The sequence below is a fragment of the Halorubrum cibi genome (assembly GCF_900182635.1).
Lineage (GTDB): Archaea > Halobacteriota > Halobacteria > Halobacteriales > Haloferacaceae > Halorubrum > Halorubrum cibi.
The window spans coordinates 112,913-170,583 of the sequence record NZ_FXTD01000007.1 but is presented as its reverse complement, the minus strand read 5'-3'; the positions used below and the strand labels follow the sequence as shown (position 1 = coordinate 170,583).

Annotated in this window: 48 protein-coding genes and 4 pseudogenes (2 of these 52 running past the window's edge); 32 read left to right on the top strand and 20 right to left on the bottom strand. The window is 53.0% G+C overall.

Features of this window, described 5'->3' with window-relative positions:
• Positions 1–476 carry the 5' portion of a DEAD/DEAH box helicase gene (locus tag FN829_RS10670; RefSeq protein ID WP_142986958.1) on the bottom strand. Its footprint begins 4,189 nt before the window's first position, so the window shows 476 of its 4,665 coding nt (coding positions 1–476); its start codon is at positions 474–476; its stop codon lies beyond the left edge, outside the window.
• 411 nt (positions 477–887) lie between these two features.
• Between FN829_RS10670 and FN829_RS10665 the strand changes: the two genes are divergently transcribed.
• A complete protein-coding gene (locus tag FN829_RS10665; protein WP_246066500.1) occupies positions 888–4,964 on the top strand; it encodes a DEAD/DEAH box helicase in 4,077 nt (1,358 codons plus the stop codon).
• Complete coding sequence (locus FN829_RS10660) at positions 4,936–5,382, top strand: phospholipase D-like domain-containing protein (protein WP_241430979.1); 447 nt, start codon at positions 4,936–4,938, stop codon at positions 5,380–5,382. The genes FN829_RS10665 and FN829_RS10660 overlap by 29 nt, the downstream gene beginning before the upstream one ends.
• Before the next feature lie 55 nt (positions 5,383–5,437).
• Here the strand turns inward: FN829_RS10660 and FN829_RS10655 are convergent, their stop codons facing one another.
• Entirely contained in the window at positions 5,438–6,097 is a 660-nt protein-coding gene (locus tag FN829_RS10655) for a queuosine precursor transporter (protein WP_142986957.1), read from the bottom strand.
• Between the two features lie 180 nt (positions 6,098–6,277).
• Here FN829_RS10655 and FN829_RS10650 point away from each other — a divergent pair, with 180 nt between their 5' ends.
• The 3 genes from FN829_RS10650 (at position 6,278) to queC (ending at position 8,299) form a co-directional block, all read left to right on the top strand.
• The gene (locus FN829_RS10650) at positions 6,278–6,739 is read left to right on the top strand and encodes a 6-pyruvoyl trahydropterin synthase family protein (RefSeq protein WP_142986956.1); all 462 of its coding nucleotides are present in this window, start codon (positions 6,278–6,280) and stop codon (positions 6,737–6,739) included.
• Entirely contained in the window at positions 6,739–7,515 is a 777-nt protein-coding gene (locus FN829_RS10645) for a 7-carboxy-7-deazaguanine synthase QueE (protein WP_142986955.1), read from the top strand. Before FN829_RS10650 ends, FN829_RS10645 begins: the two co-directional genes overlap by 1 nt.
• A 94-nt stretch (positions 7,516–7,609) precedes the next feature.
• The gene (gene queC / locus FN829_RS10640; RefSeq protein ID WP_142986954.1) at positions 7,610–8,299 is read left to right on the top strand and encodes a 7-cyano-7-deazaguanine synthase QueC; all 690 of its coding nucleotides are present in this window, start codon (positions 7,610–7,612) and stop codon (positions 8,297–8,299) included.
• A gap of 257 nt (positions 8,300–8,556) precedes the next feature.
• Here the strand turns inward: queC and FN829_RS10635 are convergent, their stop codons facing one another.
• The 3 genes from FN829_RS10635 to FN829_RS10625 form a co-directional block, all read right to left on the bottom strand.
• Positions 8,557–8,991 (bottom strand): hypothetical protein, encoded by a 435-nt coding sequence (locus FN829_RS10635; protein WP_142986953.1) that lies wholly within the window; start codon positions 8,989–8,991, stop codon positions 8,557–8,559.
• On the bottom strand, positions 8,988–13,130 hold the full coding sequence (locus FN829_RS10630; protein ID WP_281286064.1) for a DEAD/DEAH box helicase: 4,143 nt from the start codon (positions 13,128–13,130) through the stop codon (positions 8,988–8,990). Before FN829_RS10630 ends, FN829_RS10635 begins: the two co-directional genes overlap by 4 nt.
• A gap of 222 nt (positions 13,131–13,352) precedes the next feature.
• Complete coding sequence (locus FN829_RS10625) at positions 13,353–14,303, bottom strand: hypothetical protein (protein WP_142986952.1); 951 nt, start codon at positions 14,301–14,303, stop codon at positions 13,353–13,355.
• Between the two features lie 350 nt (positions 14,304–14,653).
• Between FN829_RS10625 and FN829_RS10620 the strand changes: the two genes are divergently transcribed.
• The 4 genes from FN829_RS10620 to FN829_RS10600 all read left to right on the top strand — a co-directional run bounded on the left by FN829_RS10620 (position 14,654) and on the right by FN829_RS10600 (position 17,851).
• On the top strand, positions 14,654–14,842 hold the full coding sequence (locus FN829_RS10620; protein WP_095637529.1) for a ribbon-helix-helix domain-containing protein: 189 nt from the start codon (positions 14,654–14,656) through the stop codon (positions 14,840–14,842).
• 318 nt (positions 14,843–15,160) lie between these two features.
• Positions 15,161–15,688 carry a hypothetical protein gene (locus tag FN829_RS10610; RefSeq protein WP_142986951.1) on the top strand — a complete coding sequence of 176 codons (528 nt, stop codon included), beginning with the start codon at positions 15,161–15,163 and terminating at the stop codon, positions 15,686–15,688.
• Positions 15,675–17,390 carry an AAA family ATPase gene (locus FN829_RS10605; protein ID WP_142986950.1) on the top strand — a complete coding sequence of 572 codons (1,716 nt, stop codon included), beginning with the start codon at positions 15,675–15,677 and terminating at the stop codon, positions 17,388–17,390. Before FN829_RS10610 ends, FN829_RS10605 begins: the two co-directional genes overlap by 14 nt.
• Positions 17,387–17,851: a hypothetical protein gene (locus FN829_RS10600; RefSeq protein WP_142986949.1), complete on the top strand. Its 465-nt coding sequence runs from the start codon at positions 17,387–17,389 to the stop codon at positions 17,849–17,851. The genes FN829_RS10605 and FN829_RS10600 overlap by 4 nt, the downstream gene beginning before the upstream one ends.
• 107 nt (positions 17,852–17,958) lie before the next feature.
• Here FN829_RS10600 and FN829_RS10595 read toward each other — a convergent pair whose 3' ends face one another.
• Together FN829_RS10595 and FN829_RS10590 are read right to left on the bottom strand one after the other, a co-directional pair.
• Positions 17,959–18,243 carry a hypothetical protein gene (locus tag FN829_RS10595; RefSeq protein WP_142986948.1) on the bottom strand — a complete coding sequence of 95 codons (285 nt, stop codon included), beginning with the start codon at positions 18,241–18,243 and terminating at the stop codon, positions 17,959–17,961.
• 195 nt (positions 18,244–18,438) lie between these two features.
• A complete protein-coding gene (locus tag FN829_RS10590; protein WP_246066499.1) occupies positions 18,439–18,666 on the bottom strand; it encodes a hypothetical protein in 228 nt (75 codons plus the stop codon).
• 188 nt (positions 18,667–18,854) lie between these two features.
• On the opposite strand from FN829_RS10590, the gene FN829_RS10585 reads away from it, so the two are divergent.
• The gene (locus FN829_RS10585; RefSeq protein WP_185955744.1) at positions 18,855–19,562 is read left to right on the top strand and encodes a LuxR family transcriptional regulator; all 708 of its coding nucleotides are present in this window, start codon (positions 18,855–18,857) and stop codon (positions 19,560–19,562) included.
• 1,189 nt (positions 19,563–20,751) lie between these two features.
• Here FN829_RS10585 and FN829_RS10580 read toward each other — a convergent pair.
• Positions 20,752–21,048, bottom strand: a complete 297-nt coding sequence (locus FN829_RS10580) for a PadR family transcriptional regulator (protein WP_142986947.1) — start codon at positions 21,046–21,048, stop codon at positions 20,752–20,754.
• A 258-nt stretch (positions 21,049–21,306) separates the two neighbouring features.
• Here FN829_RS10580 and FN829_RS10575 point away from each other — a divergent pair, with 258 nt between their 5' ends.
• A complete protein-coding gene (locus FN829_RS10575) occupies positions 21,307–23,652 on the top strand; it encodes an Eco57I restriction-modification methylase domain-containing protein (RefSeq protein WP_142986946.1) in 2,346 nt (781 codons plus the stop codon).
• Here the strand turns inward: FN829_RS10575 and FN829_RS16440 are convergent.
• A complete protein-coding gene (locus FN829_RS16440) occupies positions 23,649–23,792 on the bottom strand; it encodes an HNH endonuclease signature motif containing protein (protein WP_394348707.1) in 144 nt (47 codons plus the stop codon). The two genes, FN829_RS10575 and FN829_RS16440, sit on opposite strands and share 4 nt — an antisense overlap.
• On the opposite strand from FN829_RS16440, the gene FN829_RS16195 reads away from it, so the two are divergent.
• Both FN829_RS16195 and FN829_RS16190 read left to right on the top strand, forming a co-directional pair.
• Positions 23,781–23,975 carry a hypothetical protein gene (locus tag FN829_RS16195; RefSeq protein WP_246066498.1) on the top strand — a complete coding sequence of 65 codons (195 nt, stop codon included), beginning with the start codon at positions 23,781–23,783 and terminating at the stop codon, positions 23,973–23,975. The two genes, FN829_RS16440 and FN829_RS16195, sit on opposite strands and share 12 nt — an antisense overlap.
• Before the next feature lie 5 nt (positions 23,976–23,980).
• Positions 23,981–24,085: pseudogene (locus FN829_RS16190) on the top strand (7-cyano-7-deazaguanine synthase QueC); the annotation flags it as partial.
• A gap of 14 nt (positions 24,086–24,099) precedes the next feature.
• On the opposite strand, the gene FN829_RS16435 reads toward FN829_RS16190, so the two are convergent.
• Together FN829_RS16435 and FN829_RS10555 are read right to left on the bottom strand one after the other, a co-directional pair.
• On the bottom strand, positions 24,100–24,537 hold the full coding sequence (locus FN829_RS16435) for a hypothetical protein (RefSeq protein WP_142986944.1): 438 nt from the start codon (positions 24,535–24,537) through the stop codon (positions 24,100–24,102).
• Positions 24,530–25,099 (bottom strand): DUF7342 family protein, encoded by a 570-nt coding sequence (locus tag FN829_RS10555; protein ID WP_142986943.1) that lies wholly within the window; start codon positions 25,097–25,099, stop codon positions 24,530–24,532. Before FN829_RS10555 ends, FN829_RS16435 begins: the two co-directional genes overlap by 8 nt.
• Before the next feature lie 108 nt (positions 25,100–25,207).
• On the opposite strand from FN829_RS10555, the pseudogene FN829_RS16430 reads away from it, so the two are divergent.
• The 5 genes and pseudogenes from FN829_RS16430 to FN829_RS10530 all read left to right on the top strand — a co-directional run.
• Positions 25,208–25,325: pseudogene (locus FN829_RS16430) on the top strand (7-cyano-7-deazaguanine synthase QueC); the annotation flags it as partial.
• A gap of 105 nt (positions 25,326–25,430) precedes the next feature.
• On the top strand, positions 25,431–25,691 hold the full coding sequence (locus tag FN829_RS10545; RefSeq protein ID WP_142986942.1) for a type II toxin-antitoxin system HicB family antitoxin: 261 nt from the start codon (positions 25,431–25,433) through the stop codon (positions 25,689–25,691).
• Complete coding sequence (locus tag FN829_RS10540; RefSeq protein WP_004050680.1) at positions 25,692–25,943, top strand: type II toxin-antitoxin system HicA family toxin; 252 nt, start codon at positions 25,692–25,694, stop codon at positions 25,941–25,943.
• A 123-nt stretch (positions 25,944–26,066) separates the two neighbouring features.
• A pseudogene (locus FN829_RS16185) lies at positions 26,067–26,174 on the top strand (7-cyano-7-deazaguanine synthase QueC); the annotation flags it as partial.
• A 258-nt stretch (positions 26,175–26,432) separates the two neighbouring features.
• Positions 26,433–26,945, top strand: a complete 513-nt coding sequence (locus FN829_RS10530; protein ID WP_142986941.1) for a hypothetical protein — start codon at positions 26,433–26,435, stop codon at positions 26,943–26,945.
• 255 nt (positions 26,946–27,200) lie between these two features.
• Here FN829_RS10530 and FN829_RS10525 read toward each other — a convergent pair whose 3' ends face one another.
• Entirely contained in the window at positions 27,201–27,554 is a 354-nt protein-coding gene (locus FN829_RS10525; RefSeq protein WP_142986940.1) for a hypothetical protein, read from the bottom strand.
• A 156-nt stretch (positions 27,555–27,710) separates the two neighbouring features.
• On the opposite strand from FN829_RS10525, the gene FN829_RS10520 reads away from it, so the two are divergent.
• The 3 genes from FN829_RS10520 (at position 27,711) to FN829_RS16180 (ending at position 31,611) form a co-directional block, all read left to right on the top strand.
• Entirely contained in the window at positions 27,711–29,090 is a 1,380-nt protein-coding gene (locus tag FN829_RS10520) for a PD-(D/E)XK nuclease family protein (RefSeq protein WP_142986939.1), read from the top strand.
• A gap of 194 nt (positions 29,091–29,284) precedes the next feature.
• Positions 29,285–30,157: a hypothetical protein gene (locus FN829_RS10515; protein WP_142986938.1), complete on the top strand. Its 873-nt coding sequence runs from the start codon at positions 29,285–29,287 to the stop codon at positions 30,155–30,157.
• A 155-nt stretch (positions 30,158–30,312) separates the two neighbouring features.
• Positions 30,313–31,611, top strand: a complete 1,299-nt coding sequence (locus FN829_RS16180) for a metallophosphoesterase family protein (protein WP_246066497.1) — start codon at positions 30,313–30,315, stop codon at positions 31,609–31,611.
• A 112-nt stretch (positions 31,612–31,723) separates the two neighbouring features.
• On the opposite strand, the gene FN829_RS10505 is transcribed toward FN829_RS16180, so the two are convergent.
• Positions 31,724–32,086, bottom strand: a complete 363-nt coding sequence (locus tag FN829_RS10505) for a hypothetical protein (RefSeq protein ID WP_142986937.1) — start codon at positions 32,084–32,086, stop codon at positions 31,724–31,726.
• Between the two features lie 175 nt (positions 32,087–32,261).
• Positions 32,262–34,649, bottom strand: a complete 2,388-nt coding sequence (locus FN829_RS10500; RefSeq protein ID WP_185955742.1) for an MBL fold metallo-hydrolase — start codon at positions 34,647–34,649, stop codon at positions 32,262–32,264.
• A 203-nt stretch (positions 34,650–34,852) separates the two neighbouring features.
• Here FN829_RS10500 and FN829_RS10495 point away from each other — a divergent pair, with 203 nt between their 5' ends.
• The gene (locus FN829_RS10495; RefSeq protein WP_142986935.1) at positions 34,853–35,245 is read left to right on the top strand and encodes a hypothetical protein; all 393 of its coding nucleotides are present in this window, start codon (positions 34,853–34,855) and stop codon (positions 35,243–35,245) included.
• Between the two features lie 209 nt (positions 35,246–35,454).
• Here the strand turns inward: FN829_RS10495 and FN829_RS10490 are convergent, their stop codons facing one another.
• The 4 genes from FN829_RS10490 to FN829_RS10475 all read right to left on the bottom strand — a co-directional run bounded on the left by FN829_RS10490 (position 35,455) and on the right by FN829_RS10475 (position 42,437).
• Positions 35,455–35,892 carry a hypothetical protein gene (locus FN829_RS10490; RefSeq protein ID WP_142986934.1) on the bottom strand — a complete coding sequence of 146 codons (438 nt, stop codon included), beginning with the start codon at positions 35,890–35,892 and terminating at the stop codon, positions 35,455–35,457.
• Between the two features lie 62 nt (positions 35,893–35,954).
• A complete protein-coding gene (locus FN829_RS10485; protein ID WP_142986933.1) occupies positions 35,955–38,843 on the bottom strand; it encodes an AAA domain-containing protein in 2,889 nt (962 codons plus the stop codon).
• Positions 38,844–39,001: 158 nt separating this feature from the next.
• Complete coding sequence (locus FN829_RS10480) at positions 39,002–40,336, bottom strand: hypothetical protein (protein WP_142986932.1); 1,335 nt, start codon at positions 40,334–40,336, stop codon at positions 39,002–39,004.
• 121 nt (positions 40,337–40,457) lie between these two features.
• Positions 40,458–42,437 (bottom strand): vWA domain-containing protein, encoded by a 1,980-nt coding sequence (locus tag FN829_RS10475; RefSeq protein ID WP_246066496.1) that lies wholly within the window; start codon positions 42,435–42,437, stop codon positions 40,458–40,460.
• Positions 42,438–42,839: 402 nt separating this feature from the next.
• Here FN829_RS10475 and FN829_RS10470 point away from each other — a divergent pair, with 402 nt between their 5' ends.
• The 6 genes and pseudogenes from FN829_RS10470 to FN829_RS16175 all read left to right on the top strand — a co-directional run.
• Positions 42,840–44,432, top strand: a complete 1,593-nt coding sequence (locus FN829_RS10470) for an ATP-binding protein (RefSeq protein WP_142986931.1) — start codon at positions 42,840–42,842, stop codon at positions 44,430–44,432.
• Between the two features lie 224 nt (positions 44,433–44,656).
• Positions 44,657–45,850: a DNA repair exonuclease gene (locus FN829_RS10465; protein ID WP_185955741.1), complete on the top strand. Its 1,194-nt coding sequence runs from the start codon at positions 44,657–44,659 to the stop codon at positions 45,848–45,850.
• Complete coding sequence (locus tag FN829_RS10460; RefSeq protein WP_142986929.1) at positions 45,847–49,155, top strand: AAA family ATPase; 3,309 nt, start codon at positions 45,847–45,849, stop codon at positions 49,153–49,155. The genes FN829_RS10465 and FN829_RS10460 overlap by 4 nt, the downstream gene beginning before the upstream one ends.
• Positions 49,156–50,436, top strand: a complete 1,281-nt coding sequence (locus FN829_RS10455; RefSeq protein ID WP_142986928.1) for a DNA double-strand break repair nuclease NurA — start codon at positions 49,156–49,158, stop codon at positions 50,434–50,436. It begins immediately after the preceding gene.
• Entirely contained in the window at positions 50,429–52,312 is a 1,884-nt protein-coding gene (locus FN829_RS10450; protein ID WP_142986927.1) for an ATP-binding protein, read from the top strand. Before FN829_RS10455 ends, FN829_RS10450 begins: the two co-directional genes overlap by 8 nt.
• 5 nt (positions 52,313–52,317) lie before the next feature.
• Positions 52,318–52,422: pseudogene (locus FN829_RS16175) on the top strand (7-cyano-7-deazaguanine synthase QueC); the annotation flags it as partial.
• A 141-nt stretch (positions 52,423–52,563) separates the two neighbouring features.
• Here the strand turns inward: FN829_RS16175 and FN829_RS10440 are convergent.
• A complete protein-coding gene (locus FN829_RS10440; RefSeq protein WP_142986926.1) occupies positions 52,564–52,905 on the bottom strand; it encodes a hypothetical protein in 342 nt (113 codons plus the stop codon).
• A 109-nt stretch (positions 52,906–53,014) separates the two neighbouring features.
• A complete protein-coding gene (locus FN829_RS10435) occupies positions 53,015–53,374 on the bottom strand; it encodes a hypothetical protein (protein ID WP_142986925.1) in 360 nt (119 codons plus the stop codon).
• A 315-nt stretch (positions 53,375–53,689) separates the two neighbouring features.
• Here FN829_RS10435 and FN829_RS10430 point away from each other — a divergent pair, with 315 nt between their 5' ends.
• From FN829_RS10430 to FN829_RS10415, 4 genes are all read left to right on the top strand, one after another.
• Entirely contained in the window at positions 53,690–53,929 is a 240-nt protein-coding gene (locus FN829_RS10430; RefSeq protein ID WP_142986924.1) for a hypothetical protein, read from the top strand.
• A 386-nt stretch (positions 53,930–54,315) separates the two neighbouring features.
• Complete coding sequence (locus tag FN829_RS10425) at positions 54,316–55,047, top strand: hypothetical protein (protein WP_142986923.1); 732 nt, start codon at positions 54,316–54,318, stop codon at positions 55,045–55,047.
• Positions 55,048–56,204: 1,157 nt separating this feature from the next.
• Positions 56,205–57,032: a hypothetical protein gene (locus FN829_RS10420; protein WP_142986922.1), complete on the top strand. Its 828-nt coding sequence runs from the start codon at positions 56,205–56,207 to the stop codon at positions 57,030–57,032.
• A 179-nt stretch (positions 57,033–57,211) separates the two neighbouring features.
• Positions 57,212–57,671 carry the 5' portion of a hypothetical protein gene (locus FN829_RS10415; protein WP_142986921.1) on the top strand. 404 nt of this gene lie beyond the right edge of the window, so the window shows 460 of its 864 coding nt (coding positions 1–460); its start codon is at positions 57,212–57,214; the stop codon falls past the right edge of the window.

Below are 57,671 nucleotides of genomic sequence, written 5' to 3'. Positions count from 1 at the left end.
CCGATTGTGATTCGATCTTCCGGGGCACGATCCCGATTGATGTGATCGAGGTATGTGATAAAGCGGTTGAACTGATCGGATCCCAACGTCTTCATGGGATAGAGGATCGCCGCCTTCAGTCCGGGGCTATCGGCGGAAAGACAGGTGTTGAGGATCGGAAGGAAGAACGATTCAGTCTTTCCGGATGCGGTCGGAACCGCGAGAACATTGTCACCGGGCTCGGTTTCTATCGCTTTGATCGTCTCCGCTTGGTGTTGGTAGAGCTGACCGTCGGGATCGCCGCCGAACACTTCTCGCCGAATAGCATCCACAATGTCGTCGTGGTAATCAAGACCGTCGAGAAACTCGGCAGCGGTCTGACTGTGGAACGCGGGTGCATCGACGAATTCGACAAAAGGACCCTTACGCTCGATTGTCTGATCAGAAACAAACGACTGAGCCCCCTCCACTCCATCGACATCGTTGAGCTTGGTCATGGCACGGTTCCACCAGGTGATCTCAGCTGCTCTATCGGTGGCAGCGTTGAGTCTGTCTTGTGGTGAATTCATTTTATATGGTATCTGATCTTACCTTCGGGTTCACGTACTCGACAACAGTAAGAAGGCGAGATCTCATGGCGTTCCGATGCCGGACCCGGATCGCTAGATTTGACGGTCGGTTTGTCAACGTTATCTCACGATTTACGCGACTCTGATGTAAAGTCACGGGTCAAAGAATCACGGTAGATACTGGCGCGCCGGTAAGAGTTTGCTGAAAACCACACCGTGAGGCCGTAATGGTCGTGGAAATCTACAGAAACTGCTTCCTTCCCCTTTTCTGTATTCCACGTTTATTATTAACAAGATATTTAGTTCGCAGTTATTCCAACCTACGCCGGAAGATTGAACTTGATATCCGAACCACACGTGGTATCTCACTCGATGAAATATTTTGATTCGAATTCGGATCGATCGCGCGTCGACGATGATGTAGAACCCCTCGTTCACGGGATTCTCGAAAATACGCAGATTTTCGGCCCAGATACAGAGGACCCTCCACGGGTCACCTCCGCGCTCAAATACGTTCAGGAGCCGCAGAAGCGCCGAAGTCCGGGAGAATACGACGGCGATGACGAGTTCATCGAGAACATTATCGACATTTTTGGATTTGAACCTCTGAACTTCCAACAGACGAGCTGGGACATCGTCCGCGACCTCAACGAACGACGAGGGGGAGGTGATTCCCAAGGTGCAATATTCTCTGCACCAACCGGATTCGGAAAAACGGAAGCGTTCCTCGGTCCGCTGTACCAGTTATTACAGGACGACGATCTCGATCGGGTTGCCCTAGTATACCCCAGTAAAGCGTTGTTACAGGACCAATTAGGCCGTGTCCTCGAACACCTCCACACGATCAAAACGACGACCGACGAGCAGCTGTCGGTCGGCGTTTGGTCGGGAGACACAGCGTACAAGCCCGAGGACGTTTCCACGGAAGATGCACTGTTCGAGGGAACGGGTCGGAGAAAGCGGTTCAGACTTGCCAACTGTTGGTGCGGTGATCACCAAGATCCGCATGCGTTTCAGTACGAAGGGGGAGGAAGTCACTACGACCTCGTCTGTGAACACGACGAATCGCACCGATTTAGCGATCGAGAAGTCGTCCTGAACAGGGAGGACATCAGGCAGAGTGGTGGACCGGACATCGTTCTTACGACACTCGAATCGCTAGAGCTGTTCGGATTGAAACCGAACTACAGTCTCATCGATGACATAGATGCAATCGTCTTCGACGAAGTACACCTTTATACTGGGATTCGTGGCGCACACGCAGCAAACATCATCGAGAACATCGAGGAGATTACGGATCACTCAACGCTCTGGCTAGGAGCGAGTGCGACCGTCGACGACGCCGAGCAGTTTGCAGCCAAGATTTTCCCGATTCCGGACGGTCGGATTAGAGCTGTTTCTCCACCCGATGAAGACTTCGCTACCGATCACAACGATAAGGAGCATTACTTCTTCCTGAAGGCGACGGAGGACGGGCCCGGTGTCTCGTCTATGTTCATCCAACAGATCCTGCTTCTTGGTCACGCAATGCTCCAACAGAAGGGTGAACCACGCGGAAAGGTCCTCTCGTTTATCGATAGTATCAGCCAAGTTAATCAGAAGCGCTCGCAGCTAGAAGACGCGGACCGACATCGAGGTCTGTGGCGCTATCACACCGACATTGATGAGCCAGGGGACTGGCGCGAAGTTGCTAACGGGATGGACCGGGAATTTGTGGACGGATCTCTGAATTTCTCGTCCGTCTTCTCCGACGTTGGGTTCGATGCCTCAGTCGTACAAAGCGACGTACTCCTGTCGACGAACTTCCTTGAGGTCGGTATCGACGTCGGGGATATTTCGATCGTTACGCAGTATCGGACGCCGTGGAACCTCTCATCGTTCGTTCAGCGCGTCGGGCGTGCTGCCCGTGAGTCGGGAACGGACTCGTTCATCTTCGTCTTCCTATCGGATCTCACGAGCGACGCGAACATGTTCTACCGAGCTGATCGATTCCTCGGCTCCGAGATCAGGACACCACTGAAGTCTGACAATGAGGTAATTGATTGGATTCACGAGCGATACCGTGAGTTCTACGAGGTTTCATCACGCGTCCGTGACCGCCACCACTACTCCACGAGTCAAGAAAAGACGGAGTTTCACAAGGAGTATCTGGTCGATGAACTTGGCTGGGAATCGTATCATAACCTGATCTCCGATCCCCAGGCGGTACTGTCCCGTGAGCTTGGGATGACCGATTCATTCTCACCGTTGACCGGACAGGAGCCGATTACACACGTGTTGGCTAAAATCGAGAGCAGAGAGGCGGAAATACAGCGAAAACTGGGCGATCTCGGACTTGACGGTGACTCCTCTACCGGAAATACGGCGAGAGAGATGGTTGAAGGCGTCCGTGAGGACATACTGGCATACGTCCAAGAGCGAGTGGTCCTCGTGGAACGGTGTCGAGAACATGATGACCCACTTGTTGAGGAGTCAGTTCTCGACAGGTTGGAAGAAGTCCTCGTGCAGTCTAGAGACACCATTGCGGATTCGAATCCTGACCCGATGGCAGAGCTCGATCGCTTCCGTGACGTACTTCCTCTACTCTACGACTCTAAGGCAAGTGTCCTCAGAATAAAGAACGCCTACGATCGTGACGAGATAAATCTTCCACGACTCAATTACGATGTCGGTGACCTCGAGGACGCAGTCGAACGTGTTGCGGACGCGGCCGACGACGGAAGAGCGGGCGCGCTTGTCCGTGAGAGAAAACGGATTTACTACCTCAAACAATCTCTTGAGGAGCTCTACGACTACCAGTCGATCCAATCCAATTTCCTCAGTCTCTACTATGTCAAGCATCTCCTCCGCGGTGCGTACTACTACGATCGTTTTCTACAGGTTAACAATGATTCTCTCGGCGGGGAGGTATGGTATGTTCCCGAGAACTACTTCGATGACGCGGGGCAGTATTTCACCGTATTCCATGGAAAGAACGATACCGACGGGAGCGACCAGTCAATTGATACGTTAGTTCATTCGTATGCCCCCTTCAGAAGTGAATACAAACAAGAAGCCGGCCGTCTGCAAGCGTTCGTCCCCGAAACAGTAGTTGAAGACGATACGGTCCGGTTCGTTTTCGAAGACGTACCTGGCGAACGACGGGACGGCCTCATCATTCCCGACTCGATCAGACTCGACGAAGTCACTGATCTGAGCGGATCGAAGGCACTGAACATCGTCAGATACTGTCCGCAGTGTCTTCAGATTCTCGACCAGGATAGCTGCTTGCGTCATAACGACTCGGCCTACGGTAAGATCCATGCCAGCCCCGATGTCGAAACGGACGTTGTCCTCGGCGGTGATGCTGAATCGCGGGAGATTTCGACTCTCTCAGACGTTTCAGGCGAGATCAGACTCAGCGGTGCATCTTTAGAGATCACGCCGGCGACGTATGCTCGCTCGGCGGACGAATACATCTTCACGGGCGGTGATCGAATAGAACGCTCCATCGAGGCTCCCGAACAGACACTCGGATTCGAACTAGACACGCGCGGTATTACGTTCGACGTGTCGGGTTACCTCGAACGGATTGACGACCCGGATGTCATCTCACGAGTCGATCGATACAAGAATCGCTCCGAGGTCGGACTACGGGAGATTGGTGTACACACGGCCGCCCACTTTTTCACCCAATTGGTTGCCGACGTGGCTGGGGTAACTCCGGGATCGTTGTTTTATGGCGTAGACTCCGAGGAAGAGGTTGTCTACGTCTTCGAGCGGTCGCAGGGCGGACAGGGACTCGTGGACATGGTCTTTGAGGACTTCCAAGAGGACCCGGGAACTACACTCGAATCAGCGACTCGGATCACGTACGATCCGCAGGTGATCTGCGAACGACTCTGGGCAGACGAAGATTTCATCGACAAGGTCTCCACTTCCGATATCGGTCGGGCGAAAATCGAGGAAATCGTCCGTGCATCGGACAGGGTGCCAGTGTTTGAACACGTCGTCGAGCAAGTCGTAGAAGAAGTACAGTCGTCCATCGATCGAGCCCGTCAGCTCGTTCGTGAAGAGAACATATCCGTACGACGTGCGTGTACCGTGAAACACGTGGTCGCATCGGCTCGAATAGATGGTAATGACACGTATCCCGAGGAAGAAGTGAACAAGCACCTTACGGACTTCGACAATCACGATCGGGTGAAGGCGCTCTTCTTTTCACCGAATATCGACGGCTGCGTCGAGAATCTACAACTGTCGGAATGTATCTCAGGCCACGACCAATCGGACACGCTTAGTTACGTCCTCTTAGAGGAACTCCGTGAAGAGCTGATTCAGCGGGTTGAGCATGAAGACCTCGGTGATGAGCTATTTGACCGTGAAGTCCTACCGGGAGGTGAGTACGATGGGACGAGCATTTTCCTTACCCTCTAGCGGCCTCCGATATCTGCTCGGCCACGCACTCACATACAGTGAGCATGTCGTGATCTGTTCACCGTGGTTAAGCGATGTCGACGTACATCTCCCACTCACGAAGGATGTCAACGAACGCAGAATGAAGTTGACTGCTGCGATTAGAGCGTTGAACACCCAACTCGACGTCTACGTCCGGCCTGACGAATCGAGTAACGACTACGCACTCTCTCGACTCACGGATATTGAGAACGTCAACGTTCACCAGATTAGCGACCTCCATGCGAAAGCAGTGATCACCGAGAAGTACGTCTACGTCGGATCTGCGAATATTACCCGAGGGGGGCTACTGACCAATCTAGAGCTCTGCGAGGTTCTTGAAAACGACTACGGGAACGTAGAGACGTACCTCACAAAGGAGTTAGATCTAGGAAATTAACTCCGTCTGTGGGAATTGGTCTATTATTTATCACAGAGGCACATTCAACACCTAGCTAAGCCGGCCGTTCCACGAACTCCGTAACAGCGTAGAACGGGAGCGTATCAATCAGCGCCACAAGCAGCTTCACGATGTACTGCCCAGCGACGATCGACACGAGCGCCCAACCCCACGTCGGGTCCCCACCGAGGCCGAGCGCCGGAAAGATAGCGAACCCGAGCGTGATGAACACGACCGTGTCCACGCCCTGACTAATTGCAGTGGAGCCGCAATTTCGGAGCCAGCGATGCCGACCAGCGGTCCGGTCCTTCAAATTGGCGAATAACCGGACATCGAGATGCTGGGCGAACGCGAGCGCGACGACGGAGGCGAGGATGATCGATGCCGAGCCGCCAAGCGTCGAGACGAACGCGTCTTGCCCACCGTAGAAGGGGGCGGATGGCATCCAAATGGCGAGGAAGACGAGCGCATACGCGATGACGAGCGTGACGACGGTGCCGTTGACCACAGTCGCAGCGTACTCTTTCCCGTGATACTCGACGAGCAAGTCCGAGGCGAGGTACGCGACGCCGAACGCAACGAACCCAGCGGGGACGGCGACACCGCCCAGCCCCGGCAGCTCGATCCACGTCAGTTTCGCTGCGAGGACGTTTGCGAGGACGATTGAGCCGGCGAACACGGCAGTAAAAATCGCGCGAGTATCTTCAGTCTGCATCAGCGGTCACCACCGTGTGTGACTGAACAGTTACGCGTGGTGCAGTCTTGCGGTTCGGCCAGGGTGGATACTGGGGGGCAACGAGAGAGTCGGCGGAGAGACGATCGTGAGTGATGCTGCTGTTCCATCGATAGAGTAACGAAACTCAATATTTATATATTCCCCGAATATTCTTCGAGTATGGCTCGGAGTATATCTAGAGACGAATCCGAAGCAGATGTGCTTCGGGAAGCAGGGCAGCGCACACTCCACATTGGAGCGGACAACCCCATCCGAATTAGCTCGGGCCACCGCATCCTCCACCACGACGGGAAGTGCTCGCGGCCACACGGCCACAACTACGAGATCACCGTCGAGGTAAGCGGCGAACTCACCGAAGAGGGATGGGTCGTCGACAAAGGCGACGTGACGGACGTCATCGACGCGTGGGATCATCGATTCCTCGTCGAAGAAGGCGATCCGCTCGTCGACGCGTTCGAAGCGTCGGGCGACGGCGACGCCCTCGTCGTCCTCGATCACCCACCAACGGCAGAGGTGATGAGCGTCCTCCTCGAACAACGGATGCTTGAGGCGTTCCCAGACACCGTCTCGGACGTGTCGGTGTCGGTGAGCGAAACTGGCGAGCTCTGTGCGACCTACTAATGCCGGTCGCAAGTGACGTCGAGGAGCCCACAACGGACGCTGACGCGGCTGGTGAGGGCCTCCCGATCAACGAGGTGTTCTACTCGTTACAGGGGGAAGGAACGCTCGCAGGAGTTCCCTCTGTCTTTGTGCGGACGTCTGGGTGTAACCTCCGGTGTTGGTTCTGTGATTCGTATCATACGTCGTGGGAGCCGACCGGGGCGTGGCGCGACGTCGATTCGATCGTCGAGGAGGTGCAGTCCCACGAGCAGGCGAATCACATCGTGCTCACGGGTGGGGAGCCACTCATCCATGAGGAGTCTGTCGAACTCCTCGAACGGCTCGCCGCAGAGGGGTATCACACGACGGTAGAGACAAATGGGACAATCTACCGGGACGCGCCGATCGACCTGGCGAGTATCAGCCCAAAGCTGGCGAGTAGTACGCCGACATCGGAGCGTGACCCGAAGGGGGAGGGCGAGTGGGAGGAGAAACACGAACAGAATCGGATCGATATGGATGCGTTGTCCCAGATGGTCGATGCGTACGAGACGCAGCTCAAGTTCGTCGTGACCGACGAGTCGGACCTCCCAGAGATCACGGACCTGGTTGATCGGGTGAGAGAAGCGACGGCGACGACCGTGGCGGATGATGACGTGTTGTTGATGCCGGAGGGCATGACGCGCGAGCAACTCGATGGGACGCGAAGCGAGGTCGCCGAGTTAGCGATGGAGTACGGCTACCGGTACACGCCTCGACTGCACGTGGACCTGTGGAACGACGCCCCAGGAACATGAGCACGTCACTCTCAGAGGACGGTCGGAAGAGCGCGGTGCCGCGAGTGCGGTGTGGTGAACAGAGCGATAATCGATTCGACGCAACCAAGCAGACATGAGCAACAAAAGCGCGGTCATTCTGGTGTCCGGCGGGATGGATAGTGCGACAGCTGTCTACGAGGCGATTGAGCAGGGGTACGAGCCGTACTTCCTCCATACGTCGTACGGGCAACGCACCGAAGACAAAGAGTACGAGTGTGCGAAAGCGCTCGCTGAAGAGGTTGATGCGGCTGACTTCCTCCACATCGAAACGGGCCATCTCTCTCAAATCGGCGCGTCGAGCCTGACGGATGAGGAGATGGACGTGGCCGACGCGGATCTTGAGAGTGATGAGATTCCGACGTCGTACGTCCCATTCCGCAACGCGAACCTGTTGTCGATGGCGACATCGTACGCGGAGGCAACCGACTCGGAAGCGCTGTTTATCGGCGCGCACTCGGAGGATTTCTCCGGGTACCCTGATTGTCGCCCGGATTTCTTCGACGCGTTTCAGAACGTGATCGATGTCGGCACAAAGCCGGAGACGGAGATCGAGTTGAAAGCGCCGTTCGTCGAGTGGTCGAAAACGGAGATCGCGGAGCGCGGCTTGGAGCTCGGCGTGCCGTATGAGATGACGTGGTCGTGTTACCGCGACGAGGAGCCAGCGTGTGGGACGTGTGATGCGTGTGCGTTCCGGCTTGAGGCGTTCCGAAATGCCGGGTCACGCGATCCGATCAAGTATGCTGAGCGACCAGAGTTTTCGTAGTTCCGCTATTCCTCATCGTGTTCTTCTAGAACAATTCATGTCTGATGGTTATGGCATGTAAAACTATTTTGTCTATATTGTTATCAATAATCGATTGAATAAACTTGTTAATCCTCCAAGATGGCAAATTACCGGTTCTAAGATACGATCTTTCTCGACCGTTGATCTCACTCAATATCATATCACCAGTATAGGATTTGTACAAAGCCAAATATCCGGTACGATGAGCAAGAATCGTTGCCATCTCAACCGGGGATTCAATCTGTGGCTGATTGTAGAAGAGTCCGTATTAAATTCGCAGGATCCTTATCGTGCGAACAGAGGTGCTGCCTTTTCGTGTTGACGATTTCATCTCTTGATTCTGTGAGCGCACCGTTGTTGATGAAAATAGAACTCTCGTCTGCCGCCATTTCGCCCGGTATTCTCTCGACGATTGTAATTTCGACCTCATTACGAATATCCTCGAGTGCAGCATCCTCTGATGCTTCTTTTGACAGAAAAATCTCGATATCGAGTTCGCCGGCGATAGTGTTTATATTATCTCGAGCCCCCTTTCTTGTAATCACCGCGATTTCTGAGGATTCAGTGACTACTGCCACTTTATCTCCGACTTCGTGTGCCTCCCCAATAAGACGGGCAAATTGTTCGAACTCCGGGACGGTACAGGTGCTATGTGCGTCTGGGGCGCTCACAGTTCATCACCCCATGAGAGATACTCTACTTGATCATCATCCAGTCTTGCCCAGTAGCGTCCATCCTCACGCAGTTTGTGTCGCTCTCCAACTGGGATATCGGAAATAATGTGCTCTACCAAATTCTCTGCAAAGGTGTTGCTGATTGCGTTCGACTGGTCTACTTCGAGGATACTCTCTTCGAGGTGGAGGTTTGCCTTTCCAGAGTCCACGTCCGGAGGATAGAGAAGGTCACGAACGGTTTCAGCCACGATATTCTCGTGCTCAAAGACTTCCTCGAAATCTGATTGAACCGACTCTGTGACATAGCTTTCGGGTTCACCCTCTTGACGTGCCTGTGCCATGTCATGCTTGATCAAGTACAACTCTGACTCGAATGGATTATCTTCAGCGAGATAGTGAATACGCTCAATCCCGGATGCGACCTCCTCTGCAATCCGATTGAGGCTGGGGTCGAAGGTGATATCCAGAATTTGGCTACTGACTTGCTTAATCTGGTCCATGACGTCCTCCCTATGCTTAGCATCCTGAAGAGCGGTTATCGAGATGTCTTCTTGGAAGATCTCCCATGGAGCACGCCCAGTATCATCGGCGCTTTCGTCTGAAGCCCAAAGCCGATCGCTGAGGATCTGACTATTGTGAGCTAGTCGGTATATGGAGTTGACTACCGCAGTCGGATTCTCTCGCATTTCATCGTTAAATAGCTCAATAATACCCTGCCCTCCCTGGGATTTGTCGAATACGTGAACCTCGTTATTTGACCCTATCCCGTACATCAGGCCTCTTGGATCCGAACCAGTTACGTCAGCAATTAGCAATGTGAGGAAGTGTGCTGCAGTCGCCTTGGCCGCTCGCTCTTCGTCAATATCATCGAACGGCTTATGACGACGAACAAATTCGAGAATTTTTGTTCCCCGTTCAGATTCAAAGATATCGGTCAAAAATTCAGAGACATCCCAACGGATACCGCTAGTCTGTAGAATGAATCCAAAGTCAGAGTCGGTGCCAAGTCGCTGAATTGGTGGGTCATCATCGCTTGCTCTGACAAACTCGCCATCTCTACGTTGGTACAAACTGACCTCCAGCTCAACGCCTTTTAGGAGTGCTTCCCCTTCGACTAGTCCTGCACTCAGTGAACCCTGTTCATAACTCCGTTGACTGGAGATGAATTCCATCTGAGTGCTCACAATAGGCTGAGCATACGCCTTCCCATACTTTACATCCGCAAAGTCAGCCATCTGCTCGTTTGTTATCGGGTGGAAGGTATCGGGGTGGAGTGGGAAGATCTCGTCTGCCTCATCCCCAGAAAAGTCGGTTAACTCTTCGAGCTCGATCGTATTCGGAATATGGATGTCCTGCTGAACATACGTACTTTCTTCGGAAAACTGGATCTCGGCCGATCCATCTCGCTGACGAACCTCTGGTAGATAAGCTTGTGCCGAGCCTGACTCGAGATACTCTGCTTTGAACGGTAAGTACTTGCCAAAGAGCACGTCAATCGATTCTTGTGACTGGTTTTGAGATCCAGTATCTCGGACTTGGGACAAGCTAAAGTATCGGCCTGCGTTATCGAAGTAATCATCTGGTACATACCATATCTCGGCGTCCGGATTATCCCGATGCTCTTCACTGATCCGAACCGGCTTCTCATACTCGTTTTCGTGAATCTGACAGGCCCGATTGAAGAAATATGCACTCTGGAGCAAGCCTTTGTATGCAGAGAGACTGCCATGTGCTGTGCCCATGTCACGGACCGTGAGATACGATTTGATCCCTTCTAGAGATTGTAAGAGCTGATCGATGATGTCTCGCTGTTTGAGTTCCTGAGCAAGGTCTCCTTCTTTGAGGACATCGAGGGACTCTTGGATATTTCCGACCTCACTAACTGTAATCAATTCCTCTTTCTGTTCCTCACTAGCTTTAAACAGAATGGGCCCTAGTGCGTCAATCCCTTCGTTGACTGTTTGGATTGCATCATCGATGTCTTCCTCTGTGATATTTGACAAATTCAAATAGATTTCTTCGAAATTTTCGCTGCCTTCGAACGACCCTTTCCGAACAATATCTATCTGTGAACGAACTTTTTCGGCTAACTCTCGAACTCGTTGAATACGAGTATTTGGAATCGTTGCTTCGTTCCCTCCACCAATGAGCGCTCGTTTCTCTCGGAGGTCTGCCCGAATTTCTGCCTTTTTCCTATTTAACGCGGACTCCACTGTACTTAGACTTCCATTATTTTTGAACAGTTTAGGCGCTACTGGACTAATGTCCAACAGATCATTTAACTCGTTATCAGGCTCTGTGAGGAACCGGTGGTAACGTTCGTACCCGATCTCGTCGCAGAAGACCTTCTGTATGAATCTCGATTCGTGTCGGTTATTATACCACCCCCCTCCGATGTCATCGTAAAGTTCGTGAATGCCAGTATAGATCTCACGATAACGGTCGTGAACCCACCTAATTACCTCGTTGTGGGGGTTTAGTGGTGTATGAACATCGCCAGATAAGAATCGATCTGCCCGATAGAAAAAGTTCTGGTCCCCAGCGTATCTTGAAAGAAAAACCTGAACGTGCGTATCGTCTTTTTTCGATCGTCCACCCCTCCCGGCACGCTGTTTGAAAGTTGCCAAGTCTGACGGAGGTCGATATTGTCCAATAAACTCAAGATCGTCAATATCCATCCCTACCTCAAGAAAACTCGTGGAATTGATGATTTCATTACCTATTAGATCATTAAGATTGTCATCAGAATCCGCATGGATCGCTACCGGTCCGTTAAAATCTTTTCTGAAGTTTCTGTTTGCAACATCTGCTATATTCTTCCAATCGCCTGCGGCATCGGTCTCATCCAGGTTAATGTGCTTCCGATACAGAAGTTTCTGTTTCGCATCTTTGATCTGTTGAGAGAGCCGTTCGACTTGGCTTGTACTATCTATGAACGTGAGTGATTTCGAGACGCTATCGTCCTCTTTGAGCAGGGAGTGGCCACTCAGAAGGGCTTGTTGAATGTATTGTGAGGCAACCCCTGGGGAATTTTCACCTCCCGGAGTAATCATAAAATAAAAATGCTGTTTGTCGTTATTATCTTGGTCGATGTCTATTTCTCTATTTCTGACATACCGCATTTCGCTGTCCGTTCCAGAGGTATTGAACCCGAATAGATCCGATGCAAATTGGGGCGGATCGGCGACTGTGGCGCTAGCACCGATGAATGTTGCCGCTCCCGATCCCTCATCATGCTGTTCACGCATCCACTGAATATTTTGAATAATATGTGAAGCATGTGAGCCGCGAACGCCAGTATATTGGTGAATTTCGTCAAAAACGAAGAAATCGGTCTGTGCGAGGATATCGTAGTGAGGCTTTAGTCCAATATTCTCGAATGACTCCAGTGTCGTGAAGATGACTTGCGGACGTTCATCCTCGGTAAGTAGTCTGACCCCCTGCCTGTGAAGCGTGAGTTGGCGAGAATCAAATTCAAATTCACCGTCAGCTGTTCGAGTGATATAGTCCTTGCTTCCCTCCTCATACCCCGCAAGGTACTCTGTCGAATCGATTTGGTCGACATAGAGCCCGGTATCATTTTTTGATTCATCCCAGTGACTAAGAATTCTCAACTGACTTCCTGATGGGGTTGTACTGGAGGAAGATTTGAGATGATCCTTGCCTGAGTCCGCAACTGCCCTCCTTGTAAACGGTACATCGCTCGACCAAATACCAATACCGGGTTGTTGGTAGCCCTCCAATTGGCTGAGGTTTACCGCTCGTTCCAGCATCGTGCTCAGTTGATCTCTAAGCAGTGCGCGACTCGGATAGACACAAACAGCGGAATCGACTTCTGTATCCTCAGCCGCAATTTTATGGAGCATTTCACCCATGATACCGCCCGTTTTTCCGAACCCTGTCGGAGCAGATAGAACAACACCCTGGTCAGTTCCAGTTCTCCGGGCGGACTCGTGGGCGTTCCGAATTTGTCGCCACGCCTCGAGTTGGAAACGAAGCGTTTCTTGCTTATCACCAAATCCGAGGATGTCTAGATATGTCGGTATATCTATGTCTGAGTACTCGGATTCGAACTCAGAATAATGCTGACGTTTGGGTCGTGGTCTGTCCCGGTTTGCATACCGGACTGATTCCACGATGGAGTTGCCCTCCTGGTAGTCGTGGTACTCCCTAACTTGGCGATTATTTATTGCTCCTTGAATTATCGCCCGAGGTAGGTCACCAAGCGAGGAATTCGATAGATCAGTGGCCTTGTCTGCGTGTCTCACGATTTAACTATGTGGTTGACTGATGATTACTAAAGTATTCTCATCAACTATTTGTCGCTAGAAAATCACAATATACTCCACATTTGCAGCCTAAGAGAGACGATCGAGCTCGTGGCCTCGAGGATCACTCTCACGACGTTGACGAGAGTAATCCTTGGACAGTATTTTTTTGAGTTCGATGCCCTTGTCGATTTCAAGAAAAAGTTCGAGAATAGGTGTCTCGTATTTACCGAATTCATCTTGGTATTCGAGGCTTACGTTGAAATCGAACGATCTCTCCATACATAACCTGTTTTCATCTACATCGAACTGATCGACGATTGTGACTTGAATACGCTGTAGGTCGTTCATTTCAAATTCTCCGACTAATGCTGCGTACTCCGGATCTCCCGCTAACTCACAGAGGCTCGGGTTCCACCCTTCCTCGCAAAGTTCTTTCAATTGGTCTGCTGTCAATTCTTTTTTGATATTTCTCAGGGCCTCAATAATATACGTTTTCTCAATAATAGACATCATCCGAGAGAATGCCACAGGATCATCTTCTTCCTTGATTTTCCCGAAACAGAGAATCTCGATAATGACTTCAGATTCCCCAGAAGCGAGTTCATTGCCTGCTGAAGGTACCCACTCAAGGTCGCCGTTCTCTTCGGTCAGTCCGCTGCTCGATTGTCGCACCGCGCGTGACCGGAATGGCTCAGATTCGAGCGTAATATCATCATGAGGAACGAATTCAACTTTACCGTGAAGATTTTTTGCCGCACCTCCTCCCGAGTTTTTCACAATTACGCTAAGTTCGCTGCGATCCTTGCCAGCAACTTCAAGACTTTGTACGGAGGCACGTTGTGCTTCTTCGCTAGCGTGAGTCTGGTCTTCGATCAGATCATTTTGCTCCTGATATACTCGCCAGGTCAGATAGGCTAGTACTGCGGATGCTATAGGTGCAATGAAACTCGGAATCGCTCCGAGAGCGCTAAGATACCTCACAATACTGCGAACGAAAGTGGTTATCACATAGCGAAAGATAACCCAGATCAGATCCATTAGAACACTCATCTTTTATTTACTAAATCTATAACCAGAGATCATCTTATTTGATTCTGTTGGAATCCTCAACAGAAGATATCTTACTTTGTGTGCTAAGGGTGGGTCATAAAATGAGTGGATGGTTTGGTCCCCTTCCAGTCTCTATCATCACGACCAAAGTCAGAGAGTTGCAGTAGCCATCTACATTAGCGTCTCGTTGGTTCTAATCGCAGAATAACGAGTGACCAACTCGATTAGACGCAAAGTGAAGTTTCGACCTCGCTATAGAGCGTATTGTAGAGGGAACTGTGAGTGAGTCTAGTGTGCTGTGCGACACGCTGAAGATATTCCTCTGCGAATACAAGCGTATGCCGAAGGTCAGCGTCGAAATCCCTCAAGAACTGCTTGATGACCTCGACGAACACGTCGGTGACGAGGGAAAGTTCGTCAACCGAAGCGACGCGGTTCGGGCATCGATCCGCAAGACACTCGATATGCTCGATGAGATCGATGAACGGCACGGGCGGGTTGAGACAGACGAAACTGAATCCCACTAGCCGTAACCAACCGAATCGAGGGAACACGACGTACGGTTGGACAGCAAGTTATACAGCCAGCGCTGGATGATCGAGACTGTCTTTTCGGCTATCAAGCGTTGATTCGGGCCTACTGTCCACCCTCGTGTGTGAAACCGCGAGTTCCGTGAGCGGGTGTTGGCTGCCATCGTCTACAATCTTGGACAAGTGATCAAGCAACGACTTCGACGCCGTCTTCGGATTCAACAAAACAGAGATGTGAATTTCATCCTTATGAGTTGTATGTTAATTACCATACCGTTTATTATCCGTGAGATTAGCTGATGGAACGGTGTCATAATGGGGATTACTTCCCAAGTAAAGAACGGGGGATGGGGTGCGGTAGCTGTGTACCTCTATACTCTATTCGTCTTCTTATACTGGGATATTCCCTTGATTTCCACAGATCGAATCGCACTTGCAGTAGCAGCCGCTCCAGCGCTCGTACTGATGTTCAGTGTCGTTGCCGCCAACGACTGGCTCAATGATTACTGGGCGGGAGGGAATCTGAAGCGTTCCACAGAGACGATAGATAGGATTACCGGAGAAAGCGACTTCTATGACTCTGCCCCGCAGGAAATTCAAGAATCGATTGATGACTTCGACGAGTTAGGTTATAGCCATCATGTAGCTATTCTTGCTGGAATCGCACTCGCAATCGCAGTGCCCATTACAGGGTATCTGGTTGCTGGATTCGTGGGAGGAATCAGCGGTGTTGTACTCGCTATTGTTATTCTTCGCGTGCTCTCAATCCGATCATACCGTGAGTTGAATCGTCTCGCAAAACAGATGTCCGTCCCGTACGAAGAAAAATATGAAAATCAGTAGACTTGAAGTCAAGAACTTCGCAATCGAGGAGAGTCCGACAATCAACCAGGAGTCGATCGCGGGAGATGACTTGCTTCTCTCTGGCGGGAACCGATCTGGGAAAACACTCACGTTCAACGCGATCCTTTATGCGCTGTACGGACGTTCTGGAACATTTGGGGTTACGCCGGGTCAGCGCAGCACTGTGAATGCGTACTTCGACAACGCCGATACAGTATTTCGAGGGCGGAACCACACCTACGAAAGCGATGGCAAGTCGCTTGATGCTGATGAGGGTGTGGAATCAAATGTCGGCCCAGAGGAGGATGTTCGCATTCAGTTTATTCCTGCAAATCCAGCATCTCAGCCAATTAGTGCTCTGTCTGCGGAGGAGTTACTCAATAGGATCAGGGCGTTACTCAGTGCTGAGAGTCAGGTCGAAATTGAACGGCATCGCCGTGCAAAGCATGATTTGGTCCATCTTCGAGAGATTCGAAGACGTGGGGAACGAGAACCAAGCATCAGGCAACTGGAGGAGGATCTAAATTCACTACCTATCTCTCAAACTCGAAACCGGATTGAAGATATTGAAGAACTTGAAGAGTTGATTGAGTCGGGGGAGATTGAAAGTATCAGCGCTCGGCTGCAGAGGAAAGACGAGGTCGCAGAACGGCTAGATGAACTCTACGATCGGCGACGAGCACTTGAAGACCAACTGAAGCAGAAGCGGCGTGAGCTCGGTGATACATCCAGATACACGCAGAAGGTGAACGATCTAATCATCGACGCCATCCAAGAGTTCACCTGTCCCGTGTGCGGACGGCTGGTTGAAGAATCGACAGCGCGAAACCGGTTACCGAACAGGTGTCCCCAGTGTGGCCGTGAACGTGACCTCACGGAACTACGTGAGCAGCTTCGAGAGAAAGTCGAGAATGCTGATGATAGAATTGAGGTCCTGAAAGAAGAGATTGGGGACCTGGAGGAAGAGCTCTCAGAGGCCAAGGCTGAAATCACCGAGCTCAAGAAATCTGAACCCGAGTTGCGTGACCTCAACCAGTTTGTCAGGACTGCTCTCAAGCAGGCGGAGTACGATATTGAGCAACTCCAAGAAACGACAGAGGCAGAGCTCACTCAAAAACGAGAAGATCTAGAAGAATTTGAAGCTCAGAAAGAAGAACTCAGCGCCCAGCTAGAGAGACGAAGACATCTTGTAGACGCTATCGACGAGTCGATATCCGCTGCGGAACACCGCATTGAGGTACTTGAAACGGAGGCGTTCGAAGAAATTCGAGACACCTTCTCAGACCGGATTTCGCAAGTGTACCAAGAAATTGCTCCTGATCTCGGCACAGAGGTTGGGTTGACTCCAGATGGCGAATTGGAATTCCCGGGAACAGGGTCAGAAGGCATTCGTCCGTATGACCGCCTCAGTAGTGGTGAGAAACGATTGGTTAATCTTGCATTCGGTCTTACAGTGGCACAGTTCGCTCAGGAAAACGAGGATGTACATAACTGGGAGGTCTTAGTCCTTGACGAGCCGCTTACGAATCTTGAATCGGACATTCAGGACGCGGCCGCACGATATTTACGGAATACAGATATCCAGTGCATTATGACCTCTCCACTTGATCGAGTTCAATCTCACTTCCAAGACGATCAGTCGCAGATCATCCAATTAGACCGTATTCACACTGAATCGACAACTCTTGATGAGTACCTATGAGTGACGAGGACCACCATCCAGAGTTGCTCCTCTTACACGAGACGGGTGGAGAGATCGAAGGGCGTGGAAAGTATCATAAACTGCTCGATCGCTATCGTCGTGAATCGGGAGATACTGACGTAGATTCCGTCCTCAAAGAGCGAGGGCCGTTCAACGAAGGTCTCTCACGAAGCATCAAACGGTACATCGACATGGGAATCGTTGAGACGGATGAGGGGGGACAGTCCCGAGACGTCGAAGAAACGGAGAAAGGGAAGCGGTATGTGAGTGGATTTGAGCGCACAAAATCATATCTCGATGATTCGTTCCAGAGTACGCAGGGGCGAGTCAAGAGAGTCGCTCAAAGATATGGTAACAAAAGCATGTCCGAATTGGTGCAAGAACCTGACGTTCAGGAGGATAAGCAGCGGTCACTCGGAACCCCGCTTTCGGAAGAATCTGATTCGCAAAAAGAAGAATAAACAATACAGAGTGCTCCCGTTGGAATCACTTTGAGTGATTCCGGCCGCAATAGGTAATCAAATCGCTCTCGCGGCGTCTCTCGGATTCTTGATTGGGCGATTGATGACTACGATTCGAACGATGCCCCGACTCCGTCAGCGATCGCTTGGAGATCGGCCTTCCGGAAGGTAGAGTCGTCGGCCGCCTCTAGCGACTCTGCGATGCCGACGTGCGCCCGGATGAGTCGACGCATCTGCGATGTTGATGATCGACCCGCCTTGTCAACATCGACTCCGAGTGCCTCACAAATCGCTTGTAGCTCCTCCTTCGTGAACGAGGCCTTGATTTCCCGTTCGAAGCGGCCCGTCGCCACTCGAATCGCGTTTTGAAGTTCTTGGACGGTCGGACTCATGACTCTCCACTCTCCGCTTCTCCCCCTCAAAGTTCCTACTCAGCGGCAGTGTCGGGATGTCGTCGTCGTGGAGTTCTCGTAACCCACGAGCTGATTCGACATAGAACGAATAGTCTCAACCTATATTAAGACACAGTCCGAACGCGGGCAGTCGCGTTCTTCGACGTTGACTGATAGGCGACGCTTTTGTTTTTTTTAAATTGACTCCCAGACGTCGATGTCCATGTCGGCTGAGCTGAAGACCACGTCTTGCTCTCGGTCGATGATTTTCGCGGTGGTGACCTCGTGTTGATGTTCTTTGACGAGCGTTATCGCCTCCGTGTAGGATGAACACGGGATCACTCGTGTATCGGCATGGTCATCAAGGAGTTTCACTCTGATTCGCCCGCCATACTCCTCGGTGGGCTCTATGTAATTTGTCATGACACGGGAGTTCTCAAACCCCACGCAAAAGCATTGGTGCCCGGATGTCTGTCTGTTACGGGACTTATGACTAAGAGATTGGGCTAAAACGGGAAGGTTCAGTCTTGCGACTTTACGACTAAGTGTACTGTTACAGTGGATCGATTTACAATAGTTTAAGTCAATACATGAGGGCTAGCTTCAGCGCAATGAATCACCACGATCAGTTTACAGAACAGGGCAAATATACAATGCATCTTCAGGAACACACACCACTCTCTGAGCAGCAAGCAAAGATACTTGCGCTCCGGAAAATGGGAAACACTACCGAAGAAATAAGCGATCAGCTCGGTGCGCATCCAGAAGTCGTTGAAACAATTTGGAATGACGTGCTTGAACAGTGGAATCTTGCCCAAAATCTCTGTGGGATAATGGGGCCAGATTCTCGAAGGGATGGGGAAAACCGCAAAAAGAACGTTTTTGACGACTCACCTTGGAGACTCAAGACTTCTGGTGGAATGAGTTACTCTGATGAAGATCGCAGCCGTGTTGAGCTTGAATTATATGAATGGGGAACCATACCGGGATACAAATTCCTTCTGATCGAACGCGAAATTTCAGACCCTACCTACGATAGTATGGAGACTACGGAGATTCGAAGTATACATTCTAAAGATGGGCTCCATGCATATATTTATCATGATGCGGACACGCTTGACGAAGTCTACCTACGTGTCGCGTTGCTACATGAGGCTGGTATTGATCCGAATTCAAAGTACGCGCCACTAACGAGAGACCTAATTGGTCGAGAAATTACTGAAACTGAACGGGAAGAGGCTCTGGCGCTGTGGCTGAGCAGAGTTACAAAACACTGGTCAGGTGATATTCACATCGGAACTGAAATAAGTTCTAGCTAAAGCCATCCGTTTGACTCTGTTGGAGAGTCTGGCCGTTATCGTATATCCACTCAACGTAGTACTTGTTGTGAATCTCCTCGCTTTACCCTGTTGGGTAATGATCAAGATGCCCAGTTTCGCTTTCAGGCATGTGATGTCTGTTAATATCGTCTACAGCAACAACTGGCTACACACGCTTAGTTAGATGATTCCACAGTATTAGCGTACGAGAGTTCAACAGATCAGTAGAATAAGCGTTGCGCCATTGCTCAGCCCAAAGGGGTCAGCTTTGGACCCTGATTTGCTCGCCAATGAAATAGCTATTTTCTGCTTGGAGCCGAACACGATATTCTTCGCCCGCGTTTCCGTTTTCAACGTGGATATGTCGACCTTTGTACTCAGCAATCGCGTTCCCACTCCCACTGATACGGTCGACAGTGACTGTTACTTCAGTCCCATCGAGTTGAGACATTGAGGTGGATGTTGAGCTGTTGGATGTCTTGTTCTGCTTCGACTTCGATTGCGACTCCGACTGCTGGGATGAGCGCTTGTGCTTTTCCTGCGACGTCACTTTCCCGTCAACGATAACGTTCGTCCCTTTGCGAGCCCGGTCATGGAACGTTCCTTCACTGTCACCGACTGTCCCTGGTGCTGAGTCACCGATATCGTGTGCTTGGGTCTTGGCGGTGACCGTAGCCGTAGCGGTCCTCATTCGAAGCCATACGAGTAATTATATGTTGTTGAACTTAATGGTATGTGTTGACAATCCGCTGGTGAACGGCAGCTATAGACTGATGTCCCGGAGTCGCCCCATTTCGTTTAGATACTCGTGAAGTTGAACGTACACGTCAGCAGAGCTCTGGTTAGGAGATTTATGATCTGCTACTGTGGAACGCCGCACAGGGAACTGACCCAACGCCCGCTGTTCAGTACTGGCGCGGCCGAGAGGGCGAAGTCGACTTCGTCTTCAAGGTTGGAGAGACGCCGGTCCCAATCGGACTCGCATATCGGTCACGGACCCGTGAGACCACGCTTGAAGCGCTTCAGGAATTCCAAGACACATACGACGCCCCAGTTGGGTTCCTCCTCGCGGGCGACACTGTCCGTGGGGCCGAACCAATTCAGCAACCCAGCGACGGCATTATTGAACTGCCATACTGGCTGTACCTCTTGCTCTGTTAGGGGTGTTTTTGCCAAAAAAACCTTGACGTCAGTCGTTGGTCACCGACTCCGGATGGTCGATATATTGAGCCTCCCACTCTCCCCGGGCAGTGATTTCTCGTGTCCCGCGACGAGTGACGGCGTAGACGTTAGTTCGACGGTCTTTTTCACCTTTTTCGACAAGTCCCTTTTCGACGAGGGTGTCCAAATTAGGGTAGAGGCGTCCGTGGTGGATCTCTGTTTCATAGTACTCTTCGAGTTCGTCTTTAATGGCGAGTCCATGTGGACTGTCAAGGCCTGAGATAACGTACAGTAGATCACGCTGGAAGCCAGTCAGATCGTACATAATTTAGAATTTAGTATCTACTTTAAAATACCCTCTGGGAAATGGCTACAGAACCGCTTAACCTACTGAATGGTTCTGAGGTAGTCGGAGGTTGGGGGAGACCTCGTCAGAATGTTTGATCGGGTGTTGTATGCGTACTTGAATCTTTGTCAATCAATTCACCTATTCTAGACGTTTTTATAATTATATTGGGCTTGGAATGTTATTTTTGACTATTCTAGCACGAGATTTTATATATAGGGCATAGGAACAGATGTTATGACGAGCGATCATACCATATCGAACACGCCGCTTACGGCTCCATCTAATACCGTTCCGAAAAACGGGCAGACTCCTGATGAGGGACTCAGCGCAGGGAAAGCACATGATTTGGATTCCGGAATTAACCCATTCGAGACAAACATTCCTGAGTCCACCTCGGACTACCCAGCCCCACCCTATGATGAACAGGCCGATATTGACGGACTCGTTAAGATACTCAAAGAGGTCGCCGAGGAGATCGTCGAAAAACTAGATACTCGTCAACGAGAGGAATTCCAAGAGCAACTTGCTGCGTGGTGTGAAAAGCATGGATTTGACTCGGTCGAGCAGTCGCATACACGGACGCTCATCGCACGACAGGCGGCGTTGTATTTGCTGTTGAAAGCAACACTGTACGAACGATATACTCATCAGGGAGAGCTGCCATCGCTGTCTGCCAAGCGAGATATTGGATTTCTTTTGGAGGGGGTGTGGGCCCACGATGTTGAGATTGGGTGGTGTATTCTCGATGATCTTATCTCGCAGCTCAACTACGGCACTGTCGAACATATTCTCGCGGTGCGTGAGGAGCTCAACGAGTCTACCCAACCTGCGGAAGATATTGGACGCGTGTACGCCGTTCTGTTACCAAAGACAGATCGACTAACACTTGGACAGTTCCGGACACCGCCAGGACCCGGGAAACTACTCCGATGGTGGGCTGTCAGAGGGGATGATACAGTCCTTGATCCGGGGATTGGTCCGGGAATACTCTCGTCGTCATTCCACCCGAACTGGAAGATAGGTACTGATGAGAAGTCGGTTGTTGGCGTCGACAGGAGCCCGTTGTCGACACTGATGGCGAAGACAACGATGATACTCTATAGGCAACCCTACGAACTCCGAGAGACTGATTTTCTTCAACTCTCTCGGGAAGAACTGCCAAACATTGATAGCATCGTCTGTAATCCGCCATACACCCAAATATCTGATAGCACGGCGGCGTATCAAAGCACAATCGACAGATTTCAAGAGGACAGTGATACGTCGATAGAGAGAAAGTCACCGTTGTATTCGCATTTTATCACGCATGCCACGACATTGTTAGATGATGGAGATCGGTTTGCGCTCCTCATCCCAGCGGCGTGGATGCATACTCAGTACGGGGTTGAGCTAAAGCAGTTCCTGCTAGATGAGTATGAGATAACGGCCGTCATCGGACACGGATCGAACGACTTCATTACGGGAGCAGATGTGAGTTCAGTGATTGTTCTATTAGAGCGCACAGAAGATCAAGCGGTACGAAACCACAATGAGATCGTGTTCGGCAGATTGACTGAGAGCATCGCTTGGATCGATGAACACGGGGGCGTCGGCCAGATACTATCCAAGATAAGGGATGATGACGCATCTGGGACTCCCGCGTTCGAATCGGTGACGCGACAGCAAGGCAAGGTGGATCCCGAAGCTAATTGGAGCCAGTTCATGCAGTCTACAGCAATTACCACGAAAATCAGCAATCACCATCATCTGGCCCAACTACAGGATTTTGCTGAAGTATCGTATGGGAGGACCACCGGGAACAACAAGAGATTCTATCTATCCGATGAGGAGTGGCAACAAGAGAATATTGAACCAGCGTATCAGTATCCGTTATTGAAGGGCCCAAAAGACCACGACGAATATGTACTCACCGATGAAGATATCGACAAATCACTGTTTCATGCGGCAGCAGATGAATCAACACTTGAACCGGAGGCTAGAGAGTATATTGAGAAAGTAGAATCCGAACTTGCCGAGATGGAGGATACCACCAAGGAAAAGCGGGTAAACTCCGCACCTGGTCCCTGGTACTATATACAACCTAAGCTCTCAGAGATGACACTTCCATATGGCATCCATGATCGACATTCCATTTATATAAATAACACAAATGCGCACACGCACAAGCGGTTCGTTTGTATTGATCCACATGAGAAAGTCACCCAAAATATCCTATTCGCACTCCTGAATTCCACCCTCGAAACACTCCTCCTAGAACTCCACGGGGTGGTCCGGAATGGGGGCTTGCTCGAAATGAAGTCGGTGGGTGAATTACCGATGATTGACTTAGACAAACTAACAGCGTCCGATCGTGCCGGATTACAGGCGGCCGCTGAAATGCTAAAATCGGAGGGCATTCAGCCGCTCCGAGCACAACTTGGGACGGCCGATCCGAACGCAGTCTCTATTGAGACAGTCGTTGATTCACAACGTGCCATCGACGAGATCGTGATGGGAGACGTGATGGGGTTGTCACAACAAGAGCAAGAACAAGTCTATCAAGAGGTGCTACAGCGAGTTACAGAGCGGATTAGTTCTTAAATGACACCATCCCCCTGGCTCGCGTCTGTCTTTGCGAAGAAGCGCGCATGACGAGCCTGATGACACGAACTACAGAGTGTTCGAAGATTTTCGATGGCATCTGCCCCTTCTCGGCTACGTGGTAGAACGTGATCAAGCAAATCAATACGAACATCTTCCTCGGCCTGAAGGCGGAGGTCGTGGATGACGTGCCGTCGATCCCTTCCGAGTTCAAGAAGGATCTTCCGAACTTCGACAAAGGACAAGCCGTCGTGAAAGCACCGGATGTAGAGGCCGTTGGAGTGAAGGGCCTCCCGTACTGCGTCACCCAACACGGTAACTGACCATTCCGGCGTGTGGGTTGTGTGACGCGTGTGCGTTCCGGCTTGAGGCGTTCCGGAATGCTGGGTCACGCGATCCGATCGGGTATGCTGAACGGCCGGAGTTTTCGTAACTCACGAGTCGATTTTACTCGTCCCAGAAGGCCTCGATCCGTTCGTCAAGACGAGCGAGTACGGTGGCGAGCGCGTCTCGCCACTCGGGTGGATACTCAGCATCGTCGCCTGGTGTTGCTGCATCCGGAGGCGGGTGAAAATGCTCGCGGGTGTTGTGATCGTTGGGGTGGCGATCCCATCGACACTCCCACGAATTGTTCGTCTGATACTGCTCGGCGTAGTGGATGCTGAAGTCGTCGGTCTCGAACCATCGGATTCGAAGTGACGCACGTGTAACTCCGCTAGGAAAGTACCCGAGGTCGTAGTCAGCAACGACAGCGTTTGGCGCATACGCGGGCCGTGTATGGATACTCTCGAATCGGGCGCTTCGGAGGAGGTGAGCAGCAATCCGGTCGAGAATTGCAGCATCGATTGGGCCAGTACTGGGTGGATCGCCCGGCTGCTCAGGCATCGATGTGACTGGGAGTGCTACCGGAGGGCGGGTGGTCACGTCGCGCCGCGTCGAGGAGCGCTGCTCGCTGTTCAAGCGTCTTCCACTCAGAGAGTGCCTCCCACGCGTCTTCAGTTGCTCTGTCTTGACTGGCGTCGACGAGAGAGACGTCGTTCGGATCGGCTGCGTCGAACTGTGTTCTGTACGCGTCGATCTCGTCGAGTGTGTCTGCAAGGAGGTCAACGATTTCCTGCTCGGAGTATTCGTCGCGGAGACGGTCGATGCGTCGCCACTGAAAGTACGCGTCGTTGCGCTCGTACCGGACGGGCCGCCCGTCATGGCGATGGACCATGCCCATCTCATCGAACCACGCGAGATAGTCTCGGGCAGTCTCAGTCCCGCAGTCAGCGAGGTCAGCGATCTCGGAGACCTTTGTGGGAGTTCGAAGCCCGGTGATGACATCAAGGAGCCGTTCGCGGGTCGGTCCGTCTTTGAGAAGCGTCTCAGGTGACTCAAGTTCGGTGAGGTCCGGCGGCGATTCCGCACCGTCGTACGCTTCCTCAGGGATGTCAGTAACGTCCATTCGTGTCGCCTCGTTAGTACAGACGTCGGTTCGTAGCGACATATATCTGTGGTCTACTGAATTAATTCTGTTTTACCGTAGCTTGGTGTACCGGACGACATCAGGTAGTCGTGTTATCGGGATGAGGTGCCGGCGTGTGGGACGTGTGATATCTATGCGGCTTGAGGCGTTCCGGAATACCGTGTCACGTGATCCGATTGGCTATGCTGAGCGGCCGGAATTTTCGTATTCATCGGCCAGTCCGCGTCCTGCTTTTGTAGCGGGGCTGTGTGTTCACCCTCTCGGTCGCAGCCGACAGAACGCTTATTCGAGCGGTCCACGAAGAAAGAGTATGGCGAGTGCGACACGCGACGCATCCAACGGGGAAGGCGTCGAGTTCATTCACGAGGATGACGGCTCGATCACTGCGAGAGATATCGAGACCGGTGTCGCCTCCTTCGGCGAGACGAAAGCGGAAGCGCTCCGGATGCTTGCGGAGGCGATCGAACTTCACGAAGGCGGCGGCGAACCCGTCACTGATGAGGATATCGAAGAGTGGGACCTCGAAGAGACGGAGCCCGGTGACAAGGAGCTTCCCGAATTTATGCGGTGAATGGTCCGGACGAACTTCTCCGGGCGCGAGATTGCGTCTGTCCTCCACGACTTCGGGTACAAGCGTGTCGGTCGTGTCGGTAGTCACCTGAAAATGCGGTATGAATCACCAGATACGGATGAAGTCCGGATCGTGACTGTTCCGATGGCGTCAGAAGACGAAATCCCGACTGGAACGCTGCAGTCGATTGCTGATCAGTGCGGAGCCGACGACTTCCACGCGTGGTGTGAGTGGATCGACGAGCACCGGTGACGATCGGCTCGACGCCGACTCGTCGGCAGTTTATTCGCGCACACTCGGCTCATTTCCAAAGATATCCTATTGCCGCTCGGCCTTTTACGACGTGTTTCAGCAGACGATTAAGATTGGGGCACGGAGCCGGCGTGTGGGACGTGTGATGCGTGTGCGTTCCGGCTTGAGGCGTTCCGGAATGCTGGGTCACGCGATCCGATCGGGTATGCTGAACGGCCGGAGTTTTCGTGATGCGCTTGTTCAAACGAAGTAGGAGGTTCTGACCCGACCTGCTGCGCTCAAGAACCGTCGCTGACGGCACCGGTAACCTCCTTTTTGTGTTGAATTATCTCGCAATTCCGGTCAGAGCATGGATGAGCGTTCCAACGACACCAAACGCTTCTGATACTAACTGAGAGAGTAGTCGGGACATGAGTCTCTCCATCATGTGTTTTTGTGATCCCATATTCCTCAGACAACTTTATCAGATTCGGGATATGTACCTGTTCCATGTACTTTTGTGACGACTGTGGGAGTATGATAACCCCACAGAATGGGAGTGGTCAGTGTGAAAATTGCGGCGCAGAGTACGAAATACAGGATGGGAAGTCAGAATCGTTCGAAAATGAGGCTGAGGAGAACCTTGGTGTTGCCGACGGTGGGGAGTCCACAAAAACAAAACTAGAGTCGCTTCCAACGACAAAATCAGGAAGTATACCGAAATCGGAAGCGATGGATTGGCTGAAGGATCGAGATCGACCGTCGGGGGCCGAGATGAAGCGAGCGATGATGGAAAAGCCGAGCGACTTTGAGGGGAGCACATACCCGACAGATATCTCAAATATTCGAATTACCGGCGATCCCCAATTCATTGAAACCATCGCAGGGCTATTCCGCTGGGTTGTCGATATGGAGGACTACAGTCGTCGGGTTGAGATTAACCTGAAGGAGACTGAGGACCGGGAGACTGGTGAGAAAACGGGAAATTACGCATTATATCTGTCTGTTGCAGAACGCGGATAGCAGGCTTGTAAGACGCCATTACAGACGATTTCTCCGCAAGTAGCGATGGGCCGTTGTGACTCGGCTGGTAACATTTCGGCTAGTTATGAGCGGCACTGATAGCAACTTCTCGACGGCCCGGATAACGGCCAGTTAACGATCAGTCTGTGTGGCCGCTGCTCAGATTGAGCAAATAGAACATTCACCAAAGCGACTCAATACGTTGCTCGATTGCTTCGAACAACGTTGGTAATACCCTCGCCTCTGCTAAATGGGTTAGAACTCGTCCTGTAATTTGTCCATCTTACATTGGACACAGAGGTCATCGAAAAAGCAGGAGATGTTATCGTACGGGCAGTCGCGGTCCTCGACGTTGACCGATTGGCGACGTTTTTCGTTTTTCCAAATCGACTCCCAGACGTCGATGTCCATGTCGGCTGAGCTGAAGACCACTTCTTGCTCTCGGTCGATGATTTTCGCGGTGGTAACCTCGTGTTGATGTTCTTTGACGAGCGTTATTGCCTCTGTGTAGGATGAACACGGGATCACTCGTGTATCGGCATGGTCATCAAGGAGTTTCACTCTGATTCGCCCGTCATACTCCTCGGTGGGCTCTATGTGATTTGTCATGACCCGGGAGTTCTCAAACCCCACGCAAAAGCATTCGTGTCTGGGTTTCTAGCCCCGTTACCGTACAGGAGAATACAGAGGCGGGACGAGAACGAACGTCCTGGCTCGTTAACAGTGCCAATCAGTTTGAAGAACCGGTAGGAACGTAGCGTACCCATGGCTGATGATTCTCCGGAGCTTGAGCGTGAGGAGTTAGAGAAGTTTGTACAGCAGTATATGGAACTTGACCGGCGGACACAACGTCCGCAAGGTATCTATTCGATACTCTCTGCGTCAAGAGAGAAAAAATACCAAGATACGCTACAATACTTCTTAGATCCGCGGAAATCGCACGGATTCAGATACACGCTACTCAGTCAGTTTTTCGAGTGCATTGATTTCTATGAGTTCAATTTATCTGGCCAGCACATCGAGATTGAAGATGAAGTGTGGATTGCGGGCGACGAAGGAGAAGGGCGGATTGACCTGATTATTGCTGGTGGGAGTGCGTTGGGTGACCATCCACGCTGGGCGGTGTTTCTTGAATTGAAGGTCGGTGCAGAAGAAGGGACAGAACAAACTCGCAAGTACGCTGAGGCGGACACGTGGGATTTCAGTTGGTTTGACGCAGATACCATAGAGATTGAGAAACTAGAATCGACAAAATACGTATACCTGAAACGCGAGGCTGCTGACAGTCCGACAGAGTCCATATTTGAGGCTGTTTCATGGGCGGACCTCGCGGAGAGTTTTGAGGCCGGGACACAGGCGTCGCTCTTTGAGTATCCGAACCGGAGTGTTATTCAGTTCACAGATTTTATTCAGTCGCTGAAAGAGACAGAGGGTATGGACTCAGCTATTGACGAGGACGAACTCAATGAACGCCTCAACGTGTATTTCGAGCACAGCGACCTGATTCAGCAAGTAGAGCAGGCGAACAGCCAGTTCGAAAGCGACTTCGATGATGTAAGCACCTATCTACAGGACAACTGGGTCGATAAACTCGTCAGTAAGTACAACATTGAAGAATCTGGGTGGACCACTTCAGTATCGAGCAACCCAGAGTATCAGAAGCTCTTCCCGGCGTATTGGGACCAAGACCCGCTGAACAGCACCAGCACAATTCAGTTATTCTACCGCCATTCACCGACGACTGAGCTACTCCGAAACCAAACGCTTCGATTCAGGCTTCGGCTGCCACCCGCCCGAAACGTCCATACTGAAACGCAGGACAGCGGGCACTCGTTTAACACGTTGTTTGCTGAGAAGTGCCTCTCCACGTACAACGATCGAATCCACGACGCACTAACGAAGATCGGTGTTGACGATATACGACTAGGGAGTGCATCGGCGCTCGTTACCAAAGACTACCCGCTTGATCCGAATAATTTGGTTGGCTCATACTTCGACCAGCTAGACACTGCTGTCTCTGAGTTCTGTGGTCCCTATTGTGAACTTCCGATAGTGATGAACGATGTGTTTGAAGAGGTGTATCAAGATGTGTTCGATGAAGATCCTATCGGTGAGTTCCTCGGTGGTCTGTCTAAGAGAGAATAGGTAGTCGTCGGTCTACTTATTGCGAAGCATGGTTTTCCCTACTGATTTGTAATCGGAGGGCGATGAAGGTATGGTGTCTTAATTTTGATAATTTGTGCGCCACAGTTTTCATTCCGGTATATGACAAGTAAATTGGTGTATTCAAGATGAAAGCAGCATGTGCTTGCTTGGCATGTAGTGGAGGCGGTGAGCGTATGGCTGAGTTCTTTGACCGGGGTTGGATTGTCGGTCACTACGATAACAAAGCAAGCTACGATAGTGAGGACTACAAGCAGCGTGGCGCAAATCAGCTTGAGTTGATGCGTGACTGTGCAGAATCTTCTGAGCCACAGCTGTGCTCCCTCCGAGTGGCAAAGAAAATCAACATTCCTAATAAGAAGACATCGGAAGGACATCCGATTACATCTGAACACCGAAAAATTGCGGTTGTAGAACCCGGAACGACTCCATTATATGGGTTCCACGCCGACGAAGGCGGCTATAGGACATTCCCTGTTGGGCAGGAATCGGAAGCGCAAGATGCGTTCGATCAATCAGCAGCAGATTATCTGTACAAGATCGTTCCTATGAGTGGTGAGCCTCAAGTGATCTCGGGCTCCGAATACCGACTTAACGAATACGAGACACCAAACACGTTCTCGCCTTGGAATACCTTTGCTCCTCAGCTTGAGGCACTATACAATGGAGACGATCTTCCTGAGTTGAGTCCTACATCATACACCAGTGATCAGACAGAATTACTGTGCGAGGAATATATTCGAGAAGTCATCCCGGAATTCTTCCCGCTAATTCAGACTGGTGGGAGTACAGGGACGAACCAAGGTGTCGATATACTGGGCGAGGCATCGAGCAAGACAATAATTGGCGAAGTTAAAAATAAGAGTCAAATCGAAGATGCCGTCCTTACGACGCTTCGGAACTATACCGCAGATGAAGTCGACGCATATTATTTCGTCAGAGGGGGTGGCTCTGCTGATGGTGTGAGTGTCATATCAATTGAGACCGTTCTAGAGGAACTTTCGAACAAATACAACGGTCAAATGCTTGAGCGAATGACAACATACTGAGTTCGATTCAACGGTACCTCCTCGGGTATCCCTGCCGCAGGTGGATTCAACAAAGCCCCTCAAAATGTTCGATAGGTCTTGAGAGGGACAGTGACAGAAGCCAATTGCTATCACATGGAAGAGAACGTTTGTATACAATGAGTGCTGGGAATGAATTGACTGAGCTCTACGATTCTCTGGCTGTCCTCTATCGGTCACTCCCTTCCGAGGCGGATTCAGAATGGCAGGAGGCGGTCAAGTCCGTTCTGTACGGTGGAGAGTTGTTAGCTGACGAGGCATCTTGTTACGGGGCGCAACAGAAGGACCGGAATCTGGGGAAGCGGAAGGAGTACGCACGACGACATGGAAACGGGAAACGAGTAACGGAGTTTTCGGCGATTACGGTCGCGGAGCCGCGTAAGTTTGATTGCCGCTACGTGCCCTCGGGTGCGAAACTCCCGATTGCGCCGGAGTCGGGGGACGTGCTTCCGGTGAAGGTGACGACCGAAGAGGTTGATCAGGCGATTGCGTTACTGGCAGAGTTACCGGCTGAACCGACAGCTGATCGCTCCGATGCTGGTGCGGATGTGTTGCTTGACCCGGCGCGGGTTCGGCAGGCACGACAAACTGCGAGTCAGAGTACCGGTGATGAAGAGACGACTGTGCTGTTCGTGAGTGATACACACCTCGGGTATGAGAACCGCGCGGAGACAGGCAGTGGCAAGACAGTGTCGTGGATCGATGAGATTTCGAGCCGAGAAACAATCCACCGGATTCGAACAATTGCGATCGAGCAAGATGTTGACGCGGTGCTCCACACTGGCGATGTACTAGATCACGAGGTGGATGCGGTGACGCTTGATGCCGCAGCATCGAGTTTGGATGTCCTGTCGCAACTCGGCATCCCAGTGTACTGTATCATCGGCACACACGATCACAATGCAGCGAACCCGCAGCACTCGGAATCCGTCGATGGGGTTGCGTGGCTGAAAGAGCAGGTGAGCGATGGGAACCTCATAGAATTGGACACGACTCCAACGGCAGTTGCTGGCGGATCACTTGATGCGTATGGTGTGTCGGCAGAGAACGTTGGAATCGACGATGTCGAGACCTACAACTCGCTGGGGTGGCGGCCATCCGGGATTGCGTTCGGTGCGGCCTCACCGGGGCCGAACGTATTGTGTCTCCACGAAGGGATGACACCGTACCGGTCCCAGAGCGTTGCGGATATTGATCTCGATGAGTTGGTTGCGGAGTCTCGTGTGTCGTTCGATTGCGTGCTCGTCGGAGACGAGCATCGACCGAAACACGATGATTTCGAGAATGGGTATACGTTCGAGACGCAGGATGGAACCCCGGTTCTGTACACGGGGCCAGCAGTTCGAGTGAGCTGGCCGTACCGTGACCGCGACGCGTTCGTGACAGTTCTCACAATCAGTGACAGCGGAATCACCACGACGCGACACACTGTGTGAGCACTACTCGGTGCGTGTTGAGCCAAACTCGGTTAAGATGAGGGAGCCGCCAGGTGGACTCAGTGTGCGAGCTTCTAGTCACATGAGGTTGCTTCACTCGCGGTGTCGATAGTTACTCTTTCAGTTTCCAACCCATCTCTTCAGAAGAAACTTCATGTTCTCTGAGGAAGCGGCGTTTTCGGTCTTCTGGCCACGAATTGCCGTACCTCTCGGCGTATTTCATCCGAGTCGATTTTTCCTGTGAATCTACCGACTCTTTGTCCGACTCAGATGTGTCATTATCATCATGCCGACTTGATTCACTCTTTTCCTGTTGTTTTGAGTGACTACCAGAGGGTTCGGTTACCTTCACGTCTTCAGGAGTAAACGCAGGCCCATCTTGCCCGTCGTGGGCTGTTCCGTCACTGTCGCCGACAGTCCCTGGCATTGAATCGCCCACATCGTGGTTCTTATCTTTCCGTCGGCGTTTCCCCATGCTAAATAGAATACATGTTTGTGTGATAATACTTGGGGGAGAGATCGAATCTCATCAGATATTGTAATTTTCTTCATCGGAGTCGTTCATATTAACCATACTCGGAGGTATTGTGTTCCGACCCAATTTGCAGGTCTGATTTTCAACATGTAGTTTAAAATTTAGATGTGAATTACTACGTACTCACAACGTACCATCGAACCGCGGTAGCGACGATGTCTTCACGTGATTGAGCAGTCGATGAAGGATGTTCGGTAACGGCGTCGACGAGTGCTGGGTCAACGCGGATCGTCACGGTTGGTGTCTGGTCGTCTGTGTCGAGTCCGACAAAATCTCCAAGGAGCTCTCCGTAGGCCATGGTTTTGAACGAATCAAGATCACTGAACTCATCGGAATCCGCAACTACGCCAGCTAAGGCCTGATCCACTATCGACGAGTGTGAGGAGACACTGGTCTCCGGTTCAGTCTCTGTTCCACGAAGTCGGTCACCAATGTATGCTGTCGTCGCGTCGGTAGCGACATCAGCGATGGTTATCGGACCTTCGTTAGTCTCTGCTATGAGGTAAGTGGCAAGTGCAGTTGTTAGCGGCTCTAACACAACAGAGAATGCCCGATGGTCTTCCTGCTCAGGCGATGTAGTAGGTGATTCTGGTGCGGGTTGAGACTCGGTCGTTTCCGTTTCCGGAATTTCCGACGAGGGTTGAGTTTCGGTTGTTTCTGTTTCCGGCTTCGAATCCGGCGACACGGATGGAGCATCAGGAGAATCCACATCATCATCACTGTCTGCCGGCGTAGTAGCGTCCGAATCATCAGACTCAGCGGTTGAACGAGCTGAAACAGATTGTGAAGTACTGTGATCGGCATCATCAGGGCTATCGGTATTTTCATCATCAGGTGACTCGGTTTCGTCTGCCGATGTCGCTGGCTGCTGACTACGCCGTACGATTTCTTTGAGATCTCCTTTTGAGAGCTCCCCGGATTGTATTGCGGACACAACCCAGTCATCAAGTTGATTGAATGATGCGCCAGTGGTGCGAACAAGCCCTACGGATTCGGCAGGTGAGCCTTGCGAGTCGGATTTCGTATCGTCCTGATCGTCATCTGAGGTTGTCATGCTGGGTGAGTCTGATTTGCGGGCAGTTGCCGTCGAGGAGCCGGGAGCGCTAGCAGACGCCTCTGTTGTGGTCGGGCCGGTATACGCCGTCTCCTGGGCCAGTACCTGTTTCACGTGCTCGATGTCAATGCCTTCAGCGGGAAGATCGACCGTTGGGGAACGTGATAGACTGGGCAAATCAATATCGGAAAAGAGATCTGTTTCAGTTAATGCACCGACGCTTTGCGTCGTGGCTTGTGTTGGGGTCCGACCGCCGTTGGGAGCCCACGGCGGTGCGCGCCACTGTCCATTCGCGTACAGCGTGTACTCGCCAGCATCCGATGGTGACCAAACGTTACTATCGAGATAATTGAATTGGTTACCAGCCCCGCGATGCGTATGCGTGATAACGGTGTGCTGTGGGTTAGCCGACTCATGTACCGATTCTAGCGCGTCGTATTCCGGATGGTTCACGATGCGGAAGTCATGAACGGTACACTGTCCGCTCCGAATCGGAGATTGACCGGACCCAATCAGCTGTACGACACACGCGTCTGGCTGATCCCGTAACACGCCATATAGTCGGCCAGAACTACGTTCACTCGGAACATCTGGGCCAGCGATCGTGATTATCCCGCGTCCTAAGGCCTCATCGGTATGCGAAAACTCCGGGACAGGTTGGACAGTGTCTGCCTCGTATCCCAATCGCTCATACAGCTTTGCGGCCTGCCCAACGACGCGTACTTGGACTCCAAGTTCAAATTGCTCAATCAACGCGCCCAATAGATACGCAACGTGAACACCCACAATACCGCTTGTCGTGACGAGTGTCTGCATTCCGCTATGTGCTTGCTGTAGCGCAATACCTAGCCCCTCAGACAACTCTGAAGAGAAGTTGCTGCTCGTCGCCACGGTGAGAAACAGAACATCTACGTCTTGAATCGACTCAAGTGGGAGTCCCGGATAGCCGCCCGCCCGGGTGAGTGTAAAATCACCCGTCGCAAGAATATACCCGGTGTCGACACCCTGATCCTTCTCAAATCGGAATAGGTACCCCACTGCCCCTGGGACGTGGCCGGCAGGAATCGGATGAAACGCTACTTCTGATCCGACCGACGTCCACTCGTCGACCGGTTCGATCGCCGCTACCATCGAATCATCCGCTTCAACGCCTGTCTGTTGTGTGGCGATATCGAACACGTCGCCGATGATTTTCGCCGTTGCTGGCGAGGTGTATACTGACGTGTTGGGGTCTACACACTGATTTAGAGACTGGTAATGATCCGAGTGCGCGTGAGTGAGACAGACAGCGTCAATTGTTTCGCCAGGATTCAGTATCCTATCAAACTCAAGTTCTGCACCGGCATCAACCAAGATGGTTGTTGGATCATCAGTCTGTGTAGACTGAAATCGCAAGAGAAAGGATTCATTTCCCCCAGTTGGGTTCGCATGATGATAGGATAGATTCACCTGAATTTCTAATAATTTAGCAGGTCATAATGATGTGTCGGTGTTGGTGGGCAAAATCGGAGAGCTCTGTACTGAACGATCTGTGAGTTCCCGGAACAGATCGCTACTAACGAACCGTGCGATTGTTGCGACGCTGAGTTAGAAGCCAACTGACCAAAACGTGGTTACTAGTCCCCCTCTTAGGGGGATGTGAGAATACACTCATGACCGACAATACCCCACCATTTGAATTCGACGAATTGCACGGACTTCGAGACCATCTTATTGAACAGTTTGATGAAGAACTCGTCACAGCCACGCTCAATGTGATCGAAGGTAATGGGAACATCACCGAAGCAGAGTACCGTGTCGCCGTAGCACAGGAATTCTGTAAGTTCGTTGGCGGACCAGCAAAAAAGAAAGTGGGCAACCGCTACAGGACCGGGCCCGAAAGCGCCCTTGATCGGGCGTTCACGAGCGTTGCTTCCGCATTCGATGTCTCAGAGTCTACCGTCAGAGAGCGCTGTGTTCATACGCGATACGATGAACCTAGTGCTACAGAACAGTTTAGGGATGATCTCCAAACCATTTGCCGTCAAGTTCAAGGAACTGATTAAAACACCAACCACCGGTGGTTCTATGACTGCCCCACCTCCGATCCGCTCAAATGGCTCATACCTCGAAACTGGAGCGTAGCGAGACGATTTAAGGTACTATCAGAATCATACATTGTACTGAGTAAGAGTGGAAAGATGTCGGCACTCACAGAGTTTCGAACAAGTACAGACCCGGAGTAATCGTAGACCCGGTACTCAGCGTGATGAGTTCAGCTTTGGACCTTGATTTGCTCGCCGATGAAATAGCTATTTTCTGCTTGGAGGCGAACGCGGTATTCTTCGCCCGCGTTTCCGTTTTCAACGTGGATGTGCCGCCCTTTGTATTCAGCAATCGCGTTCCCGCTCCCGCTGATACGATCGACAGTGACTGTTACTTCAGTCCCCTCAAGTTCTGACATTGAGGCGGGCTTTGAGCTGTGAGATGTCTTATTCTGCTTCGACTTCGATTGCGACTCCGACTGCTGGGATGAGCGCTTGTGCTTTTCCTGCGACGTCACTTTCCCGTCAACGATAACGTTCGTCCCTTTGCGAGCCCGGTCATGGAACGTTCCTTCACTGTCACCGACTGTTCCTGGTGCTGAGTCACCGATATCGTGTGCTGGGTCTTGGCGATGACCGTAACCGTAGCGATCCTCATTCGAAGCCATACAACTAATTATATGTTGTTGAACTTAATGGTATGTGTTGACAATCCGCTGGTGAACGGCAGCTATAGACTGATGTCCCGGAGTCGCCCCATTTCGTTTAGATACTCGTGAAGTTGAGCGTATACATCAGCAGAACTCTCGTCAGGAGATTTGTGGTCTGCAACTGTAGAAAGAGTCTCCCAGTTTCCGACGAGCACAAGTCTGCGTCTTGCCCGGGTGAGCGCGACGTTCAGACGGAGTTTACCCTCGTCCGGGAAGGTCAGAAACCCGCTGCTATTGTAGGGATTCGATCGAACGAAGGAGACAATAATAGCCTCCCGTTCAGAGCCTTGGAAACTATCGATGGTGTCGATCTTGATGTTGCTACGGCCGTGGATTTCCTTGTCGTCTAATGCCTCTCGAATCTCGCGTATCTGAGCGGTGTATGGCGTTATGATACCAATGTCTGTAGCATCAACATCGTAGCTTAGCAGGTGTTTCACTGACCGAGCAACAACGTCGGCTTCTGCAGAATTGAACTTCGAGGAGGTCTGGTCGGTTGTTTCCTCGTCACCGGCTACGTTGAGTCCGATAATTGATTCGAGATCTCCGATGGTCCAATCATTATTCTCTGGGCCGTGTTGGAGTGGGCGGTCGTAGAACGCTTCACTAGCGAAATTAGCAATTTCACTGTTCATGCGATATTGGATATCTAGGCGCTCACTCACGTCGGACCCATACAAATTGAATAGATGCTCGAAGAGAGAAATGTGTAGTTCTTCGTCTTTAGCGGTCTCATTAGAGCAGTATGGCGGAAGTTGTCTGTGATCGCCGGCGAGAACAAGCGGAGTTCCTTTGAGCCATGGAACTAACGTCGCCGGTTGGCTTGCCTGAGTCGCTTCGTCGACGACGACTAAATCAAACGAATCAGCATCTAAGGCTGCAGCGGCATTCGTCGTCGATCCGATGATATCAGCGCCGGCTCGGGGGACGTGTGAGTAGTGAGCATTAACGACAGCGTTCTCGGAGTGGTAGCCAACTCTGGCCATCTTGATGTCCGTGTTTTGAACTGTGGCGTGGAGGCTATCTTTGTCAATAGCGTCGGGCTGTGATGAGCCGACGAGAAGATTATCGATAGCGGGGTTCGAGTGTGCACAGGCAAGAACCCGATCGCCACGAGCAACGGCTAACTCAATTAGGGCAGTTAGCGTTCGCGTCTTCCCTGTTCCTGGGGGACCGTGAATACAGAAGACAGTATCCGCTCCTAATGCCCGCTCCACCGCCGTTCGCTGATGATTATTCAGGAGACCGGAATACGCAGTTGTACTCCCGATATTGGTCTCTGTGAGCGTGGCTTTCCCTGAGAGTGGCTTTCTGATGCGGTCAGTTTTGAATGCCTCTTTTGTCGCATCGCGTTCTCTGTCGTAGGGAGTTGGATTGAGTAAATCCACAATGTGGAAATCTGCATCGTCATTGGTCAGAGCGGTGTGGACTGCGCTCCAACTGTTGTCCCCTTGTTTCGGAGAAATTCCGATTGTCTGATCATCAGTGAATGTTACCGATGCTTCAATAGGGAGTACGGAACCGCCGTGCGTGCTCCCCAGTATCACTTGTTGCCGAGGGAAGATCCCAAACCGTTCAGTCAATTCGGCTGGTTCGTGCTCGTCTTCTGGGACAGGGCGCTCAAACACGTACTGAACATTAACGTGAGGGTTGTGTTGCTTGCCGAGTGGGACTAACTCCTCGATACAACTTCGGTGCTGGGTGAGTTCGTAGAGTGGTAGTTCATTATACTCGTTCCATGCTGTCTCTCGCTCTTGTTCTCGTTCTAAACTGACGAAGTTGAGCAACTCGTTACGATAAGCGGTCTCTGAAGCTCCCAGAGACGATACACTGGTATGTGTCTTTGCGGGTGGTTGTCTCCGAGAGAGATTAGCCGGTTGCGGTATCGGTGCCTCGTCAATTTTTGTCCCGAGATTCACCAGACAGGCAATATGATCGCTTCCCGAGAACGGCTGACTACAGACATTACACTCACCCTCGATCTCAAACAGCTCGTCGTGCTCATCGTTGATGTGCCCCACAAGCGAGTCACGCTTGTCCACTCGGGTGGTACACGCTGGGCATCGCAGATACGTTGTTGATGTTTCTACGGCGAGATCTATGCCGGCTTCCTTGGCGAGTGAAAGATAGTGCCGTTCGAATTTCTGGTCAGAAATGTCGTATGACTGCTCACCACAGTCCGGACATGAAGAAGAGATATCCGAACCAGCATGCTCCGTTTTTATGTGCTCTGCTAATGCTCTCTTGTTGAATGCAGCGTAGTCGCAGATGAAACAGTCTGAGTAACGCGGCGAAGCCAATGCCATGACCGTGTGAGACTCAAACTCATCAATGCAAGACAGATGATTCCGTATCTCGTGAAGAGAGATGGATTGGCCACAACCGGGACATTGTTCAACTTCGCTGGTACCGCCCCAGTGGTCTGTCCAAATGTGCCAGAAGATTTTGCTCTTCGTATCTGCTTTTGAATCACATCCCGGACAGTCATACCTCCCGTCAGAGTCAAGATGATTTTCGAGACAACCGATATGATCGCTTAATTCTTCATCAGCACTGATTTGGTCGTCACACCCCGCACAGTACGTCTCTGCGCCTAAGAATTTCCTCACGTCTGCGCGAGCATGATTTTTGAGATGAGAAGTAAGCTGGCTTATCTCGGACTCGCGGTTCCCGCATAGTTGGCAGAGATACTGATGCCCTCCACGAAGGAATTCAACTTCGGAATGATCTATGTCAATAAAACAAGACAGATGTAGAGTGAAGGTGGCCTCAGAGATATTCGACTTACACTCAGGACAGATCTCAAGATCTTCGAGATCCCTTGGAAGATGGACATCTCGAATGTGTTTCAGCAGGCCACTACAGGTCGTAGTTCGATCTTCACAACTAGGACACTCCAAAACACTCATCTAAACTATATATTCCCCACGAATCATATAAACTCGGCGACCAAAATATCACCGTCTATCACAGCTCATTTGAGTTATTGAGTCAGGGGACAACGTCAGAACCAACGAACAATCGGAAAGTACTCACAGCCGAGAGAGCCCCTGGCCCTAACAGTGCGTCAAGCGTCGTCGGCGATATAGATGAGCGTCTGTACGTCGATCATTGACGCGTCACCGGCACGGGCATCGATTTTGCGCATGAGCTCGCGGCACGCGACAGCAACTTCGTGATATTGGCGAGCGTTGAATCCGGTGTCAAGGCCATCAAGCGTTGAGTACGCCGCGAAGAAGTGATCCATGCGCCGGTACTGAAACGTGATGTGTCGATCCGGGTACGCGTACATTAGCAATGCCGTCGCGGCACGGAGGAGTGATCCGGGGCCCCGAGCGTTGTCGGCTCGCGTGGTGAGGTGATGGAAGAACTCATAGAACTCGTTGAGCCGATCGACAATTGGGAGGTCTTCATTGTAGAGATCGCTGAGCACGGCAGCAGCATCCTCCGAATTCTCGTGACAGTGCGCGACGATGTCCTGCCACGTCAGCCGGAGGAACTGTCCGCCCATCATTTTTGCAGGCACGTTCGACACCGCGTCGAACTCCGCGTCAGGCTCTTCGATCGCTGCGAAGAACTGCGGGATCTCTGTTGGAGTCAATTCTGTGAGGTCAAATTGGGCACGAATTACGTCCTCGAAATATTCTGCGAACTGCCATTTCCACGATTCGATATGCGTACCGCCCCAGTGAGCGGTTTCGAGGTCGTCGTACGCACCCGAGTCACGAGCATCCACGTGTGATTCGATGAGCGCATCGACGCCGTCCCATTCAATTGGGTCTGCGCTGCTGGTGTGGACGCGGTGTCCGATGAGCGGGCGGAACAACGCTGCGTGTGGCCCGGTGAGCTGGGCGTTGATCGTGTCGCGGTCAGCGGTCTGTACGAGTTTGAAAAACTCGTCAATTTCCGCGTACAGCGGCACTTCGTACGAGGTTCCAACAGAGGCGTGCCCCACGACCGACTCGTAGTCCTCTGCAAACTCCGAAATCGCGGTTACAACAACGTCAGGCGTCCCGACGTTGTCATATCCGAGTGAACGGAGCACGGTTTGGGCTTCGAGCGTGGGGATGGGATGGGCTCCACCTTGGAGCCGAGCGTATAGTTCGTGGATGCCCCACCCAGGATCGGACCCAGCGAGTCGATCAAGCCATGTCGGATCGAACGCATCGGCGTCGGTCATCTCAGCGAACACATCGTATAGTGAGTCAATCGCGGAGTCAGGACCGAGCAGGACAGCAGCACTCGGAGCCCAATAACTCGCCAACGTGTTGGCGTTCCACAAGGCACGAAACGTCTCGGGAGATGGGTCAGTGAGAAACACGTCGAGTTGCTGCTCGCATGCGTGCGTTCGGTTCGTCTCGGTAAAATCGATGCCGGGGGAGATAGGGCTCTCAGACACCATATCTCGCCACGCAGTGAGCGCTGGGGTCAATGAATGGCTGAGCGTAGACCGAGTCATACGATGCCTCGTGACCACAGTTGGTTATACACCAAGGGTGAGGCGGCGAGTGCTGAGACCAGCGTCATTTCGAGATCTCGGCCTCCTGTTGTACGTTCGACCGCCAAAGCGTGTCGAGCAACGACAGCTCTTGGGACATCGACTCGTCGTTCACGGCCTCCACTTCATCGAGCAAATAACTGCGGAGCGTAGCGAAGCGGTGTGCGTACTGGTCAGAGACGACTAGTGGCACCGACTCGCGCTCGTGCTCACCACGTTGGTCCGGTAGCAGCCAGTCGTCGATGCCAGTCCCGGTGGCAGAGCCGTCGTGGACGTCGCGGGCCCATGCGCGAAGCTCTCGGGCATACCGGGCGAGTGCGACGGCCTTCCGCACACCGTTGTGCGTGAACGAGCCTGTTTCGTCGGGCAGCGAGACCGACGTGCACTCGGTGTGTTCGCCCCCGTTGCGGTCCGTCCACGAAGCCTGTAGTGCGAGGCTCCCCTCTCCGTCTGTTGGAGCGAGTCGAATCAGGAGCACCCCACCGCGGGCCTCGCCGTCTTGCTTGGCCGACGGGAACAGCGACCCGACGTGCATAAGTTGGTCACTGGCAGCATCGCTCGATGGAGAGCCGTGGACAGCCTCGATCTCGTACCCGTCTGCGTCTAGTGCTAACTCGAGGTCGTATACGAGTGGTGTCACCATGTAGGCGAACTCGTCGCCGAGTCGCTGTTCGAACTCGTCTGCGGAGTGGATGAAGTAGTGGTTCGCGCCGCGGATCCCCGACACCGCGTCTGCCAGTTCGGCGTTTGCGTCCAACCCCATGCCGATAAACGTCGTGTGAATACCGTCGGCGGCTGCGTCAGCGAACAGGTCGGTGAGTTCACTCGCGCCCGTTTCACCGGTATTGGGCATCATATCGGTCATGAAGATGACGCGGCGCTCAACGTCTGAACTGGTCGTCCCATCGGCCAGCATATCGACAGCGGCTGCGAACCCGTCTTCCATATTCGTGCTGCCGCCGGCTGCGATCTCACGGATGTGCTGTCGAATCGCGGGCATGTCCGTCGCCCCCACATCCCGGATGGGTTTCGCCACGTGGGCGCGGTGGTTGTAGAGAACGACACCGAGTCGATCCTCCGCGTGGAGCTGTTCGGTGAGCGCACACAGCGACTGCGTCGCGGCGTCGATCTTCGTCTGGCCGCCGGTGTCAGCCTCGCATTGGCGGCCCTGCTCGTCGTAGTAGTATTCGTCGAACTGACTAGACATCGATCCCGAGACATCGAGCACCGCCACGAGGTCGAGTCGCGGCCGCTCGAACTCGTCGACTGACAGCGTCGAGTCGAGTCCGACCGAGAGGTACTGCTCGGTCTCACCAGAAATCGGATGCTCTGTAACTGCCGCTGCGTACCGTGGTGCGAACAGTGACTCTGTCGCCGTTCGCTCGCCCGTCTCGAAGTAGTAGTCGTAAAACAGCCCTTCGTCGCTGATCGCGTCCGGTTCCGGAGTGTATCCGTTCACAACGTTTTCCCGGAAATTCGTCACGTCTTTCGCTCCACCAGTAGCGAGACCGACCGTCTCGGAATTCGATATGCAGTTCAGCCCCCCGGGACTCGCATCTGCGTGCATCTCAGCATCGGCACCGTGCTCGGCATGATGAAGTTCGAACTCATCGACGTGACGACCACAGGACGGACAGACGTAGTCGGGTGCGGTGACCGGCTTATCACGCATCGGCACCCAGTCGTCGGCTTGTGCACCAGCAGAGAGGCGTGTGAGCGACGACGTCGAGTCGAGGATGAGGAAGCGCTCGTCGATCCCGAATGTGTCTGCCGCGCTCACGACTGTGGAGTCAGCAGTGTCGAGTACCTGTCCGGCCCGGAGCTGATCGCCACAATGCGGACAGCTGTGGGCCGTCGTCGACGAGGTATCGACCGGGTCGGCGGCGAGCAGCTGTGAGAACGCGTACATAGCACCGGTCTTGAGCGGCCACAGCGAATGGCTGTCTGGTGTGGCTAGCACGGTGAGCTGATCACCTGTCTGGTCGGTAACGAGGAGTCGGGACACTGGCGCGCCGTCGCAGTCGATCGTGCGTATGGTGACGAATTCAGCGTCAATATCGAGCCGGTCCCCGGGTCGTGTGTCGGTAAATGTATCGTCCATAGTGGTGTGGTGGCTGCCGTTTACCCGGGCAACCCGCGGGCCCTCAACCACAGTACACGCATCGCCGCCGTGCGTAATCAGATAAGCACCATCGCAGTGGCGTTTTTGTCACACTTACACGCAATAGTATGCGCCATCGTGTTTTAACTCCTTCGTTAAAATGCATTTGAGAGCGATTCGATTAATGATAATCAACACCGTGGTGCGGCTTATTGATATAGAGGAGCGAAAACAGACAGAGAGCGCGTATCAACCGCACAAAGCGGACGCTACAACGCAGAGTAATCAATCGTAACAACCATTGCGATGGTACTCTTTGAGATACAACATCCTATGGCTCTCGATGCTGGCGACGCCCTTGTCGAATCCCTCCACGAGCACAATCCGTGGTGGGACGACGGAGCCGACGCGTTCGATCTTCCTGCGCGCCACAAAAGTGATTTCTACCATCTCGCACGGCCACACGCGTCCGGCAGTCAGTTCGAAGACCAGCCCATCCTCGCACTCGTCGGGCGTCGCGGCGTCGGCAAAACCACGCTGCTCCACCAGTTTATCCACCACCGCATCGACGCCGGCGACGTCCCTGAGCAATTCCTCTATCTTCCGTTCGACGCGAACCCGCTGTATCAACTCCAATCCGACGAGCAACTCGCACGCGCCATCCGGTATTATGAGAGCCGTGTCTACGGACGCGCGCCTGACGACGCGCCGCAGTTCATCCTCCTTGACGACATCCACCAGATCGAACACGCCAACAAGCCAACGATCGACGGGTGGGGAACAGCTGTCGCTGACCTCATCGACGAACCGTCGGATCGACACCTCGCGCTGACTGCCAGTGCTGACGTACAGATAACCCGAGAACTCACCGACAGCGACGTCCCACAAGACGCATACGACGTCCAACCCATCCTCCCCGAAAAATTCCGAGATTATCTGTTCACGCTTTATCCCGACCTCGAAGAGGAAGAGACCCGCGTCAGCCCGAGTTCGATACGCGCGGGCACCAACAGCCTCCCGGCCGCAATAGACGATGGCAACCTCTCCGGGCTTATCACAGAACTACAAGAGAAGTATGAGAAAGTCGCTGACGCAGAGGCTCGTATCCAATCACAGGTTGTCGAGTACCTTGCGATGGGTGGCATCATCAGTTACGAACAGGATGGCGCTGTCGACTCAGCACGTGAACTGAGCGATGACGACTACACACAACTTCGGGACAACGTCCGAACCGCGCTGTACCAGGACGTGCCCGGCTTCGAATCGATTCAAACAATTGCGGACCTCGAACGGTTGTGCGCGTTGGCAGCCCGGAACCGCGCGACAGAGTCATTCCGATACCAAGAGCTCGTCGAGTTGTTCGATGTCGATCGCCGCACAATCGCCGACAGCTACCTGCCGGCGCTCGCTGAACTGTACGTACTCACCGGCGTCACGGAGTACGACAACAGTCGCCCACGTGGCGTTAGACTCTACCTCCGCGATACCGGGCTCGTGAATGCGCTGGCCGACGGTGCCCCATCAACGGTACGTAACGACTTCCAACGAGAAGCGGAACTTGCCCGTATTGCAGCCTTTGACCACACGATGCGGTTTGCTTACGGGGTCAACGCCGCACACGGAACGGACTCGACGCCCGCTGTGAAGTACTGGCGCGGCCGAGAGGGCGAAGTCGACTTCGTCTTCGAGGTTGGAGAGACGCCGGTCCCGATCGCGCTGGCGTACCGATCACGGACTCGTGAGACAGCCCTTGACGCGCTCCAAGAATTCCAAGACACATACGACGCCCCAGTTGGGTTCCTCCTCGCGGGCGATACCGTCCGTGGGATCGAACCAATTCAGCAGCCCAACGATGGTATTATTGAACTGCCATACTGGCTATACCTCTTGCTCTGTTAGGGGCGTTGCGGCAACAAACACACTAGTCGGCTATCTGATTCGCGTTGGCAACGACTGCTCCGATCTTGAAAACCAGATCACTGGGTGGCAACGGATATCCCGCCGTTAAGAGTCGCAACAAGTCACTCTACATCTCATCTTAAACACGACAATAGAGCCTTGCCGTCATCCACTTTCACTCCGGTTACTCGACTTTTATATAGCCACGCTAACATCTACTGGTAGTGCCTAGAACACGTATCCTCCACATCAGTGACACCCATCTGGGGAAGCGACAGTATGGATCGGATATTCGACGTGAGGATTTTGCGAACGCATTCGAGCAGGCGATTGAGGTCGCAGTCGATCGTGATGTTGATGCCGTAATTCACACAGGAGACTTGTTTGACGATCCGGTTCCGTCGCTCCCAACGGTGATGCGGGCCGCTGATGCGTTGAAACCGCTTGAAGAACACGGAATTCCGTTCTACGGGATTGTGGGCAATCACGAACGGAAAAACGACGAGCAGTGGCTTGATCTGCTGCGGCGGACGAGCGCTGCTGCTCGGCTTGGCAAAGAGCCCACGATGGTCGGTGAGGTTGCGCTGTACGGGATCGATGCCGTGCGGCCGAGCGTGTGGGACAATATCGACTTAGAACTCGAAGAACCCCCTGCGGAGGCAGCGTGGACGATTCTGTGTATGCACGAACTCCTCACGCCGCTTGTTCACGGAATGGGGCGTGTCTACCCAGCTTCCGAGGTTATTGATCGAGCCGGAATCGAACTCGATGGGCTTGCGCTGGGCGACCTCCACCAACCGGCGAGTTCGGTCGTAGACGGGACTGATGTCTGGTACGCGAGTGCGACAGAGCGTGGCGGGAAAGATCAGGAAGAGACGGGCGTCGTTCAACTCCTAGATATCGACAACAGCGGGATTCACCGCCGCCAGATTGAGTTGGAGACGCGGCCGTTTGAGGTGTTTGAGATCACATTCGGTGAGGACGACGGGGCAACCCATGCCCGCGACGTGCTTGAGAGACACGACCTCGAGGGGGCGGTGGCCAAGATCGAGTTGAGCGGCGACCGAGCGGCGGTCACCGCAAACGAGGTGACACAAATGGCGCGTGAATCCGGTGCGGCTGTCGTGAGCGTCGACGACAACCGCGGACGCGTCGATCTTGACGTGGAATCGATCGAGGCCATGTCGCTACAGGGGCTCGACGGGGCCATCGAAGAGAAACTCGCGGATGAGGACTTTTCGACGGTTGCGCTCGACGTCGATCAGCAGGTTCGGAAAGCAGACGAACTCGACACGAATGTGAATCGTGTCGCGGACACCTTCGCTGAGTCACTCCGTGATGCCCAGCGCGAAGCGTTTGATGATGCCGGACCGGAAGAGACGCCGGAGGGCGTCGAATCGTTGGAGGTTGACGAATGAAAGTCACTGATCTAGACCTACAGAATATCCGGAGTTACGAGGACGAGTCGATCGCTTTCCCCGAGGGAACGATGCTCGTCCATGGGGAGAACGGTGCCGGGAAGACGACACTGCTCATGGGGATTTTCGGCGGACTCTTCCTCTCGAATATCCGGAACGTCGGGTCGAACGATTTCAATCTCGACGATATCGTCAGGCGAGGTGCGAGAGAAGGCGAGATCGTGTTGACATTCGAGGTGGCAGAGACACCGTACACCGTCACGTGGGCGATCGATACTGAGGGGCAAAACACCGCAGAGCTTGACTCGCCCGCACTCTCGGAGCCCATCTCAGGGATTCGTGATGTCACCTCGGAAGTCGTCGATGTGGTCGGGATGGATGAGGACAGTTTCTCCCGGTCGGTGTACGTTCAGCAGGGCGAGGTCGATAGCCTGTTTGACGACGATGCTCGGGCAGAACTCATCGATGACCTGCTCGGACTCGATCGGATCGATCGCTACGAACGCCGGGCGAAGGGTGCCAGTCGTGCGATGGGTCGCATTGCGAGGGACAATGAGCAATCAGCCAAAAAACATCGTGAGACCATTGACGATCGGTTCGATCATGATGTCGAGGGCTACGAGGCGGCCATCGCCGACAAGGAGGCGGAGATCTCGGAACAACAGGCAGAGATCGAGGACGTAGAGGAGTTCCTGCAGGAGCTCCGAGACGCGAAAGAGGACGTCGAACAACGGCTTGAGAATCACGACGAGTTACAGACAGAGCTTGAGGAAGCAGAAGAGGAGCGCGAGGAACTCATCGAAGAGCGAGCAACGAAACAGCGCGAAATTGAGGAGGCTGAGACGGCAATTGCGGAGGCTGAAGCGGAGATCGACACGTGCCGCGATGATATCGACGAGAAGCAGGAGGCACTCAACCAGCTCGATGACCCATCGACGACAGAGCCGATAGATGCCGATCTGTCGACGGAGGAGCGTGCTGAGGAGGCGCTGAGTGCCGCACAAGACGCGGTCGAGACGGCACAGATCGAGCAGACAGATCGGGAGGGAACGCTCGACCAGGCGGAGACGGAGCGAGACCGGCTCATCGACGAACGAGATGCGTTACGTGAGGAGGCAGAGGAACTCGAAGCGGACCTCGACCACCTCCTCGCGGAAAAAGGAGACATCGCGGATGACGTTGAGGCTGCGGAGGAAGAAGTTACAGCTTCCGTCGAGACGCGAGACGCTGTAACCACCGAGTTCCTCCCAGATGAGTCCTGCCCGGACACAATTACTGACGAGACGCGAGAGACTGTCGACACACGCGTTGAGGCGTTGACGACAGAGAAAAATGAACTGTCAGAAGAGCGTGCCGCTGCTGAGGCGTCTCTCGACGCAGCCGAAACGACACGCGAGGAAGCGCAAGCGGCCGTCACGGACGCACGTGACGAGATAGACCAGTTGTCGGACGACCTCGCAGAGGTGGAGTCGGAACTCGAAGACGCCCGTGAGGCGAAAACGGAGGCAGAAAATCAATTCGAGGAAGATCTTGAGAGTCTCGATGCCGACCTCGATACCGTTGATTTGAGCGTATCCGGCGACACGCTACAGAGCCTCATCGACGAACGGATCCCAGAAGCGAAAGGGGAAGTACAGGACGCAATCGAGACGGCGAACACGACGGTCACCGAACTCGAGGCCCGTCAAACGACGCTTGAGGAGGACCGCGAGGAGCTACAGGCACTCGATGGAGTAGCGACGTGCCCGAAGTGTGGCCAAGACGTCGATCCATCTCACGTTGAGTCCGAACTCGCGGACATCGAAGCCGAACTCACTGAGGTAGAAGCCGAACTGGCCGAGGCGAGAGAAGAACGCGATGCGCTCGTCGACCGGCGAGACGCTCTCGACGATTGTCGTGAAGATGCGATTGAACTGCGGGGCTTCCGTGACGACACGGTCAACGTAAAAGCTGAGCGCGTGAGTACGCTCGAAGACGAGCGTGAGTCGTTACAGGACGATCATGCCGAGGCAGAGTCCGAGCTCGCCGACGCTGAGGCCAAGCTCAAATCTGCGGAGTCGGAGGTCGACGACCTCGAACACACGATCGCTGACCTCGAATCGGATATTGAGTCGCTCGAAGCGGAGATTGAGGACGGCAAAGAGGTTGTGGCGGCCTTCGAAACCGTTGAGAAACGTCGGCAGGAACGGGATGACCTTGCGGATGAGCTTGCTGATCTCGAAGCTGAACAAGAAGAACTCGAAGCGGAAATCGCTGACGCGAACGCAGAGCTCGACGAATACGACGAGCAGATTGAAGCCCAACGCGACGCAGTTGCTGAGGCCGACGCAGCCCTCGAAGACGCTCAGCAAGCAGTTGACACCGCAACGGAACAGCGCGAACTCGTTGCCGACGTGGTTGACGCATACGAAGCGATCGCCGAGTTGGAGACCACAATCAAAGGCCACCAGAAGGATATCGGGCACGCACAGGACACGATCGAGACCCTCAACGGGCAGATTGCTGACGTTGAGGAGGAAATCGATGCGCTCAGCGATGAACTCGGATCGATCGACGTCGAAGCCCAGCGAGAACAGTTGGAAACGGCGACACAGAAGATCGAGGAGCGCGAGGCCACGCTTGAGGAACTGACCGCGGAACTAGACTCGCTCAAGGAAGCGCGGACAGTGCTTGTAAACGACCTTGAGAATCTAGAGTACTTCCGCGACCAGCTCGCACTCGAGGAAGAAAAGCGCAAGTGGGCCGAAGAGCGGTCTGACGAGTTCGATCGCATGATGGCGGTGTATCGAAGTACGAAGGCGGACCTCCGTGAGCAGTACCTCGCCTACATCAACCAATACACGAACGACATCTTCAGCGACATCTACAAGAACAGTAGCTACCAGCAGGTGCGCATTCTTGAGGAGGGGCCCGATGGCACGCCATACGCGATTCAGTTGCTTCGTGACGACGGGACGCTCGAACACCCGAGTAACGCCAGCGGCGGGGAACGTGCCATCGTCAATCTCGCGCTCCGAGCCGGCATCTACAAACTCATCGCCGAGATGCGCGAGGGCGACAGCGGTCGCCTCCCGCCGTTCATCCTCGATGAGCCGACGACGTTCCTCGATAAGGGCCACATCGGGCGTCTCGAACAGATGCTTGACAGCATCTCCGAGTGGGACGTCCCGCAAGTGATCGTTGTCTCCCATGACGAGCGACTTATTCAGGGGGCTGAACACGAGATCGAAGTCTCAATCGACGAAGATACGAACGCCAGTAGAGTTGACGTACATCGAGGTGGACGCATCCCCGGTGACGAGTAAATGGACGAACGCGCTTTCGACGTGGTACGACAGCTCGCCGAACGCGTTGATGCTGGCATCCCGCGCGAAGTGGATGATCAGGCCGCACACGCCCGCGAACTGTTCGGCCTCCTCGGGCATGAAGGCGGAACGGTCGAACCGATCGGCGAGCCAGAGTACTTCAAGACTCGCAAGGCGGAGCTCGGGACATGGACTGACGACCCGTGGACCGAGCCGACATACGGTGTTGATGCCAGTACGACCCGGCCATTGGAATACAACAACGGACTCGTCGTCGACACAGCACACGCAAAACTCGGGGTGAGCGGCGCTGACAGCGATCGAAGTGCCGAGCGGCGAGGAACAGTTGTCACTGGGGTGTACCTCGAAGACGACGATGTGACGCTCCACCATGAACAGACCGAGCGCGGGAGTGTCGAAGGCGAAATCATTCGCATTCCCGAGATGCGTCAGCGGGCGAACGTCACCTCGATTTTGACGTCCACCGTACAGCGGCTTGCGGAGGGGAAGCACGCACGGCGGTGTCTCGACGTGGTCGACGGGCCACTGTTCCTCGACGGCTCTGTGTACCCGCTCAGCGTCATCTATTGGACGCTGCTCGACCGTGCCGGACGAGGCGCACCGATCGGCAACTGGGATCTTCCCACTGACGTCATCGAGAACTACGTCGCAGTTGTCGATGCGTGTTTTGAACGCCATGTGCCTGTGTTGGGCGTCGTGAAGACCTCCTCAATGGGTGAGCTCACAGACTCACTCAGAACGAAGATCACACAACACGATCTCCGGGGGCCACACGGAACGCTTCACGACGTCCCGTGGCTCCGCGATCACCAGTTCATTGGGGAAGTGCTCCGCGATGACAGCCTTGACCACCTCACGTACACCTCCTGGTTCGTCCAAACAGACGTCGAACTCCGGGGCAACTCGTTCGATCTGCTGACAGCCGTGTCTGATGAACTCAGCCACGGTGAACCGGACGCGTACCGGCGTGCGTTCGCGTATGTCCGCACACCAAAAACAGGGAACGTGTTCCGAATCGAGACGCCCGTACTGTTCCTCACTGATGAGGAGCGTCGAGAGCAGATCCTCCTGAAAGCGCTCAAAGAAATCGCCCGTCAAAGCGACGTGCCGCGAGCCGTCGCGCGCGCCGACCGCATCGCACGCATCAGTCCCGACAACCGCGAAACGATCCGCGACGCGCTCCAAACGGTCGAGTCGGCGTTCGACTATAACCGCGACGGCCGTTGGAGCCACCTCGAAGATTCCCGAAGCTATGAGTGACAACATCGACGACATTCTCGACAACGACCCGGTCGCAGACGACTCCGAGGAGTCTGAACAGACACCAACCGACACACCAGGTGCGACGGACACCGAGCCTGACGGTACTGAAGTGCCGGAGCGAACGGTCCCGAGTGGCGTGTCCACACCCGCTGATGACGAACTCGGCCACGTCCTCGCAAGTGAGGAGATCCACGTCAGCAGACGGGACTACCAAGTGAACGCGTTCATTCGAACGGGCGCAAGAGAGGGAATCCGGCTGGGCGATTACGTACAGATTCCGTACCCGGACGATGGTAGCGAGTTGTTCGCAGTAACCGATTCGCTGCGCTACGAGCCGTACACCGATCTCGACGACAAATCCGACGCTCACAACCAGATCAGCGCGCATGTTGAACTCGACGAGTCAGAGTACGTCCAAGTCGCAGAGTTGGAGCCGCTAGCGATTCTCAAGAACGTGGGGTCGGATGACATTGAGAGCGGCATTGTCAATCGGATTCCGAAACCGAACTCCCCAGCACGGCTTGCTCGTGATGAAGACTGCCTCCGAACCGGACTGAACATTCCGGGCGAGGGAATCTTTACTGGGTGGCTCTCTGTCGGCGGCGAGCCGATGACCGTGAACAACGAGAACTTCCCATACTACCTCAGCAACCCCGGGATCGATCGGGAGACGGGAGACGTTGAAGACGATGAACCCGCCGTGTTCAGACACGCTCTCGTTGCGGGCTCGACCGGGAAGGGGAAGACCCACTTCACGAAGAACGTGTTGCGACAGTTCGTCTCTGAGAAGCGCTATCCGATTCGCCATCACGATACAGGTGAAGAAGAACAGCGACGGCTCAATCTCGTCATCATCGACCCCGAAAACGAGTACTGGGAGATGCGCGAGGACAACGACGCTGTCGTGAACGATGACGCGATACAGCAGGAACTTCGCCGGCACAACATCAAACACGGCGGTGTCGACGACCTCAATGTGTTCGTCCCGCAAGTTGCCGGCACGAATGCGCCATCGACGATGGAGAGCCGTGAGCTCTCGATTCCCTTCGAGATCGTTCGTGGCCGGCCTGAAATGCTGATGCCGTACACGCCGACCGAAGTAACACGCGGCGCAATCGAAGACTGTATCAACGCGTACTTCTCGTGCTTCGATTCGCAGGGTGGCTACCCTGACCGCTCCGTGGACCGTCCGAAGTACGTTGATTTCCTCGAGTTCCTTGACGAGCACGATTACGATGAGAGCCGGCTCCGCGAGGAGAACAACATTGCGGGGGGAACGTGGAGTGCAGTGAATCGGCGTGTCGACCGTGACACGTTCCGGCAGGTGTTCGATCAGGGAACTGCGTTCCTCCCGGACATCTCTGATACGGTGTTCCGCGAAGGGCAGGTGACGGTGATCCCAACGAGTCACCTCAACGGCGGGAAAGAGAGCCTCACTGTACTGTCGATCCTCTCGTACATCATCGAGAACAAAATCGATGATTATCAGGTTGATCCGGCAGTTCGTGACACGCCGATGCTCGTCGCGGTTGACGAAGCGCACAATTACCTGGCGAGTGCGAGCAGCCTCCGCGAAGAATACATTCTCCGACGGGCGCGTGTCGCCGTCAAGCAGGGCCGGAAGTACAAGCTTGGACTGTGTCTCATCACACAGAATCCGGATGACGTTGACGACGACGTGATCAAGCAAATCAATACGAACATCTTTCTTGGACTGAAGGCGGAGGTCGTCGATGACGTGCCGTCCATCCCTTCCGAGTTCAAGAAAGATCTTCCGAACTTCGGCAAAGGACAAGCCGTCGTGAAAGCTCCGGATGTAGAGGCGGTTGAAGTGAAGGGCCTCCCATACTGCGTCACCAGACACGGTAACTGACGATCCCGGTGTGTGGAACGTGCGATGCGTGTGCGTTCCGGCTTGAGGCGTTTCGAAATGCTGGGTCACGCGATCCGATTGCGTATGCTGAGCGGTCGGAGTTTTCGTAACATTCTCGCCCCTGCTGAAGGGTTAGAACTCGTCGGCCTTGTTGAAACCCTCAATCAGTAATGGGTTTCAGCAGCCGTGCTGAATACAGTCCGCGAGTCGTTAATGCGCGTCCTCACTCACTAGCCACAATTACTAGATTCTTAATCGACAATAGACAGTGAAGAGACTTCGAACTGCTCCTGTGTTCGAATATCGTCGTAATCCTTTTCTATTTCTGCTACTCGCTCTGGGGGTGCTTCGCTATACGACTGAACAGTTAATTCGGCATCAGCTCCGCCGGACGGATGCCCAATACCAAACGTAATGCTGGTCACCAGCCCTTCCTCAGGGTGATCTTGTTGTTCTGCTGAAAAAATAATCGCTCCTTTGTTATCTTTCACCGGAATGTCCGTCACGACGAGAGGTGTATCAACTCGATCAATCACAATTGTATCATTAACTTCAAGTCGATCCGCAGCATCAACTACAGCCTTTTTACTCATTAAAACATGAGTGATTTTCTACAGTAATAAACTCAAGGGTGACTGAATGGCGGGGTTGCTTTGCGGACTACGCCCTTTCGCACGTCCATACTGTCCGCGATTGAGGGTTTTAACAGTCCAACTCGTCCTGTAATTTGTCCATCTTACATTGGACACAGAGGTCATCGAAAAAGCAGGAGATGTTATCGTACGGGCAGTCGCGGTCCTCGACGTTGACTGATAGGCGACGCTTTTCGTTTTTCCAAATCGACTCCCAGACGTCGATGTCCATGTCGGCTGAGCTGAAGACCACTTCTTGCTCTCGGTCGATGATTTTCGCGGTGGTGACCTCGTGTTGATGTTCTTTGACGAGTGTTATCGCCTCTGTGTAGGATGAACACGGGATCGCTCGTGTCTCGGCATGGTCATCAAGGAGTTTCACTCTGATTCGCCCGTCATACTCCTCGGTGGGCTCTATGTGATTTGTCATGACGCGTGAGTTCTCAAACCCCACGCAAAAGCATTCATGTCTGGGTGTCTGGGCCCTTACCGGTCACCAGAGCTGTTTGTCTAAGCCTGGTAATCTGGCACACCATACCACTATTTGGTACAGCTACAGAACCGACCTTGCTCGGGTCAAATTAATCCTCGAAGGCTCTGTTGAACCCCTTAAGAGCTGATAAGATCGGCGTGCGAGATACGGAGAGCGCATCCATCGAATGAACTCAAGTCGGTCCACAAACTCTCACAGTGATATTTCCACAATCGAATAAGAGCTATACAGCGTAAGGACGAACTGCGGCGTATGGCCCTCCCATCGTCTCTCACTCAGGATATAACTAAGCAAGACAAGCGAAAGATGGCAACCATTGTTTTGACTATGACCATCGGACTCCCAGTCTACGTAGCGCTCATGTCTCTCTCCGGGATAATTGATGTGCCCACGACTCCGTTCTTCCTCGGATTTGCGTCTATCATCGGCTTTGTGATGTCTCTGCTCGTGATGATGCCAGCCTATCTGTTTGGGAACAAAATCACCACCTGATGGTCTCGATCCATCTGAAAACGCGTTGTTTGTGTGACACTCGCGCTCTGTATGTAGCACGGCCTCGGCGAACTATCAGCGACCAAGGATTCCATAAAGCCGTTCAGACTGACCAGTAGCAGTGTGCCTGTCGTCCTACGTGTATTGTGACGAACGAGAGTTCAAAAGTAGGTGACGACGAGGGTTTATAAGCCTGTGATTTAGAATCATAGACATGCGACGCCCGAGAAAACTCATGCATCTGTATTCTGACGATGCTTAGGAATCTCTGGCAAGCTCACCCGATACCCAAAATCCTGGTATCATAGTCCTTTGCTGACGCGGGGCCAGCGCGTCATCGGACGTCGCGTGTTTGCGGTGCAGACAGCGGTTAGCACGCGATACCAATGACGCGACAACATACATCAACTGACGGCAGTGGTGACCAGAGCGATGAATATAGCGACCGCTTCGAAACAATTGAAGCCAAAGCCAGAGAGGCGCTCAAACACGATGACCCGACGACGGATTGTGATATCACGGTTCATGCTCACAACCGAGATTATGACTCAGATCGGAACGTAACTAATCACCTCATCAGAACTGGTGAGGGGTGGATTGCGGCTCGAACGTGGTCTGAAGCTGGTGGCGAAGCTGGGCTCACAGTCACAGATTACGGCGAAACCCTTGAGACTGAAGTCTTGGAACTGGCCGAGGATCGTGTCGCTGAATGGATCACTCATGGAGCACTTGACGCGATTGACTGCCATGAGACGGTCGGGCGACCTGTGAAACCGTTCACTACCTTGGTTCGGCATGACTCGGATGTCGCGGACGATCTCATAACAGCGTGGGAAACAGCAGCGGACCACGTCATCAGGGAACAACTTTACGAAGGGCTTGCTGGGTGGACCGGACGCACTGCGTGGACCGAATTTGGAGAGGAAGCTATCTATCTTCAGGCAGAACAGGTAGCGACGCAGTTCATCGACGAGCACGTCCACAACGACGTAAATGAAGACGTGGAGGCGACAGTTCGGGACATCTGTAGGGAAGCATTGTACGACGTGGTAGCCGAACACCGTGACCGTCAAACCCCATTTATGGAATACGCAGCGGAGGTGACACTCACAGAGTAACCTCCTAGACGATTCGATTTGAGTGCGCCTGAAGTTCCGGTCGGACGCTGCGTGTCAGTGTCTCGAAGATTGATTTAGCAGATCCCACGCTCAGAGATGATCTCGCTGTGATGAATCGGTATACACTATGACCGTCTCTACTGAGTAGTATGTTCACCACTGGCGGTATTGTTGAGATTCTCTACAGGGGGCACATTTTGACCCCGTTTCGGTCAATATGGGTTCACTGTCTATGCGGTCCGCACGTCAAGTAGATAGAGTGGTACCCATACCATCACTGCTGTCGAACCGAGGATGGTCATCAACCCTGCCCAAAAGAACCAGATGATAAAATCCTGACCGAGTGGTTGTACGGAGGTAAATAGTGGAATGAGACTGACGAGTGCACATAGAATTCCGATGGTCCAAGTCACGAACGCAAGAATGCCTGTTCCGTAGGAGAATCCGAGCGAGCCCACCCATTCTCGTCCTGCTTCAACGGTAGAGCGAAGCCGCCGATTGGGGCGTCGACGACCGTCACCGGCCCATTGATAGAATGACCGTGTTTGATGCTCAATCGTGTCGTGTTCAGTTGCTAGCGCTGAGAGCTGATTAGCGACTGTGTCTGTAGTGTTTGCGGGACAGTCATCGTGGACCATATTAAATACGGTCTGCGGTTCGTGCTCTACTTCGGGATTATCGTACAAGTATCTGATAACTTCTCGTTTTGTCCCTTGATTTGGGCCATCGTAGGCGTCTAGAAGCTCTTGTTTTGATCTCATCGAGAATCACTAGACTGCGAGGGGTCATGATGGCAATCACAGGCACAATTTCGGGCTGTGATTGGTGTCACAACGTGTTTTTCGTATGAACTATCTTCTATTTATATGTTTCTGTGGGCTGTGGAATGAATTGCCTATGCGTAGATCCAATCCCAAGCACTGTACAAATCGTACTGGTCCGGAACCACACGGTCCACTAGCTGACCGAGGCATGGTCGAGCCTCGAATGATTCTTAGAGGAATAGTTGTCCTAATCGTAGTTGGACCCTTGACTGCCGCAGCTATTGATATTCAGACAGGGTTGGCATCAACGCCCACGATCGATCCGGTAGCAGCGACAGTCCTTGCGCTACTAATTGTGTTCGCGCTTCTCGCTGTAGCTGTGGAGGGTGAATAATGCGGTCCATCACCTCACCGATCGGTAAGCAGCATGCCGCAGACCTGCTTCTCGTCGCAAGCATCGTAGCGGTACTCACCACGGTTCACGTACTCGTCCCATCGTCTCTCCAAGACCAACTGGCACTTCGACCGGCTGATCCGCAATGGTACACGCTACTGACGGCTGCGTACACGCATGCCAGCTTCGACCATCTCCAAGGAAATCTCACAGGATACCTGTTAGCAGTGGGTTACGTGTACTGGCTGTGTCTGTATCTTGAGCGCCGCCAGTGGTTTTGGCAGACAACACTTGGACTCCTACTTATCACGCCGTTCGTTGTCAATAGCGCAAACGTGCTACTGTACGGTACATATCTCCCGGAGCTTGACGGTGTCGCCCGTGGGTTTTCCGGTGTGGTAGCCGCGTTCGTTGGATTCTTACTCGTCAGTTTTACAGCCGCCATTCGGGAAGCACATACGACGCAGCTTGCGCAGGTTGTTGGTGTCGGACTCATCCTCCTACTGCTGTTGCTTATTGATACTGTGTACGCGAGGACACTCCGTCCAATCGTTGTTGGCTTGGTGGTCTTTGGAATTTGTATCCAAGCCGTTCCCATCCTGTATCACCGTGACTGGGACACATTGGTTCAGACTCGTTCACGCGAGCAACTCCTGTTTCAAATCGCCAGGAGCAGTCTCATTGTGGTGGTTCTGGCTATCTTGACGCTTCAGATGTTCCCTGCGGAGGTCGTAGTCGGTAATTCATTTGTGAATATCTTTGCTCACGGAATCGGCTTCACAGTCGGAATTGCTGTTTCAGCCGTACTTTTGTCGTATAACGGGTAGCCAATACAATTCGAAAGCGGTGATACGTACTACTTATAAATCATTTGCTGGCGGGTCACCAATATTTTCATGATTCCAATGATGAAATAACACTGTATGGAAGTTGGATCCGGAGACAGTATAGTTTGTTTATTTTATCAGAAATGAACTTTTTATTATAGGGACATAATGTCCACTATATGTCACAGCAAATACCAAATCACGGGCAAAAAGAAGTCATCACTACGCGGGAAGATCTAGTTGAGCACCTAGACGGATTGGTTGAGAACCTCGACAGCGAGCTTGAACCCTTCGAGAAGTCGACAGTGAATGGGAGAATCTATCCCGCATCATCGATCAACTACACGCGAGACAGTGGCCACGTACAGACAGCCAGTTCACCAGCGTACCGGGGTGGATTCTGGTCGCTTGCTTGCTGTAAGCACGACATGCGCCAAGAGCACTTTTTCGACTATTTTGAAGAACATGAGTCCGGAGTACTTCGACCGTCACAACCGCTATTCATATTCACTACTGCGGGGAAAGGCGGCTCAGACAAACCCAAGGGGGCAGAGACGAAGCATCGATGGCTTGTAAATGTCGCCTTAGTCACGCACGCCTTTCGAGACATGGAAGACTATGGTCGATTCCTAATTGAGC

What these genes read in the sequence shown, in the direction of transcription:
- FN829_RS10660 (WP_241430979.1), top strand. Translation starts at nt 4,936, where the DNA reads ATGGGACGAGCATTTTCCTTACCCTCTAGCGGCCTCCGATATCTGCTC.
- FN829_RS10655 (WP_142986957.1), bottom strand. Translation starts at nt 6,097, where the DNA reads ATGCAGACTGAAGATACTCGCGCGATTTTTACTGCCGTGTTCGCCGGC.
- FN829_RS10650 (WP_142986956.1), top strand. Translation starts at nt 6,278, where the DNA reads ATGGCTCGGAGTATATCTAGAGACGAATCCGAAGCAGATGTGCTTCGG.
- FN829_RS10645 (WP_142986955.1), top strand. Translation starts at nt 6,739, where the DNA reads ATGCCGGTCGCAAGTGACGTCGAGGAGCCCACAACGGACGCTGACGCG.
- queC (WP_142986954.1), top strand. Translation starts at nt 7,610, where the DNA reads ATGAGCAACAAAAGCGCGGTCATTCTGGTGTCCGGCGGGATGGATAGT.
- FN829_RS10625 (WP_142986952.1), bottom strand. Translation starts at nt 14,303, where the DNA reads ATGGATCTGATCTGGGTTATCTTTCGCTATGTGATAACCACTTTCGTT.
- FN829_RS10620 (WP_095637529.1), top strand. Translation starts at nt 14,654, where the DNA reads ATGCCGAAGGTCAGCGTCGAAATCCCTCAAGAACTGCTTGATGACCTC.
- FN829_RS10610 (WP_142986951.1), top strand. Translation starts at nt 15,161, where the DNA reads ATGGGGATTACTTCCCAAGTAAAGAACGGGGGATGGGGTGCGGTAGCT.
- FN829_RS10605 (WP_142986950.1), top strand. Translation starts at nt 15,675, where the DNA reads ATGAAAATCAGTAGACTTGAAGTCAAGAACTTCGCAATCGAGGAGAGT.
- FN829_RS10600 (WP_142986949.1), top strand. Translation starts at nt 17,387, where the DNA reads ATGAGTGACGAGGACCACCATCCAGAGTTGCTCCTCTTACACGAGACG.
- FN829_RS10595 (WP_142986948.1), bottom strand. Translation starts at nt 18,243, where the DNA reads ATGAGTCCGACCGTCCAAGAACTTCAAAACGCGATTCGAGTGGCGACG.
- FN829_RS10590 (WP_246066499.1), bottom strand. Translation starts at nt 18,666, where the DNA reads ATGACAAATTACATAGAGCCCACCGAGGAGTATGGCGGGCGAATCAGA.
- FN829_RS10585 (WP_185955744.1), top strand. Translation starts at nt 18,855, where the DNA reads ATGAATCACCACGATCAGTTTACAGAACAGGGCAAATATACAATGCAT.
- FN829_RS10580 (WP_142986947.1), bottom strand. Translation starts at nt 21,048, where the DNA reads ATGTACGATCTGACTGGCTTCCAGCGTGATCTACTGTACGTTATCTCA.
- FN829_RS10575 (WP_142986946.1), top strand. Translation starts at nt 21,307, where the DNA reads ATGACGAGCGATCATACCATATCGAACACGCCGCTTACGGCTCCATCT.
- FN829_RS16435 (WP_142986944.1), bottom strand. Translation starts at nt 24,537, where the DNA reads ATGCCTGAGCAGCCGGGCGATCCACCCAGTACTGGCCCAATCGATGCT.
- FN829_RS10555 (WP_142986943.1), bottom strand. Translation starts at nt 25,099, where the DNA reads ATGGACGTTACTGACATCCCTGAGGAAGCGTACGACGGTGCGGAATCG.
- FN829_RS10545 (WP_142986942.1), top strand. Translation starts at nt 25,431, where the DNA reads ATGGCGAGTGCGACACGCGACGCATCCAACGGGGAAGGCGTCGAGTTC.
- FN829_RS10540 (WP_004050680.1), top strand. Translation starts at nt 25,692, where the DNA reads ATGGTCCGGACGAACTTCTCCGGGCGCGAGATTGCGTCTGTCCTCCAC.
- FN829_RS10530 (WP_142986941.1), top strand. Translation starts at nt 26,433, where the DNA reads ATGTACTTTTGTGACGACTGTGGGAGTATGATAACCCCACAGAATGGG.
- FN829_RS10525 (WP_142986940.1), bottom strand. Translation starts at nt 27,554, where the DNA reads ATGACAAATCACATAGAGCCCACCGAGGAGTATGACGGGCGAATCAGA.
- FN829_RS10520 (WP_142986939.1), top strand. Translation starts at nt 27,711, where the DNA reads ATGGCTGATGATTCTCCGGAGCTTGAGCGTGAGGAGTTAGAGAAGTTT.
- FN829_RS10515 (WP_142986938.1), top strand. Translation starts at nt 29,285, where the DNA reads ATGGCTGAGTTCTTTGACCGGGGTTGGATTGTCGGTCACTACGATAAC.
- FN829_RS10505 (WP_142986937.1), bottom strand. Translation starts at nt 32,086, where the DNA reads ATGGGGAAACGCCGACGGAAAGATAAGAACCACGATGTGGGCGATTCA.
- FN829_RS10495 (WP_142986935.1), top strand. Translation starts at nt 34,853, where the DNA reads ATGACCGACAATACCCCACCATTTGAATTCGACGAATTGCACGGACTT.
- FN829_RS10490 (WP_142986934.1), bottom strand. Translation starts at nt 35,892, where the DNA reads ATGGCTTCGAATGAGGATCGCTACGGTTACGGTCATCGCCAAGACCCA.
- FN829_RS10485 (WP_142986933.1), bottom strand. Translation starts at nt 38,843, where the DNA reads ATGAGTGTTTTGGAGTGTCCTAGTTGTGAAGATCGAACTACGACCTGT.
- FN829_RS10480 (WP_142986932.1), bottom strand. Translation starts at nt 40,336, where the DNA reads ATGGTGTCTGAGAGCCCTATCTCCCCCGGCATCGATTTTACCGAGACG.
- FN829_RS10470 (WP_142986931.1), top strand. Translation starts at nt 42,840, where the DNA reads ATGGTACTCTTTGAGATACAACATCCTATGGCTCTCGATGCTGGCGAC.
- FN829_RS10460 (WP_142986929.1), top strand. Translation starts at nt 45,847, where the DNA reads ATGAAAGTCACTGATCTAGACCTACAGAATATCCGGAGTTACGAGGAC.
- FN829_RS10455 (WP_142986928.1), top strand. Translation starts at nt 49,156, where the DNA reads ATGGACGAACGCGCTTTCGACGTGGTACGACAGCTCGCCGAACGCGTT.
- FN829_RS10450 (WP_142986927.1), top strand. Translation starts at nt 50,429, where the DNA reads ATGAGTGACAACATCGACGACATTCTCGACAACGACCCGGTCGCAGAC.
- FN829_RS10440 (WP_142986926.1), bottom strand. Translation starts at nt 52,905, where the DNA reads ATGAGTAAAAAGGCTGTAGTTGATGCTGCGGATCGACTTGAAGTTAAT.
- FN829_RS10435 (WP_142986925.1), bottom strand. Translation starts at nt 53,374, where the DNA reads ATGACAAATCACATAGAGCCCACCGAGGAGTATGACGGGCGAATCAGA.
- FN829_RS10430 (WP_142986924.1), top strand. Translation starts at nt 53,690, where the DNA reads ATGGCCCTCCCATCGTCTCTCACTCAGGATATAACTAAGCAAGACAAG.
- FN829_RS10425 (WP_142986923.1), top strand. Translation starts at nt 54,316, where the DNA reads ATGACGCGACAACATACATCAACTGACGGCAGTGGTGACCAGAGCGAT.
- FN829_RS10420 (WP_142986922.1), top strand. Translation starts at nt 56,205, where the DNA reads ATGCGGTCCATCACCTCACCGATCGGTAAGCAGCATGCCGCAGACCTG.